This window comes from Devosia sp. (genome assembly GCF_035944845.1).
Taxonomy (GTDB): Bacteria; Pseudomonadota; Alphaproteobacteria; order Rhizobiales; family Devosiaceae; genus Devosia_A.
The window spans coordinates 1-57,671 of the sequence record NZ_DASZAW010000054.1 but is presented as its reverse complement, the minus strand read 5'-3'; the positions used below and the strand labels follow the sequence as shown (position 1 = coordinate 57,671).

The 57,671-nt window shown below is 63.7% G+C and carries 51 protein-coding genes and 1 pseudogene (1 of these 52 running past the window's edge); 30 read left to right on the top strand and 22 right to left on the bottom strand.

All coding sequences use genetic code 11. The features are described from left to right. From VGV07_RS09340 to VGV07_RS09300, 9 genes are all read right to left on the bottom strand, one after another. A protein-coding gene (locus VGV07_RS09340) for a carbohydrate ABC transporter permease (RefSeq protein WP_326868425.1) crosses the window boundary here: on the bottom strand, positions 1 to 588 show its 5' portion. 369 nt of this gene lie to the left of the window's left edge; only the first 588 of its 957 coding nucleotides appear in the window; the start codon lies at positions 586 to 588; its stop codon lies beyond the left edge, outside the window. After that, on the bottom strand, positions 575 to 1,516 hold the full coding sequence (locus VGV07_RS09335; protein WP_326868424.1) for an ABC transporter permease: 942 nt from the start codon (positions 1,514 to 1,516) through the stop codon (positions 575 to 577). Before VGV07_RS09335 ends, VGV07_RS09340 begins: the two co-directional genes overlap by 14 nt. Before the next feature lie 201 nt (positions 1,517 to 1,717). Then, a complete protein-coding gene (locus tag VGV07_RS09330; RefSeq protein WP_326868423.1) occupies positions 1,718 to 2,743 on the bottom strand; it encodes a LacI family DNA-binding transcriptional regulator in 1,026 nt (341 codons plus the stop codon). Between the two features lie 81 nt (positions 2,744 to 2,824). Next, positions 2,825 to 3,691 (bottom strand): NAD(P)-dependent oxidoreductase, encoded by an 867-nt coding sequence (locus VGV07_RS09325; RefSeq protein ID WP_326868422.1) that lies wholly within the window; start codon positions 3,689 to 3,691, stop codon positions 2,825 to 2,827. Positions 3,692 to 3,926: 235 nt separating this feature from the next. Next, positions 3,927 to 4,997 carry a sn-glycerol-3-phosphate ABC transporter ATP-binding protein UgpC gene (locus VGV07_RS09320; RefSeq protein WP_326868421.1) on the bottom strand — a complete coding sequence of 357 codons (1,071 nt, stop codon included), beginning with the start codon at positions 4,995 to 4,997 and terminating at the stop codon, positions 3,927 to 3,929. Further along, entirely contained in the window at positions 4,997 to 6,505 is a 1,509-nt protein-coding gene (argH, locus tag VGV07_RS09315; protein ID WP_326868420.1) for an argininosuccinate lyase, read from the bottom strand. Before argH ends, VGV07_RS09320 begins: the two co-directional genes overlap by 1 nt. A gap of 2 nt (positions 6,506 to 6,507) precedes the next feature. Next, on the bottom strand, positions 6,508 to 7,359 hold the full coding sequence (locus VGV07_RS09310; RefSeq protein ID WP_414649931.1) for a carbohydrate ABC transporter permease: 852 nt from the start codon (positions 7,357 to 7,359) through the stop codon (positions 6,508 to 6,510). After that, a complete protein-coding gene (locus VGV07_RS09305; protein WP_326868455.1) occupies positions 7,359 to 8,234 on the bottom strand; it encodes a sugar ABC transporter permease in 876 nt (291 codons plus the stop codon). The genes VGV07_RS09310 and VGV07_RS09305 overlap by 1 nt, the downstream gene beginning before the upstream one ends. Before the next feature lie 66 nt (positions 8,235 to 8,300). After that, positions 8,301 to 9,542 (bottom strand): extracellular solute-binding protein, encoded by a 1,242-nt coding sequence (locus tag VGV07_RS09300; RefSeq protein ID WP_326868419.1) that lies wholly within the window; start codon positions 9,540 to 9,542, stop codon positions 8,301 to 8,303. A gap of 189 nt (positions 9,543 to 9,731) precedes the next feature. Here VGV07_RS09300 and VGV07_RS09295 point away from each other — a divergent pair, with 189 nt between their 5' ends. Then, positions 9,732 to 10,961 carry an ROK family transcriptional regulator gene (locus VGV07_RS09295; protein ID WP_326868418.1) on the top strand — a complete coding sequence of 410 codons (1,230 nt, stop codon included), beginning with the start codon at positions 9,732 to 9,734 and terminating at the stop codon, positions 10,959 to 10,961. Between the two features lie 9 nt (positions 10,962 to 10,970). Then, positions 10,971 to 13,373 carry a PIG-L family deacetylase gene (locus tag VGV07_RS09290; RefSeq protein WP_326868417.1) on the top strand — a complete coding sequence of 801 codons (2,403 nt, stop codon included), beginning with the start codon at positions 10,971 to 10,973 and terminating at the stop codon, positions 13,371 to 13,373. On the opposite strand, the gene VGV07_RS09285 is transcribed toward VGV07_RS09290, so the two are convergent. Continuing rightward, positions 13,370 to 14,257: a dihydrodipicolinate synthase family protein gene (locus VGV07_RS09285; protein WP_326868416.1), complete on the bottom strand. Its 888-nt coding sequence runs from the start codon at positions 14,255 to 14,257 to the stop codon at positions 13,370 to 13,372. The genes VGV07_RS09290 and VGV07_RS09285 overlap by 4 nt on opposite strands. Before the next feature lie 116 nt (positions 14,258 to 14,373). Here VGV07_RS09285 and VGV07_RS09280 point away from each other — a divergent pair, with 116 nt between their 5' ends. Further along, on the top strand, positions 14,374 to 15,012 hold the full coding sequence (locus VGV07_RS09280; protein WP_326868415.1) for a GntR family transcriptional regulator: 639 nt from the start codon (positions 14,374 to 14,376) through the stop codon (positions 15,010 to 15,012). Between the two features lie 101 nt (positions 15,013 to 15,113). Here the strand turns inward: VGV07_RS09280 and VGV07_RS09275 are convergent, their stop codons facing one another. Together VGV07_RS09275 and VGV07_RS09270 are read right to left on the bottom strand one after the other, a co-directional pair. Then, the gene (locus tag VGV07_RS09275; protein WP_326868414.1) at positions 15,114 to 15,389 is read right to left on the bottom strand and encodes a hypothetical protein; all 276 of its coding nucleotides are present in this window, start codon (positions 15,387 to 15,389) and stop codon (positions 15,114 to 15,116) included. 288 nt (positions 15,390 to 15,677) lie between these two features. Then, entirely contained in the window at positions 15,678 to 23,696 is an 8,019-nt protein-coding gene (locus tag VGV07_RS09270; protein ID WP_326868413.1) for an autotransporter outer membrane beta-barrel domain-containing protein, read from the bottom strand. Positions 23,697 to 24,206: 510 nt separating this feature from the next. Here VGV07_RS09270 and VGV07_RS09265 point away from each other — a divergent pair. Next, complete coding sequence (locus VGV07_RS09265; RefSeq protein ID WP_326868412.1) at positions 24,207 to 24,650, top strand: invasion associated locus B family protein; 444 nt, start codon at positions 24,207 to 24,209, stop codon at positions 24,648 to 24,650. Positions 24,651 to 24,704: 54 nt separating this feature from the next. Here VGV07_RS09265 and VGV07_RS09260 read toward each other — a convergent pair whose 3' ends face one another. After that, positions 24,705 to 24,866 carry a hypothetical protein gene (locus VGV07_RS09260; RefSeq protein ID WP_326868411.1) on the bottom strand — a complete coding sequence of 54 codons (162 nt, stop codon included), beginning with the start codon at positions 24,864 to 24,866 and terminating at the stop codon, positions 24,705 to 24,707. Here VGV07_RS09260 and VGV07_RS09255 point away from each other — a divergent pair. The 4 genes from VGV07_RS09255 to VGV07_RS09240 all read left to right on the top strand — a co-directional run bounded on the left by VGV07_RS09255 (position 24,861) and on the right by VGV07_RS09240 (position 30,133). Next, on the top strand, positions 24,861 to 25,436 hold the full coding sequence (locus tag VGV07_RS09255) for a hypothetical protein (RefSeq protein WP_326868410.1): 576 nt from the start codon (positions 24,861 to 24,863) through the stop codon (positions 25,434 to 25,436). The two genes, VGV07_RS09260 and VGV07_RS09255, sit on opposite strands and share 6 nt — an antisense overlap. A gap of 111 nt (positions 25,437 to 25,547) precedes the next feature. Beyond that, positions 25,548 to 25,904, top strand: coding sequence for an alpha/beta fold hydrolase (locus VGV07_RS09250; RefSeq protein ID WP_326868409.1), 357 nt, complete (start codon positions 25,548 to 25,550; stop codon positions 25,902 to 25,904). Further along, complete coding sequence (locus tag VGV07_RS09245) at positions 25,834 to 28,227, top strand: PIN domain-containing protein (protein ID WP_326868408.1); 2,394 nt, start codon at positions 25,834 to 25,836, stop codon at positions 28,225 to 28,227. The genes VGV07_RS09250 and VGV07_RS09245 overlap by 71 nt, the downstream gene beginning before the upstream one ends. After that, positions 28,208 to 30,133 carry a hypothetical protein gene (locus tag VGV07_RS09240; RefSeq protein ID WP_326868407.1) on the top strand — a complete coding sequence of 642 codons (1,926 nt, stop codon included), beginning with the start codon at positions 28,208 to 28,210 and terminating at the stop codon, positions 30,131 to 30,133. The genes VGV07_RS09245 and VGV07_RS09240 overlap by 20 nt, the downstream gene beginning before the upstream one ends. Before the next feature lie 7 nt (positions 30,134 to 30,140). On the opposite strand, the gene VGV07_RS09235 is transcribed toward VGV07_RS09240, so the two are convergent. After that, on the bottom strand, positions 30,141 to 31,262 hold the full coding sequence (locus VGV07_RS09235) for an MvaI/BcnI family restriction endonuclease (protein WP_326868406.1): 1,122 nt from the start codon (positions 31,260 to 31,262) through the stop codon (positions 30,141 to 30,143). A 242-nt stretch (positions 31,263 to 31,504) separates the two neighbouring features. Continuing rightward, a complete protein-coding gene (locus VGV07_RS09230; protein WP_326868405.1) occupies positions 31,505 to 31,810 on the bottom strand; it encodes an alkylphosphonate utilization protein in 306 nt (101 codons plus the stop codon). 553 nt (positions 31,811 to 32,363) lie between these two features. On the opposite strand from VGV07_RS09230, the gene VGV07_RS09225 reads away from it, so the two are divergent. From VGV07_RS09225 to VGV07_RS09185, 9 genes are all read left to right on the top strand, one after another. Beyond that, the gene (locus tag VGV07_RS09225; protein WP_326868404.1) at positions 32,364 to 33,191 is read left to right on the top strand and encodes a YoaK family protein; all 828 of its coding nucleotides are present in this window, start codon (positions 32,364 to 32,366) and stop codon (positions 33,189 to 33,191) included. 297 nt (positions 33,192 to 33,488) lie between these two features. Further along, entirely contained in the window at positions 33,489 to 33,803 is a 315-nt protein-coding gene (locus tag VGV07_RS09220) for a helix-turn-helix domain-containing protein (RefSeq protein ID WP_326868403.1), read from the top strand. After that, a complete protein-coding gene (gene hyfB / locus VGV07_RS09215) occupies positions 33,800 to 35,818 on the top strand; it encodes a hydrogenase 4 subunit B (RefSeq protein WP_326868402.1) in 2,019 nt (672 codons plus the stop codon). The genes VGV07_RS09220 and hyfB overlap by 4 nt, the downstream gene beginning before the upstream one ends. Positions 35,819 to 35,847: 29 nt before the next feature. After that, a complete protein-coding gene (locus tag VGV07_RS09210) occupies positions 35,848 to 36,765 on the top strand; it encodes a respiratory chain complex I subunit 1 family protein (RefSeq protein WP_414649933.1) in 918 nt (305 codons plus the stop codon). Continuing rightward, complete coding sequence (locus VGV07_RS09205; RefSeq protein ID WP_326868400.1) at positions 36,765 to 37,427, top strand: hydrogenase-4 component E; 663 nt, start codon at positions 36,765 to 36,767, stop codon at positions 37,425 to 37,427. Before VGV07_RS09210 ends, VGV07_RS09205 begins: the two co-directional genes overlap by 1 nt. A 23-nt stretch (positions 37,428 to 37,450) precedes the next feature. After that, on the top strand, positions 37,451 to 38,875 hold the full coding sequence (locus VGV07_RS09200; RefSeq protein ID WP_326868454.1) for a hydrogenase 4 subunit F: 1,425 nt from the start codon (positions 37,451 to 37,453) through the stop codon (positions 38,873 to 38,875). An 18-nt stretch (positions 38,876 to 38,893) separates the two neighbouring features. Beyond that, entirely contained in the window at positions 38,894 to 40,408 is a 1,515-nt protein-coding gene (locus VGV07_RS09195; protein WP_326868399.1) for an NADH-quinone oxidoreductase subunit C, read from the top strand. A gap of 9 nt (positions 40,409 to 40,417) precedes the next feature. Then, complete coding sequence (locus tag VGV07_RS09190; protein ID WP_326868398.1) at positions 40,418 to 40,951, top strand: NADH-quinone oxidoreductase subunit B family protein; 534 nt, start codon at positions 40,418 to 40,420, stop codon at positions 40,949 to 40,951. Between the two features lie 125 nt (positions 40,952 to 41,076). After that, on the top strand, positions 41,077 to 41,349 hold the full coding sequence (locus VGV07_RS09185) for a helix-turn-helix domain-containing protein (RefSeq protein WP_326868397.1): 273 nt from the start codon (positions 41,077 to 41,079) through the stop codon (positions 41,347 to 41,349). A gap of 299 nt (positions 41,350 to 41,648) precedes the next feature. On the opposite strand, the pseudogene VGV07_RS09180 reads toward VGV07_RS09185, so the two are convergent. From VGV07_RS09180 to VGV07_RS09165, 4 genes and pseudogenes are all read right to left on the bottom strand, one after another. Further along, positions 41,649 to 42,019 (bottom strand): annotated as a pseudogene (locus VGV07_RS09180) (DUF983 domain-containing protein). A 10-nt stretch (positions 42,020 to 42,029) separates the two neighbouring features. Further along, a complete protein-coding gene (locus tag VGV07_RS09175) occupies positions 42,030 to 42,203 on the bottom strand; it encodes a hypothetical protein (RefSeq protein ID WP_326868396.1) in 174 nt (57 codons plus the stop codon). Positions 42,204 to 42,422: 219 nt separating this feature from the next. After that, a complete protein-coding gene (locus VGV07_RS09170) occupies positions 42,423 to 42,842 on the bottom strand; it encodes a hypothetical protein (protein WP_326868395.1) in 420 nt (139 codons plus the stop codon). Then, positions 42,839 to 43,084: a PilZ domain-containing protein gene (locus VGV07_RS09165; protein ID WP_326868394.1), complete on the bottom strand. Its 246-nt coding sequence runs from the start codon at positions 43,082 to 43,084 to the stop codon at positions 42,839 to 42,841. The genes VGV07_RS09170 and VGV07_RS09165 overlap by 4 nt, the downstream gene beginning before the upstream one ends. 123 nt (positions 43,085 to 43,207) lie before the next feature. On the opposite strand from VGV07_RS09165, the gene VGV07_RS09160 reads away from it, so the two are divergent. Next, entirely contained in the window at positions 43,208 to 43,804 is a 597-nt protein-coding gene (locus VGV07_RS09160) for an AAA family ATPase (RefSeq protein WP_326868393.1), read from the top strand. Positions 43,805 to 44,240: 436 nt separating this feature from the next. On the opposite strand, the gene VGV07_RS09155 is transcribed toward VGV07_RS09160, so the two are convergent. Then, positions 44,241 to 44,468 carry a helix-turn-helix transcriptional regulator gene (locus VGV07_RS09155; protein WP_326868391.1) on the bottom strand — a complete coding sequence of 76 codons (228 nt, stop codon included), beginning with the start codon at positions 44,466 to 44,468 and terminating at the stop codon, positions 44,241 to 44,243. Between the two features lie 113 nt (positions 44,469 to 44,581). On the opposite strand from VGV07_RS09155, the gene VGV07_RS09150 reads away from it, so the two are divergent. Continuing rightward, on the top strand, positions 44,582 to 45,499 hold the full coding sequence (locus tag VGV07_RS09150) for a GIY-YIG nuclease family protein (protein ID WP_326868390.1): 918 nt from the start codon (positions 44,582 to 44,584) through the stop codon (positions 45,497 to 45,499). A 31-nt stretch (positions 45,500 to 45,530) separates the two neighbouring features. Here VGV07_RS09150 and VGV07_RS09145 read toward each other — a convergent pair whose 3' ends face one another. Then, a complete protein-coding gene (locus tag VGV07_RS09145; RefSeq protein WP_326868389.1) occupies positions 45,531 to 46,268 on the bottom strand; it encodes an IS110 family transposase in 738 nt (245 codons plus the stop codon). Between the two features lie 313 nt (positions 46,269 to 46,581). Continuing rightward, positions 46,582 to 47,481, bottom strand: coding sequence for a LysR family transcriptional regulator (locus tag VGV07_RS09140; RefSeq protein ID WP_326868388.1), 900 nt, complete (start codon positions 47,479 to 47,481; stop codon positions 46,582 to 46,584). Positions 47,482 to 47,652: 171 nt separating this feature from the next. Here VGV07_RS09140 and VGV07_RS09135 point away from each other — a divergent pair, with 171 nt between their 5' ends. The 11 genes from VGV07_RS09135 to VGV07_RS09085 all read left to right on the top strand — a co-directional run bounded on the left by VGV07_RS09135 (position 47,653) and on the right by VGV07_RS09085 (position 57,469). Next, positions 47,653 to 48,840, top strand: coding sequence for an FAD-binding oxidoreductase (locus VGV07_RS09135; protein WP_326868387.1), 1,188 nt, complete (start codon positions 47,653 to 47,655; stop codon positions 48,838 to 48,840). After that, positions 48,837 to 49,097 (top strand): 2Fe-2S iron-sulfur cluster-binding protein, encoded by a 261-nt coding sequence (locus tag VGV07_RS09130; RefSeq protein WP_326868386.1) that lies wholly within the window; start codon positions 48,837 to 48,839, stop codon positions 49,095 to 49,097. Before VGV07_RS09135 ends, VGV07_RS09130 begins: the two co-directional genes overlap by 4 nt. After that, entirely contained in the window at positions 49,094 to 50,425 is a 1,332-nt protein-coding gene (locus VGV07_RS09125; protein ID WP_326868385.1) for an FAD-dependent oxidoreductase, read from the top strand. Before VGV07_RS09130 ends, VGV07_RS09125 begins: the two co-directional genes overlap by 4 nt. Before the next feature lie 48 nt (positions 50,426 to 50,473). Continuing rightward, positions 50,474 to 51,838: an aldehyde dehydrogenase family protein gene (locus VGV07_RS09120; protein WP_326868384.1), complete on the top strand. Its 1,365-nt coding sequence runs from the start codon at positions 50,474 to 50,476 to the stop codon at positions 51,836 to 51,838. Between the two features lie 10 nt (positions 51,839 to 51,848). Then, positions 51,849 to 52,583 carry a dihydrodipicolinate reductase C-terminal domain-containing protein gene (locus VGV07_RS09115; protein WP_326868383.1) on the top strand — a complete coding sequence of 245 codons (735 nt, stop codon included), beginning with the start codon at positions 51,849 to 51,851 and terminating at the stop codon, positions 52,581 to 52,583. 36 nt (positions 52,584 to 52,619) lie between these two features. After that, positions 52,620 to 53,519: a 4-hydroxy-tetrahydrodipicolinate synthase gene (dapA, locus tag VGV07_RS09110; RefSeq protein ID WP_326868382.1), complete on the top strand. Its 900-nt coding sequence runs from the start codon at positions 52,620 to 52,622 to the stop codon at positions 53,517 to 53,519. A gap of 146 nt (positions 53,520 to 53,665) precedes the next feature. Next, a complete protein-coding gene (locus VGV07_RS09105) occupies positions 53,666 to 54,499 on the top strand; it encodes a transporter substrate-binding domain-containing protein (protein ID WP_326868381.1) in 834 nt (277 codons plus the stop codon). Between the two features lie 54 nt (positions 54,500 to 54,553). Then, entirely contained in the window at positions 54,554 to 55,216 is a 663-nt protein-coding gene (locus tag VGV07_RS09100) for an amino acid ABC transporter permease (protein WP_326868380.1), read from the top strand. A 31-nt stretch (positions 55,217 to 55,247) separates the two neighbouring features. Further along, the gene (locus VGV07_RS09095) at positions 55,248 to 56,051 is read left to right on the top strand and encodes an amino acid ABC transporter ATP-binding protein (protein WP_326868379.1); all 804 of its coding nucleotides are present in this window, start codon (positions 55,248 to 55,250) and stop codon (positions 56,049 to 56,051) included. A gap of 12 nt (positions 56,052 to 56,063) precedes the next feature. Next, positions 56,064 to 57,134 carry a saccharopine dehydrogenase family protein gene (locus tag VGV07_RS09090; protein ID WP_326868378.1) on the top strand — a complete coding sequence of 357 codons (1,071 nt, stop codon included), beginning with the start codon at positions 56,064 to 56,066 and terminating at the stop codon, positions 57,132 to 57,134. Positions 57,135 to 57,265: 131 nt separating this feature from the next. Then, a complete protein-coding gene (locus VGV07_RS09085; RefSeq protein WP_326868377.1) occupies positions 57,266 to 57,469 on the top strand; it encodes a hypothetical protein in 204 nt (67 codons plus the stop codon). Positions 57,470 to 57,671 lie beyond the last annotated feature (202 nt).

Genomic DNA, 57,671 nt, shown 5'->3' with positions numbered 1-57,671 from the left:
GGATTCGATGATCTCGTACGGCACCGTGCGCATGAAATTCTTCATCAGGATGATGAGCCACGGCGTCATCAAGAGCTGCAGGAACACCGCAAGGTAGTTGCCCCTGAGCCCCAGGTCGCGCGCCACCCACAGGAAGGTCGGGGCGAGGCCGGCCGAGAACAGCGTGGTGAAGTAGATGAAGAACGAGATGTGGTTGCGGAACGGAAAGTCCCTGCGGTGCAGCGCGTAGCCGGTCATCGAGATGATGAACAGGCCGATTGCCGTGCCGAACACCGTCATCACGATGGTGACGACATAGGAGCCGATGATCTGCTTGGGCGCCTTGAAGATCCACTCGTAGGCGGCCAGCGAGAAATCCTTGGGCAGGATGCCGAAGCCGGATTTCATGATCGCCTGCTCGCTCGACAGCGAGGCCGACAGCATCATGACGAAGGGCAAGAGGCAGAACAGCGCGAACAGCGTGATCGTGATGTAGGAAATCGAACGGATGACGATGTCGCTGCCGTCGAGCTTGATGGCTCGCGGCTTGGCCGGCCCGAGGCCGACGCCTTCCGTTGCGATGGGGCCGGCCAGGTCAGAAGAGTGCATAGTCTTTATTGATCCTGCGCACGATCCAGTTCGCCGTCATCACGAGGGCGAAACCGAACAGCGACTGATAGAGGCCGACTGCGGTGGAGGTGGTGAAATTGTTCTGGCTCAGCACCATTCGGTAGACCGAGGTCTCGATGATGTCGGTGGTCTGGAACAGCGCCGCATTGTTGCCGACGAGGTTCCAGAACAGCCCGAAATTGCCGTGCATGATGCCGCCCAGCGCGAACAGCACCAGGATGATAAAGGTCGGCTTGAGGCTCGGCAGGGTGACGTAGCGGATGCGCTGCCAGGCCGAAGCGCCGTCGACCGTCGCGGCTTCGTAGAGACTGCGATCGATGCCCATGATCGCGGCGAAGTAGACGATCGAGCCGTAGCCGGTCGACTGCCACAGGTGCACCATGATGATGATCAGCGGCCAGGCGCCGGCGGTCGAGTAGATCTTGATCGGGTCGCCGCCGGTCTGCTTGATCAGCGCGTTGAGCGCGCCGGTGTCGTAGTTCAACAGGTTGAAAGCGATGACGCCGACCAGCACCGACGAGATGAAGAACGGCAGGAACATCGCCGCCTGGCTGAGCTTCTTGAACCAGGCCAGCCGCACCTCGTTGAGCATGATCGCGATGGCGATCTGCAGGATGTTGCCGAGCACGATGAAGGCGAGGTTGTAGAGGATGGTGTTCCGCGTCAGCGTCCAGAGCTGGCCGGATTTGATCAGGAACTCGAAGTTCTTGAAGCCGACGAACGGGCTGCCGAAGATGCCGTCGCGATAGTTGAAATTGGTGAAGGCAATCCACGCGCCGGGTAGCGGCATGTAGTTGAAGACGATGAAGAAAATGATCGCCGGAACGCACATCAGCAGCAGGACCTTGCTGTCCGTCAGCTGCCGCCAAATGGTCTTACGTCCGCGGGACGAATCCGTTCCTGACATCTTCCCCCTCTCTGCCGTCAGCCGCGGCGTCCCTCCAGACGCTGCCACCGGTGAGCCGTGAACCGGCTCCGCCATGGCGTCGCAACCAACCGGGCCCGAGCTTTTTGCTCTTGGTCGGCTCAGTGAAGTCGTGCAGGTCTCCCTCCCGCCGACATAGTGTTAGCCGGGGGATGCGTCACACGCAAGATTTTCAGTAAATATTTAGCTCAAGGCCTGAGAGGCCCGGATTCTGGTGCTGCCGCGCCAGCGAATGGAGGTCGCGAGGGTCACTCGCTTGGGCAATTCGCGCCCGCTCATGCGCTCGAGCAACAGCTCGACGGCGCCCTCGCCGATCTCCTCGGCCGGAAGGTGCACGGTGGTGAGCGGCGGGTTCAGGAACTGCGCCACCGAGATGTCGTTGAAGCTCGCCACCGCGATATCGCCGGGGATGCTGAGGCCCAGCTCGTGGATGGCGCGGTAGGCGCCGACCGCCATGTTGTCATTGGCGGTGATCAGCGCATCGGGCCGATCGGGCTGCGACAGCATCTGGCGGGTCAGCTTGTAACCGCTCTCCTCGGTCTTGCCGTCGGTCAAACAGATGCGCTCGTCGAACACGCCAGCTTCCTTGGCCCATTCGGTATAGGCGCGACAGCGCCGCTCGACCCGGGTCGGTGCGACGCCATCATAGACATCGACCCAGCCGGCAAAGGCGATCCGCCGATAGCCGGCCTCACGCAGCGACTGCAGGAGCTTGCGGGTCGCCAGCATCAGGTCGGCCTCGACCGAATCGATCTCGTCGGTCGGCGGGCTGAAATCGGCGAATACCAGGTTGCGGTTGTGGCGCTTGAGCCAGGCGATCTCGTTGTCGTCGTGCCGGCCGATGGCGATGATGCCGGACGCACCGCGCAGCAGCGAAGCCTCGGGCAGGCTGTCGGTGTGGTAGACCTTGATGGTCTCGATCTTCAGGGCCTGGCAGCGGCTCTCGATCCCCAGCCGCAAGCCGACATAATAGGGATCGACGAACTCCTGGTCGGGGCGCAGGTAGTGCACCAGCGCCACCTTGCCGAGCCCCTGCTGATAGGCGCGGTTGCGGGCGCGCGGTGTTTCATACTTCAACGCCTCGGCGGTTTCGATGATCGCCTGCCGGGTCTTGGGCGTCACCGAAAGCGTCTGGTCGAAGTTGAGCACTCGCGACACCGTCGCGGACGACACGCCCACTGCCTTGGCAATTTCCTTGATCGTGACCATGACGCTCCCCCAGCACCCGGGAGCCCTGCTTAGGCAAGAAGGGTGGACCAATGCAAGCGGCAATGGACTCGGGACGCGCTGTCAGCGCTCCAGCCGGGCGAGGAGGCTCGAGGTGTCCCAGCGGTTGCCGCCCATGGCCTGCACTTCGGCGTAGAACTGGTCGACGAGCGCGGTGAGCGGGAGTTTGGCGCCATTGGCGCGCGCTTCATCGAGCACGATACCGAGGTCCTTGCGCATCCAATCGACGGCAAAGCCGAAATCGAACTTGCCGGCATTCATGGTCTTGTAGCGGTTCTCCATCTGCCAGGACTGCGCGGCGCCCTTACTGATCACGTCGATCACCGCCTCGATATCCATGCCGGACTGCTTGCCGAAATGGATGGCCTCGGCGAGACCTTGCACCACGCCGGCGATGCAGATCTGGTTCATCATCTTGGCGAGCTGGCCGGCCCCGGGGTCACCCAGCAGCCGCGCCGCCTTGGCGAAGCTCATGATCACCGGCTGGGCGATGTCGAAGGTGGCCTGGTCGCCGCCGACCATCACCGTCAGCTGGCCATTCTCGGCGCCGGCCTGGCCGCCCGACACCGGCGCATCGAGGAAGCCGAAGCCGGCGGCGGTGGCGGCGGCATGGAGTTCGCGCGCAATGCCGGCAGAGGCGGTGGTGTGGTCGACGAACACCGCGCCCTGCCGCATGGCCTTGAACGCGCCCTGCTCGCCGAGCGTCACCTGGCGGAGATCGTCGTCATTGCCGACGCAGGCGAAGACGATGTCCTGCCCGTCGGCGGCGGCGACAGGCGTGAGGGCGAAACGCCCGCCATGCTCGGCCACCCATGTTTCTGCCTTGGCCGTGGTGCGGTTGTAGACGGTGACGTCATGCCCCTTGGCCTTGAGATGCCGGGCCATCGGATAGCCCATGACGCCCAACCCCAGGAAAGCTGCCTTGACCATGGTATTCCTCTTTTGTGGGACTCGGTAAGCGGGCGCCGCTGCAGGCCCGGTCGATGCGATCTGGATAGGGCACGGCGCAGATCAGTGCCATAGGCAGGGATCAACAATCACCGCAACCGTCGAGCACCAGATTTCTTCCGGGGCAAACTCCGGCATCGGTGCCGAAGTGCGGCTCACCGGCCGGCGATGTGACGCCAGATGGGCCGCAGCGACGAAGGCGACGCGGCGGTCGGAATCATTGCCGTCCCAGGGCTTGCTCGGTCTGGGCATCGAACAGATACAGGGCGCCGGGCTGGGCCGTCGCCGTCACCGTGCTGCCGACCTTGGGCAGGAGTTTGCCCGGTGCCGTTGCAATCGCCTCGACGCCGGCAATGTCGAGATGGACCAGCGTTTCCGAACCGAGCGGCTCAACTGCCGTCACCATGCCGGTGATCTCAAATCCGGTCCGGGTCGGGGCATCGACCAGAAAGTCATGCGGGCGTATGCCGACGATAACCGCGCCGTCCGGCGTTTTCGTCGCCTCGAGTCCGCTGGCCGTCGCATTGGCGACGCTGAGCTTGCCGCTCTGCACCTTGCCGGCGAGCAGGTTCATCGAGGGGCTGCCGATGAAGCGGGCGGTGAAGATATCCACCGGACTTTCATACAGCTCCGTGGGCGTGCCCACCTGCAGGATGCGGCCCTCTCGCATCACCACGATCTTGTCGGCCATGGTCATGGCCTCGATCTGGTCATGCGTCACATAGACGATGGTGGTTCCAAGGCGCTGGTGCAGGCGCTTGATCTCGATGCGCATCTGCGAGCGCAACTGCGCATCGAGGTTCGATAGCGGCTCGTCGAACAGGAACGCCACCGGATCACGCACCATCGCCCGGCCGATCGCGACACGCTGCCGCTGCCCGCCCGACAACTCCGACGGCCGCCTGTCGAGCAGGTCTTCCAGTCCGAGTATCTTGGCCGTTTCCAGGATGCGCCGGGCTTTTTCCGCTGCGCCGAGCTTGGAGGTATAGAGCCCGAAGCCGATATTCTGGCCCACGCTCACATGCGGATAGATCGCGTAATTCTGGAACACCATGGCGATGTTGCGCTGCTTGGGAGCCTTCTCGTTGACCACCTCGCCGGCAATGCTGAGCGTTCCCGCAGTGATGTCTTCCAGCCCGGCAATCATCCGCAAGGTCGTGGATTTGCCGCAGCCGGACGGGCCGACCAGCACCACGAACTCCCCGTCATTGATCGTCAGGTCGATGCCATGCACGGCACGCGTCTTGTTGTAGGCTTTGACGAGGCCCTGCAGTTCGATCATTGCCATCAGGCCGCTCCCATCAATGCGTCAAACCTCGAATTGCGTTCGGCTCTGGCCTGCGCCTGCCTGGCCGCGCTCGCTCCGGCCATTTCGGCGAACGCTGCCGACCGGGCGCGATAGCTCGCTAGCGCAATCGCCATCGGCTCCGCACCGGGGCCGCCAAATCGGGTCCGCACCGCAATGAAATGCTCGGGCGACACCAGCTGGGCGAATCCGGCTGCATCGATCGCCGACCTGCGCCCGACTGCCGTCTCGAAGGCGGCGACGAATGGTGCATAGCCATCAACCGGCAGGTCGCCGTCGGCGGCGACCACTGCGCGCGCCACGGCGGCTGCGATGTGGTGGCCCTGGCGGAACGACAGGCCCTCCTGGCGCACGAGGCTGTCTGCCAGTTCCGTGATGGTGATGCAGGACCGCCGGATATTGGTGGCGACGCGCACCGGATCGATGCGCACCTGGCCCATCAGCGCCGCCAACAGATCCAGCACGCGATAGGCGCTGTCAAAGGCCTGGTAGCCCATCGCCTGCGTCTCACCCTCGCTGTCGTTCATGTCGGTGAACGGCGTATTGTGCATCACGTCGAGCATCGCCCGGGCGCGACCGAAGGTCTGGCTCGACAGCAGCCGCAAATGCTCGATCGGCACCGGATTGCGCTTCTGCGGCATGATCGACGAGATCTGCACCAGCGCATTGGGGACATAGAGTTGTCCGACCTCGAAACTGCTCCATACCTGGAGGTCCTGGATCGGTCGCCCCAGATGCAGGAACAGCAGTTCGATGGCGCCATAGGTGGCGGTGATGTAATCGACCGCCGCGATGCAGCTATAGGAGTTCTGCAGCGGCGCGGCGAAGCCGAGCAGATGCGCCACCCGCGACCGATCGATCGGAAAACCCGAGGTGGTGATCGCCGCCGCGCCCATCGGCGATTGATCGACGATGCCATAGGCCTCGTGCAGCCGATCGATGTCGCGCCCCAGCACCTCGATCATGGCGCCCAGATAATGGCCGAACGTGCTCGGCTGGGCCGGCTGGCCGTGGGTATAGGCGACAATCAGCGTCGACTTCTCGCGTTCCGCCGTCTCGATGAGCACGTCATAAAGCGTCAGCGCCTTGGCCAGCAGCAGATCGAGCCTTGCCTTGAGGCCCAGCTTGAACAGCGTGTGGTCGATATCGTTGCGCGACCGTGCCGTGTGCAGGCGTCCGGCCAGGTCGGGGCCGAGGCGGGCTTTGAGTTCGCTCTCGATCAGGAAGAAGTAGTCCTCGACCTCGCCGGTATAGACCAGCGCTCCGGGGTCGACCTCCGCGGTGATGGCCTGCAATGCCCGCGCTATGTCCCTGCCCTGGCCTGCATCGAGAATGCCGGTCTCTACCAGCATTATCAGATGTGCCTTGTCGATGGCCTCGAATGCCTCGACATGGTGCGTCCTGGCGCCGTCGAACAGCGGCCGCAGCACGGTTTCCTTGTACACCGGATCGGGAAACACGCTGGCGTCGTACTGGCGCGGATCGGACATGCTCAGCCCTTGAGTCCGGCCAGCATGACGCCGCGGACGATGAAGCGCTGCAACAGCAGAAACACCAGCAGGGTCGGGATCGTGGCCAGGGCCGCCCCGGTCATGATCATCTCCCACTTGGTGTCCTGCGCGTCCGAGAAACTCGAAATGCCGATCGGCAGGGTATAGAGTTCGCGACTGGTGGTGACGATAAGCGGCCAGAAGAACGCCGTCCAGTTGCCGAGGAAAGTGAAGATCGCCAGTGCCGCGACGGCCGGCGTGACCAGCGGCATCGCCACCTTCCACCAGATCTCGAATTCGTTGAGCCCGTCGATACGCGCCGCCTCGAGGAAATCGTCGGGCACGCCGGCGAAGAACTGCCGCATCAGGAACGTCCCGAAGGCCGTCATCAGACCCGGGAACATGATGCCCCAGTAGCTGTCGAGCCACCCGAGCTGGCTCGACATCAGGTACCAGGGGATCACCAGCATTTCGGTCGGGATCATCAGCGTCGAGAGGATCGCGATGAACACCAGCTGGCGACCGCGGAAGCGGAACTTGGCGAGCGTATAGCCGACCAGGCTGTCGAAAAAGCAGTTCGACAGGGTCACGATGGAGGCGATCACCGTCGAGTTGACGAACCACCGCATGAAGTCGCCATTGGCGAGCACCTTCACGTAATTGTCGAAGGTTGGCGCGACAGGGATCAGCCGCAGATCGAAGACCTGCCCCGCGCTCTTGAGCGAGGTCGAGAACATGTAGAGCAGCGGCGTGACCATGATCAGGCCGCCGATCAGCAGCACCGTCCAGGTGATCACCACCCGTGGGCGCAGCTTGGCGAACTTGAGTGGGGGCGTCGTGGTCAGGTCGCTCATCAGCGGCTCCGGAGCAGGTAGAGCTGCAGCAGTGAAATCGCCAGCAGGATGATGAACAGCACCACCGTCTGCGCAGCGGCGTAACCCATGTCGAACGACGAAAACGCCGTCTGATAGATCATCAGCACCAACGGCTTGGTGGAGCCGAGCGGACCACCCGGATCGTTGGTGGTCATGTTGTAGACCTGGTCGAAGATGCGCAGAAAGCCGATCGAGGAGAACACCGTCAGGAAGATCGTCGTCGGCTTCAGCAGCGGCAGGGTGATCTTGCGCAGGATGGCCCACTCGCTCAGCCCGTCGATCCGCGCGGCCTCATAATAGGTCTGCGGGATCGCCCGAAGGCCGGCGATGAAAATGATGATCTGGAACCCCAGGCCGGCCCAGATGGCGGTGACCATGATCGATGGCAGTGCCTGGGCGGGCGAGCGCAGAAACGGCTGGGCCGGAAGGTGCAGGCCCGACAGGATACCGTTGATCACGCCGATCGGGATGGGCTGGTAGAACCAGCGCCAGACCCAGGCCAGCGCCGCCGCCGTGGTGAGGAAAGGTATGAAGTAGAGGGCTCGCAGGAAGCTGTGCCCGAACCGGACGCGATCGAGGAAATAGGCGATGACGAACGACAGCACCAGGCTGATGGGCATGCCGATAATGAGATAGGCGAAGGTGTTGTTGAACGTCTTCCAGAACACCGGGTCGGCAAACAGCCTCTGGTAGTTTTCAAGCCCGACGAAATTGGCGGGGCGCAGCAGGTCCCAGTCGGTGAACGACAGCCAGAAAGCGGAAAACGTCGGATAGAAGCGGATCCAGCAATAAAAGACGATCGGCAGCGCCAGAAAGCTCCACGCCCACAAGACCTTGCGGCCGCCTTGCGTCAGAACAAAGCCGGTGCGGCCCTTGCGGGTCGCACCGGCTGCATCATTGTCCGGGACAGAGGTCACCGATTACATCTTCGCCGCATCGATAATCGCCTGCTCGGCTGCAGCGGCCTGGTCCAGCGACGCCTTGGGGTCCTGGTTTTCCAGCAATACGCGGTTGACCATGTCGATCGCGCCCTGGCGCTGGCCGGCCTCGTCCACGAAAGTGGTCGTGTGGGCATACTCGAGGCCCTTGAGGAACGGCGCATAGATCGGGTCGGCCAGATTGGCGTCGGTCAGGGCGGCGGCGCGGCGCGCCGGAAGTTCGCCCACCACGTCGAGCCAGACTTCCATGGCTTCGGCGGAGGAAATGTAGGCCAGGAACTTTTCGGCGGCAGCCTTCTCTTCGCCCGCAGCGCCCGCGCCGATGCCATTGGCAAAGTAGCTGGCATAATTGGAGCGCACGCCATCGGCATTGGCCGGCAGTTCGACCACACCCCATTCGAAGTCCGTAATGGCCCCGAAGGACCCCAGGCGGAACGTGCCGTCAATGGTCATGGCCGCCAGCCCGGCTTTGAATGCGGCCTGGCCTTCATCCATGAAGCCGACCATCCCGACCTTATGGGTCGTCTGCAAGTCGGTGTAGAACTTCAATGCGGCGAGACCCGCATCACTGTCATAGGCGACGTTGCCTTCGGCGTCATAGGGTTCGCCGCCCATCTGGCGCACCAGCACTTCGCGCCACCACTGATGATCCTGCCCGGCGAAATCGACCGTCAGGCCCTCCGATGTGATGTTGCCGCCGCCATCGGTCTTGGTGGTCTTCTTGGCCGCATCGACCAGTTCATCGAGCGTAGCCGGCGGCGTGACGCCAGCCTCGGCCAGCAGCTTCTTGTTGTAGAAGAGCGCCAGGGAACGCACGGCGGTCGGCAGTCCGTAATAGGCGCCGTCGCGCTTGATGGCCGACACGATCGGGAAGAAATCGCTTTCGATCGCTGCGGTCGGGAACACTGCCGGATCGAGCGGCTGCAGGACGCCGCCCTTCTGGAACTTGTCGAGCCAGCCGTAGAAGAACTGCAGCACATCCGGGCCATTGCCGGCCGCCTGAGCCGCTATCACCTTGGTCTGGTAGTCGGCATAGGGGAAGGTCACCTGCTTGACCGTGATATCGGGATTGGCTGCCTCGAAATTGGCGATGAGCTGGTCCATCGCGGCAACACGGGTCTCGAACACATACTGCCAATATTCGATCTCCACCGCCTGGGCCGAACTCAGCGCCATCAAGCTGATTCCGGCGACCAGGCTAGCGAGCGTAAAGCGTTTCCGCATTTGAACCTCCTTGTGGTCCGCGCCCAGCCTGAACAGATGACCGGCGGACAATAATCCCCTGCGTGAGAGGCCGGGCCGCAGCGGCCCGCCCCAAGGTTCACAGGTCAGCCGACCCCGCCAAACTTGTCAATACAATAATCTACTTGAGTTATTATGAGCTGCAAAATAGCCTCCGCTGAGGAGCGCCAGATGAGCAAGAATCCGAAGAGGCCGGTGTCTGTCGGGCTGCCGATCGGCAGCAATCCCGGCCGCAATCGCAGCCACAACCGGCGCGTCGTGCTCGATATGGTCCGCGCCCATGGACCGCTGGGCCGCACCGAAATCGCTCGCCGCGCACAACTGACCGCACAGGCCGTGACCAATATTGTCGACGAACTGGTTGGCGAACAGATGCTGGTCGAGCTCGGCCGCCTGCGCTCGGGCCGCGGCCAGCCACCACTGCAGTTTGCCATCAATCCCGACGGCCCGATGACGGTTGGAGTGGAGATCGCTACCGACCACATCGTGGCGGTGCTGATCGACCTATCGGGACAGGTTCGAGGCCAGTCGATCCGTCCGATCACCGCCACCGACCCGGCCCATGTCCTGCCCGAGCTCAAGCGGACGGTGCGCAGCATCTGCAGCAGCGTGAAACGGGAGCCGGTTCGGCTTCTCGGGGTCGGTGTCGTCATGCCCGGGCCGTTCGAGGTCGAGGGCATGAGTTCGGTAGGGCCGGCGACACTGCCGGGCTGGACCGGCGTCGATGTCGGCGCGCTGGCCAGCAAGGCCATTGGCGAGGCCGTGGTCATCGAGAACGACGCGACGGCAGCCGCAGTGGGCGAACGCCTCTACGGCGCCGGGCGCGACCATGCCAGTTTCTGCTTTGTGTATTTCGGCGTCGGGCTGGGCCTGGGCCTTATTCATGAAGGTCGCCCGCTGCGCGGCGCCTGTGGCAATGCCGGCGAGATCGGGCATCTGGGCGTGACCCCGCGCAATCGACCGGCGCTTTACGGCGCCGATGGCGCACTCGAGCGCTTCGCCTCGCTTTACGCGCTCAGGGAGCGCCTCAACGCCGCGGGCCTGCATGGTGCAACGATCGAGGATCTGCAGCGCCTGCATGAACAGGGCAATGCCGTACTGGCCGCCTGGATCGCGGAGGCCGCGGACTACCTGGCGCCGACGGTCGCGACGCTCGAGAACCTGCTCGACCCCGAAACCATCATATTTGGCGGAGCGCTGCCCGATTCCATCATCGATGCATTGATTGCGGCGCTGGAACCGCTGCCGGTGTCGGTGGCAACGCGCCGGACCCGCACCTCGCCCCGGGTCATTCGCGGGCAGACCGGACAACTGACGGCCGCGCTGGGCGCTGCCGCGCTGCCGCTGCTGGAAACGATCACGCCGCGCCTGCACCTGGGTTCGCTGGCCGCCGCCGAGTAGGAGCCTGCCATGTTGACTGCCCGCGAGCGTCTCGCCCGCCAGAAATCGCGCCCCCTGCTGGTCGAGCTCTATCGGGCCCTGTCCCGGCTCACCTCGACGCTGACGGTGATGAACACCGGCGCCCACCCCGATGACGAGCATTCGGGCATGCTGGCGGCACTGCGCTTCGGGCTCGGCATGCGGGTGGTCATTGCCTGCTCGACCCGCGGCGAAGGCGGCCAGAACAGCCTCGGCGCCGAGCGCGGCGGCGCGCTCGGCGTGCTGCGCAGTCGCGAGATGGAAGAGGCGGCCCGCACTCTCGACGCCGACGTCGCCTGGCTGGGTTTCGGCCCGGACGACAGCGTTCACGACTTTGGCTTCTCCAAGAACGGGGCCGATACCCTGGCGCGCTGGGGCCGAGACAGGACCATCGCGCGGCTGGCCGCCGCCTATCGGCAATACCGGCCCGATATTGTGATCCCGACCTTTCTCGATGTGCCCGGCCAGCATGGCCACCACCGTGCCATGACCGAAGCGGCGGAAGCCGCGCTGGCGCTGGCGGCCGACGCCACGTTCAGTACGCCCGGCCTGCTGCCCTGGTCTGTCGCCAAGTACTACCTGCCCGCCTGGTCGGGTGGCGGCGACACCTATGACGATGAAGTGCCGCCTCCCGATGCCACCGTCGAGGTGCGGGCACCCGGGCGGGACACCGTGACGGGTGCGAGTTTTTCCGCCATCGGCGAATGGTCGCGTGCCTATCACGCGACGCAGGGCATGGGCCGCTGGACCATGGACCCAACCACGCGATGGCCGTTGCACCTGCGCCATGGTCCGGCCGGGTCGGAAACCGATATCCGCGCCAACCTGCCGGCAACGCTGGCCGATCTGGCGCGACTGATGCCCGAGCGTGCGGCCGTTGCATTGCACGCTGCCCAGGACCAGATCGCCAGCGCCATGCGGGCCTTTCCGGATCGCCCTCTGATCAGCACCGCTCTTGTTGCGGCCGCCCGGGCCATCGAGACGGCACGGACGTCGGCAGGCGATGAACCATTGCGTACACATGGCCACCGGCTGGAACGCAAGCTGCTCGAAATCGACGCCGCGTTGCTCCTGGCAGAGGGCATCAACCCGATCGCCTGGGCCGAGCCGCATCGCCTGCATGCAGGTGACAGCGCCGTGCTGCGCGTCCAGCTCGAGGGCGACACGATACCCGTGACAGCCACAGCGACAGCGGGTGACGGCATCGGCATCGGAGCGCCCGACAAGCACGGCGCCTCGCTGACGTTTGCGTTGGCGACCACACCGACAGCTCCGCTGTCCGACCAGTTCCTGCCTGGCTTTGCCAGCCTGGGCGGCAATGGTCAGGTGCGCATCGCCATCGCGGCGACGATCGAGGGCCGCGCCGCGACGACCATGCTCGACCTGGAAGAGCCCCTGACCATCGCACCAAGCCACACCTGCCTGTTGCAGCCATCTACCGTGATAGTGAACCGCGCTTCCCCCGTGGCGGGCGCGATCGAAATCAAGCTTGCCGGTATCGCGTCAGCGACATCGCTGGCGTTGCAGAGCCCGACCGGTTGGCGAGTGGATCGTACGAGCAGCGGTTTTGCCGTCACGCCCCCGGCCGATCTGCAGCCCGGGCGATACCACCTTCCCGTGCTCGTCGACGGTCACCCTGCCTTTTCCGACCAGGCGATCGCCTATCCCCATATCGGCCGCACCCATTTCGTCTCGCCGCTGGCGCTGAACGTGCTTGCCCTCGATCTGGAACTGCCCGCCAACACCAGTATCGGCTATGTCGGAGGCGGCAGCGACCGCGTAGGCTACTGGCTCAAAGCGATCGGGCTCGACGTTACCGAGCTTGATGATGCTGCCTTGGCCGGAGACCTGTCGCGCTTCACCTCCATCGTCATCGGCACCTTCGCCTTCGGCCAGCGCCCTGCTTTGCGCCAGCACCTGAAAAAGCTCCACGCCTGGGTGGCGTCTGGCGGCCACCTGCTCACGCTCTATCATCGGCCCTCGGACGGTTGGGACCCCCAGGCCACGCCACCGAGGCCAGTCAGGATCGGCTCGCCATCGCTGCGCTGGCGCGTGACCGACCCGGCGGCGGAAGTGAGCACTCTGCTCGCCAATTCGCCCCTTCTGTTACAGCCCAACATCATCGGCGCAGACGATTGGAGCGGTTGGGACAAGGAGCGAGGCCTCTATTTCGCCGCCGAATGGGACCCGGCCTACCAGGCGCTCCTCGCCATGAACGACGTCGGCGAAGCCCCGCTGCACGGGGCGCTGATCTCGGCAGAAATCGGGGCTGGGCGACATACTCACACCAGTCTCGTCCTGCATCACCAACTCGATAAACTGGTTCCCGGCGCCTTCCGCCTCATGGCCAACCTGGTACAGCCGGCCTCAAATGCGAGCCGGGAAGAGACCTAGGCCCCCTTCAACCCCGCAATCGTCTTCCTGATCACCGCCTCGACCCGCGCCCGCTCCTCGCCTTCCAGCGGCAGGCGCGGCGGGCGGATGTGCTCGGGCGCGCCGTAGACAAGGTGCTCGGCGAGCTTGATGTACTGCACCAGCTTCACGTCGGTATCGAGGTGGAAGGCCGGGGTCATCAGGCGGTAGAGCGGCAGCGCCGCCTCGAAGTCGCCGGCCTTGGCCGTGTTGAACAGCCGCACGCATTCGTCCGGCCAGGCATTGGTCATGCCCGATACCCAGCCGACAACGCCCAGCGCCAGGCTTTCGAGGATCAGGTCGTCGACGCCGCAGAAGATGTCGAAGCGATCGCCGAAGGCGTTGTAGAGGTCGGTGACGCGGCGGATATCGCCGGTCTCCTCCTTCACCGCGACGATCTCCGGCACCCCGGCCAGGCCTTCGAGCGTCGGCACGTCGACATCGACCTTATAGGCGATCGGGTTGTTGTAGATCATGATCGGCAGCCCGCCGGTCGCCACGGCCTTGTACCAGGCGATGGTCTCGCGCCGGTCGGTGCGGTAGGCGAGGCTGGGAAACACCATCAGCCCTTCGGCGCCGAGCTTGCGATAGTTCTTGGCCGCGGCAATGGCGTCGTCGGTGGAAAGCTCGGCCAGCCCCGAAAGCAGCGGCACCCGCCCGGCCACTGCCTCCTTCGCCGCCGGCACCACCTGGTCTTTTTCGGCCTGGGTCAGCGCGGCGTTCTCGCCCAGCATCGGCAGCACGATGACGCCGCTGACGCCGCCTTTCACCAGCCGCTCGATGCTCGCCTGCATCGCCTTGAGGTCAAGCGCGCCGCTCGCCGTCATCTTGGTGGTGGCCGCAGGAAATACGCCGCTCCAGGTCATCTCTCGCCTCGGGTTTCAATCTCCGTGTCGAATGTATACATTCCGCATTTCGGCGTTGCAAGGCGTGGCAGGCCCCTATAACAGCGAGTTGCGCCCACCGAGTGCGGAGACGGGACATGCCCATGGGTCTGCTCGACAAGACGACCATCAGCATCCAGGTGGCACAGGAGTTGCGGCGGCGCATCCTGACTGGCCACTACCCGCAAGGGATCAAGCTGCAGCAGGAGCAGATTGCCGCCGAGCTCGGGGTCAGCCGCAGCCCGGTGCGTGAGGCGCTCGGCCAGCTGGAGGCCGAAGGGCTGGTGGTGCTGACGCCGCAGAAGGGCGCCCAGGTCTCGCCGATCTCACGCGACGAGATCGCCGAACTGTTCGAGCTGCGTCTTTTGGTGGAGCCGCATCTCATCGCCCTCGCCATTCCCGAAATGACCGAAGCCGACCTCAACAAGGCCACATCGATCATTTCGGAGATGGCCGATATCAGCCTCGACGGCTGGGGCGACGCCAACTGGCGGCTGCACGAGGTGCTCTACGCCCCGGCCGGACGGCCGGGCATGCTGAAGCTGTTGCGCCGCACCCACGAGACCATCGGCCGCTATATCCGCATGCAGGTGATGGCCACCAACGGCCGCGCCGACGCCCATCGCGAGCACAAGCTGATCCTCGATGCCTGCCGGAAGCGGGATGTGGACAAGGCCGTGGGGCTGTTGCGGGAGCACATCGAGAGCGCGGGACGGCTGCTGCATCCGGCAGGCTAGAGCGCACCATCTGCTCCCCTCCCCCCGCGATGCATCCGGCCCGACACAGCGTCGCCCTCGCGCCCGAAGCTCCATTGCGGGACGAAGACAACCACCCCCCGTCAGAGCGGCGGCCGCCAGGTGATGTGAAAGCCCTGCTGCGACAGCTCTTCCAGCGCAGCGCTGGACACGGTGACGCCGGGATCGATGTTGGGGCGAATGGTTGCGAGGTAGCGCCAGCGATCGGCGCCCGGATGGGCCGGCAGCCGGCCGACCGAGCCGAACGGCATCAGCAGGAACGGGCTCGGCTGCTGCGCCGAAGCGCTCGAAGTGAACACATCCAGTCGCGACACCGCGCGGCGACGCCCCGGCTCTTCGGAGAGGCGCGCGCGGCTCACGCCGTTCCACCCGGTACGGCCACGACGACTACGGCGCCGATGATCACGGCCCAGGTAACGGCAGAACATCCGGCCGCGGTCAGCCAGCCTTTGGCGCGATTTGTCATGCCTGGCAGGCGCCGCGATTCCGGTGAAGCGATGCTTGCCGAAATCGGTGCAATTGCACCTTCCACAGCGATGGGCCCCGTATTCCACCGTTCTATGCACACGACGATCACAGGTCACGCCACCCTCGGGATCAGCCAGGGCTTCGGCAAGGCCCTGTATCGCCTGGACGTACGCCTGCAGCTAGCAAGCGCCGCCCGCCGGCCCGCCGATCGGGATGGCGAGGCCGCCCTTGATCTCGTGCTCCATGGTCGTCGCACCGTAGACGCCGGAATAGTTCACGGTCATCCGCATGCCTGAGGTCGGGCAGGTCATCATCATGCCGACATCGAGCTTGGCGCGCAGTTCGTCGAACGGCTCGATGATCTCGATTGGCGGCAGCCCCTCAGGCGCTGCTTCGAACTGCGTCTCGGCGACCCACTGGTTCTGCATCGGCGACCACTGCAAGCCGCCGCGGATGAAACCGGTGACCACGAAGCCGTTGTCGAGTTCGCTGGTGAGCCGCAGTTCGGCCCCCGGCGTCAGCGTGACGAAGGCCTGGGTCATCTCGGGATAGGTAAGATTGGCGAGGCCCACGCCGGTCTCGGTGCGCTCGGGCGTATGCAGCAGGTGGCCATCGATATCGAGCATGCCGATCGCCTGGGCCCCGCTGGTGGTCTCCGGCGTGGCGTAGCTGAGGCGCAGGCGCGGGTTGAACGCGTAGATCTGCGCATCCGACACCGCATAGCCGTCGATGCCCTCGAACGCGATGGTTTTGTCCGAGAAGGCCGGCAGCTCGCCAACCTCGGCGACGCCGGTGGCGATACCATCGAAGCTCGAATAGGTCTGCTCGAAGCCATCGACCTGGACATGGCGGGAAGTCTCGACACTGCCGAGCGAGCCGGCGGCGACGAGGCCGACGCCGAACCCGCCATTGCGGTATTCGGCCGAGACGCTCGCCTGGTAGATCTGCCCTTCCAGGCGCGACAATGCCAGCCCGTTCCGCTCCTGGGCCGAGGTGACGTGATCGAGGCCGACGCCGAAGCCGACATTGAAGTTGTCGTTGACGGCAATATCGCCACCGGCGGTCAGCGATGCCCACTGATCCTCGGAGGTCGGACTGTCGTTGACGACGCCACGATTGTACTGACCCCCGGATGCTGTCCCCCACAGGCACACCAGTTTGTCGGCGTCGCGGGTGGAAAAACTGTCCTCGCAGCCAGAGATGGTGCGATCGAGGAATTCGGTGGCGCGACGATCGGCCAGCTCGAAGATATGGGCGGCCTGGTGCGGTGTCAGCGTGGTGACCGCGTCGCCGAGCGCTTCGGCATCGGGCTGCAGGCGAAGCAGGTTGATCAGGTAGTTGAACGGATCGTCGATGCCGATCGCCTGTTCGATATTGTCGAGCCCCTCGCCCATCCGCCAGACGTTCGGATCGGTGGTGCCGGAGGCCGGATCCTGCAGCAGATCGAGGATGGGCGGCTTTTCGGCCAAGAGCACCAGGTCGGCGCCCTGCACTTCGGCGCTGAAGATGAAGCCGACGGCCGGCGGCGTCAGGGTCGGGGTGAAGCCGTTGTCGGTCATGCCGCCATCGGCATGGGCGATAACATAGCCGGCATTGGAGAAGGCCTTGTTGATCGACAGCAGCAGCAGCGGCCCCTCGCCGGCGAAGGCGGCGGCGCCGGTCATATCCATCAGGTCGGTGACCAGCGCCGGGGTGTTCTGCGCGTTGAGGTCGATATCGATGTAATAGGCGCCGGTGGCCGTCTGGTCGAAATCGCCGGTGACATCGGTTTCGTTGACCCGGGCGCGATCGCCGGGCGACAGCAGGCCCTGGTTGCTGAACAGGTTGCCGGCGCCGAGGATGATGCTGGCATCGGTGATGAACAGGCCGCCACTCTGGTTGGTGAGGCTGTTGTTGCCGCCGCCGAGATCGACATTGCCGATGATGTTGCTGGTGCGGGTGCCGCCGACGAGGTGGTTGTCATTGGCGCCGGCAGGCAGGCGCGCCAGGTTGGTGACCGCATCATTGCCGTCGCCACCGAGGATCGCCATGCCGTTGAGCAGTGGCAGGCCGGAGCCCAGGAGGCTGCTCTGGGCATAGAGCGTGCCGTTGCTGGTCAGCGCGTTGTTGAGGCCATCGGCGATCTCTACAGCCGCGCCCGAACCGTGCGCGGCCCAGATCAGCCCGACACCATTGCCGGTGGGCGCTGCTTGATCGACGCTGAGGATGACGTTGCCGTCCGTGCCACCGGCGCCCGCGGCGCTCTGGCCGAAGATACCGACGCTGCTGGCGCCGGCGACGACGACGTTACCGGTCTGGGTGACGGTGACCGTCGAAGCGTTGCCGAGCCCGCCGACGCTGCCGGCAAACGGTCCGTCGCCGGCGGCGAGCAGCGTTGTGCCGAACATGCCGTTGCCGACGATACCGCCGCCGCCGCCGATCGACTGCGCCACGATACCGTGCGCGCCGAACCCGGCGGTGCGGACATCGCCATTGGAATTGACGATCACGGCGGCGCCGCTGCCGCCACCACCACCACCCGCGGCAATGGTGATGGGGGTCAGCGAGAAGCCGTCCTGGCCGAGCACCGTGCCGCCGCTATAGACGCCGGTGAGGCCGCCGCCGCCACCGATCGACTGCGCAACGATGCCGAAGGCGCCGGCGCCGGTGGTGGTGACGCCGGTGGCCGTGGCGGTGAGCGCACCGCCCTCGCCGCCCACGCCGCCGATACCGCTGCCGATGGTGATGGTGGTGCCCCCGGCGATGGTGACGCCGTCAACGAACACGACGTTGGCGATACCGCCGCCGCCGCCGATCGACTGCGCCACGAGGCCGTGGCTCAGCGCGCCGTTGGTGGTGAGTTGCGCCTCGGCCGTCACGGTGGACGCCGGGCCGCCATTGCCGAAGAAGGTGCCGTCGCTGAGCTGGCTGCCGCCGAGCACGATGTCGAGTGCCTCGGCGCTATTGGTCACCGTGCCGACCGTGACGTTGCCGACACCGCCGCCACCGCCGATGGATTGGGCGACGATGCCGATGGCGTTGTGGTTGGTGGTGGTGACGGTGCCCTCGGCGGTCATGTCGAAGCCGCCGCCGCTGCCGGTGCGGTTGAACCCGACGCCCGCCGAGTAACCGCCGACGCGGATGAGGAAGCTGTCCTGGGGAGGCAGCGCCGGATTGAGGACCAGCGCATCGGCGACGAAGCCATTGACGCCGCCGCCGCCGCCGATCGACTGCGAGATCAGGCCGATCGAGCCCAGGCCGTTCTGGATGGTGGCGAGCGTATTGTAGTTGGTCTGCTGCAGCAGGGCATCGCCGTTGAGCGAGCCGTTGCCGCCGTTGATGATTTCGACATCGCTGCCCGAGAACAGCAGCTCGTCGAGGATCACCGTCGCTGCCACGCCGCCGCCGCCGGCGATCGACTGAGCCACCATGCCGAAGGACAGTTCGCCCTCGGTGATGTTGGTTTCGCCATTGATGGTGACGGTGACCTTGCCCTTGCTGCCATCGATGGGAATGAGCGAAATGAGGTCGCAGGTATCGGGCGGCTCCGGGCAGCCGGCGCCGAGGCCGACCTTGATGCCGCTGGAGCCGTCGCCACCATCGCCGATGCCGAGCGAGAAGCCGCCCCAGCCGCCACCGCCGCCGATCGACTGCGCCAGGACGCCGGACGAGTTGGCCATGGCGGTATGGATGGAGCCGGTGCTGGTAACGGTGACGTCGCCGCCATTGCCGCCCTTGCTGCCCGAACCGCCGACGACGTTGTCGACCCCGCCGCCGCCCAGCGCGATGGCGCCGGCAAAGCCGCCCGAGCCACCACCACCGCCGACCGATTGCGCGAACACGCCGACCGAGTTCTGGCCGGTGACGTTGATGGTGCCGGTGTTGACGACTGTCACCTGCCCGCCGGCACCGCCTTCGCCACCGCTGCCGCCGACGCTGCCGGTGGCGCCGGTGCCGCCATCGCTCAGCGTGCCGGCGATCGAAAAGCCGCCGGTACCGCCACCGCCGCCGATCGACTGCGCAATGATGCCATGCGAGAAATCGCCGCTGGTTTCGATGACCCCGGCGTTGAGCACGTCGACCTGGCCGCCGGCGCCACCACCGCCGGCATCGCCGCCGACGGAGTTCTTGGCGCCATCGCCGTCGGATTCGAGCGTTGCCGCGATCGAGAAGCCTCCGCTGCCGCCACCGCCGCCGACGCTTTGCGCCAGGATACCGGCGGCATTGTTGCCCTCGGTGGTGATGGTGCCGTAATTGTCGACCTTTACCTGGCCGCCGATCGACGCCACGCCGCCACCGCCGCCGCCGACATCGTTTTCGGCCGAGCCGTCGATCGCGAGGCTCAGCCCACCGGCAAAACCGCCGATGCCCCCACCGCCGCCGATCGACTGGGCCAGGACGCCGACCGAGCCTTCGCCGCGGGTATGAATGTGCGGCACTCCCAGTGCGCCCGAATTGCCGATAATCACTTCGACATAGTTGCCGGCGCCGCCGCCGCTGCCATCGCCACCGACGCTATCGACCTTGCTGTCGGCCTTCATCGAGAAGCCGGCGCCGATCGAGAAGCCGCCGAAGCCGCCGCCGCCGCCCACCGACTGCGCCAGCACGCCATGCGACAGCGCGCCGTGCGTATCGATATCGGCGTTGACCGCAACGCGAACCTCGCCGGCCCCGCCCGCCGCGCCGCCCTTGCCGCCGGTCGAGTCCGCCGAGCCATCGCCTTCGACCGAAACCCCCGCGGCCACCGAGAACCCACCGGCGCCGCCGCCACCGCCCACGGACTGGGCGAAGATGCCGATCGACTTGTCGGCGCGCGTGGTGATGGCGCCGTTCGAGGTGACGGTGACGTTGCCGCCGGTGCCGCCGAGGCTGCCCTTGCCGCCGGTCGAGTTGGCAGCGGCATCGCCCTTGAGCGAGAACACCGCCGTGCCGGAGAAACCTGCCGTGCCGCCACCGCCACCGATCGACTGGGCGAGGATGCCGTGCGAGTTGAGCCCCTTACCTTCGGCGCCGCCAGTGTCGATTACTGCATTGCTGACGACGACGACTTCGCCGGCGTTCTTGGCCGTGCCGCCGGTGCCGCCGACCGAATTGCCATAGGCATCGCTCTCGAGCGAGAACGCCGCAGCAATGGAGAAGCCGCCGGTACCGCCACCACCCGCGACGCTCTGCGCCAGGATGCCGTGTGACTGCTCGCCCCGCGTGGTGATGCTGCCGTTGATATCGACGACGCTGACTTTGCCGCTGATGCCGCCATCGCCGCCGCTGCCGCCCATGGAGGACGCGGCGGCAATGGTCTTGATGGAGCCCGCAGCGCTGATCGAGAAGCCGCCGGTGCCGCCGCCGCCACCAACCGACTGCGCCAGAATGCCGACCGACTGATTGCCGGTGGTGAGGATGTTACCGGTATGGCGCACCGTTACATCCTGGCCATCGCTGCCGGTGCCGCCAGCACCACCGAATGAAGCTGCCGCGGCAGCGCCGCTGAGCGAGAAGGCGAGCGACCCGGCAAAGCCGCCGGTGCCACCGCCGCCGCCGACGCTTTGCGCAAAGATGCCGTGCGAGAAGGCGCCGGTGGTGCCGATCGTGCCGGTATTGCCGACCTCGACCACGCCGCCGCGCGACCCGTCGCCGCCGGTGCCGCCGAAGCTCATATTGGCGTTGGCGCCCTGCATCGAGAAGGTGGCGCTGGCGGCAAAGCCGGCATTGCCGCCGCCGCCGCCGACCGATTGCGCGACGATGCCGCTCGAGAAGCTGCCGCGCGTCTGAATGCCGAGCGGATCGGCGACATTGCTGGTGACCTTGACGCCCTGGGCGAAATTACCCGTACCGCCATCGCCGCCGAAGCTGAGGCCGACACCGCCGACGATGCCGCCGGCCGCCGCGACGGAGAACCCACCGGTGCCGCCACCGCCGCCGATCGAACTGGCAAGGATACCGTTGGATTGGGTGCAGGCGTCGCAACCGACGCTGATGCGCGCCGCATTGCTGACCTCGACGATGCCGCCCGAGCCGCCGGCGCCGCCCTTGGCGCCGAAGCCGACGGCGAGGCCGACGCCGGTGCCGACGGCAGCCGAGATCGCAAAACCGCCGCGACCGCCACCGCCGCCGATCGATTCAGCGACAATGCCGGAGGAGAACGAGCCATTGGTGATGATCGCCCCGTTGGCGCCGACAAAGACATCACCGCCGGCGCCACCCGAGCCACCCGAGCCGCCGAAGGCCAGCGACACGCTGCCATAAAGCCCACCCGAGGCGGCTATGGCGAAGCCGCCATTACCGCCGCCGCCGCCGACGCTCTGCGCCAGGATGCCGACAGAGCGATCGCCGTTGGTCTCAATGGTCGAGGCGCTGAACGGGCCGCGATTGACGTCGACATTGGCCGCCCGGCCACCCGGACCGCCGGTGCCGCCGAACGCCATGGCGACGAAAGCGCCGACCGCAACGGTGTTGCCGCCATTGCCACCGCCGCCACCGACGCTCTGCGCGAAGATGCCGGCGGCATCGAGGCCACTGGTGGTGATATTGCCGGAGTTGGTAACGCCGACGAACTTGCCTTCGCCGCCCGCCGCGCCCGCGCCGCCGATCGAAACGAGGCCGCCCGAAGCGCCGCCATCACCGCCGCCGCCACCCACCGACTGGGCGAAGATGCCGCGCGAGAACTGGCCGCTCGCCGAGAGCGTGCCGCTATTGGTGACGCGGACCTCGCCGCCGGTGCCGCCGCTGCCGCCTTTGCCACCGATGGAAACGAGCCCGCCGGAGACACCACCGCTGCCGCCGCCGCCGCCGACACTTTGCGCAAAGATGGCATCGGAGCGCTCGCCATTGGTGGTGATGGCCTGCGAGTTGGTGACGCCGACATTGCCACCCGCGCTCGTCGCGCTGCCCGAGCCGCCGACGGAAACCAGCCCACCCGAGTCGCCGCCATCGCCGCCGCCGCCACCGATGCTCTGGGCGTAGATGCCCTTGGCGTTGATGCCCGCGGTATGGATGTTGCCCGCACCGTTGTTGGTGACGGTGACGGTGCCGCCGGCGCCACCGACCGAGCCGCCCGCGCCGAGCGAGATCAAACCGCCGGAGGATCCGGCCGAGCCGCCGCCGCCGCCGATCGACTGCGCCAGGATGCCGTGCGAGCCGTTCTGCTTGGCGTCGATGATGCCCTGGTTGTTGACGATGACGGTGCCGCCCGGCCCGGCGCTTTCGCCGTTGCCGCCGAACGACACGAGGCCGCCGCCGCTACCGCCACCGCCACCGAAGCCGCCGACCGACTGCGCGAGGATGCCCACCGAGTCGATGCCATCGGTGAAGATGTTGCCGAAGTTGTCGACGGTGACATCGCCGCCCGGGGCAGCCCGGCCACCGCCGCCGGATTCGGCCCAGACGCCCCCGGCGCTACCACCGGCGCCGGCATGCCCGCCGGTGCTCTGGGCCACGATGCCGTTGGATTTGGAACCCGACGTGGTGATGGTCGAGTAGGAGGTGACGTGAACGGTGCCGCCGCCGGCGGCGTTGCCGCCATTGCCGGCGATCGAAACACCGCCGGTGAAGTTGCCGCCGATGCCGCCATTGCCACCCACGCTCAGCGCCAGGATGCCATTGGCATTGTTGTCGTTGGTGGTGATGTCGCCCCGGCTGGTGATGGTTACCGGGCCGCCGGTCGCGCCGTCGCCGCCCCGCCCGCCGCTGCCGCCGACGCCGCCGCCATTGCCGCCATTGCCCCCATCGCCGCCAAAGCTGATACCGACCACGCCATGCGCACCATCACCTATCGTGGTGATCGCGTGCGGTCCGACGGTGCCGTTGAAGTCGATCGTCACCGAGGGAGCGCCGCCGCCGTTTGCGGCATTGTCGCCGTCGCAGGCGACGACGATGAAGGTGCAGCCGGCGCTGCCCTGGTCGGTGCCCTGTCCGACCAGCCGGACGCCGGCAATACCGGAGCCGGGGGTGATATTGGCGGTGAGGTTGTTGACGTTGAGGGTGGTGTATGGGTCGGGCGGGTTGTCGAAGCTGACGCCTCCCGCAACGTTGCCGGTACAATCGACAACCCCCGGAGCGCCCGGAACACACGCTGCCTGCGCCTCGGTGGGCAGAGCGACGACGACCATGGCGGAGAGGATCGTAAACGCTGCGATCGACAGGCAGGCCGGCCAGACCCGACGCACGCGCCGTGGGACCAACCGTCGCCGCAGCGACAGCAACAGCGCCACCACCATGGCCAATGGGGGCCAAAGGTTCCGGGTTTTCGTCAACACGTGAGGAACGGATGCTCGGCCCGCTCCAACCCTTCGCGATCGCATGTCGCACCGGCTGTTACAGATTGCTGACCGAATACGAGCAGGGCCGGACGACACACATCCAGTACTTTCTGGTTTTCGACTCGATGCTAGGCCGTTGATTCTGCTATATTCGGATTCGAATGTTTACCACTGTTGCAAACCTGCTTCAGTCAGAAAATACCAAGTGTGTGAAAGCGTACCATGAGTTGCAGAATATATATCTACTCTATGATGGCAACTTCGTCGCACGAAGGCCAGCTTAGCCATGATCGCGACTCAGAGACGACCAACAGTAAGTATCCGCAGCCACGCTGGACCGGCATGATGGGATGCAGTACTACTTTGGCCGCCTCGACAATTCGGGTTACCGCCATGCAACAACGTTCGCAGCCGATAAGATATGCCGCGCTTTCCGGCGCCATTTTGTTGTCCATGCTCAGTGGAACGCCCAGCTTGGCGCAGGAGGCCGCGGCGCCGCAGGCTCCGCCCCCGGCGCCCTGGGGGGCGCGGTGCGCCAGCGAAGCGCGTTCGAGCGCGCTCGACTGCGTGGTCGAACAGCGGGTGATCGTCAGCAATACCGGCCAGCTGCTTGCGGCGGTCTCGGTGCGCATCCCGCCAGGAGAGGCGACCCCGGCGATGATGATCCAGACGCCGTTCGGGCTTTATCTTCCCGCTGGCGTAAAGGTGGCGATCGACGGCACCGGCTTCGGCGATCTGCCACTGCAGACCTGCGACGGCAGCGGCTGCTATGCCGGCCAGGCGGTCTCGCCCGAACTACTGGCCGCGCTGAAGAGCGGCGTCACCCTGTCGATCACCGTGCAGGACGCGGCGCAGCGCGACATCACGGTGCCGGTGTCGCTCAACGGGTTCACGGCGGCGTACGATAAGATCCAGTAGTTCAAGGGCCGGCGCCGGGCGCCGACCCCTTTCAGCTCGTCGGGCAGACCCCGATTACAGCACGTCGGCCGAGACCGAAGCGCGGAACGGCGCGGTCGGGCTCGCCAGTGGACGCAGCGCATCGATCGCGGTGCCCTCATCGCCGAACGGGATCGAGATCCCGAGCTTCACGGTATGGGTGGTGTTGGACTCGTCATCCTGGTCGAAGGCGTGCATGCCTTCATAGGAGGCGACGAGGTTGAGGTAAGCGGCGGCGAATGGAAGCGTGCCTATGATGACTTTTTCAAGGGCCGAATAGGTGAGCGATATCTGACACCCATCAGGCTGCTACAGAACGAACGCGGCAGAGGCGAAGGATTCTCCATCGTTTCGATCCAGTGCGCATTGATTGAGTTTCTTGCGGCCAACGAACGTGGCTTCAGATACGAACATGGCAAGCCAGATGATTACGCCAATTTCCGGTACTCCGGCAGCGGGAAACTTTTCAGGGAATCTATCGTCGGTGTGCCTCCTTTTTCCGGATTGTTCAACGAGGGGCTCGCCGTTGAGTTTTACACGCATGTCAGGTGCTCACTCCTGCATGAAGCGGGCACGACCGGCGGCTGGAAAATCAGGACAAGGCAGCATCAGACCATAGACATGGCGACCAGGACACTCTGCCGTGACGGTCTGCAGATGGTGATCGACACCTACTGTCAGGAATACGCTGCCCGGCTCCAGAAAGATGCCGGGCTCCAACAGGCCTTCATCCGTAAGTTCCAGTGGATGGCAGACGATGCGACGTGACCGGCGGTTACATAGTTATGGAAAAGCTCTTCACAGCAGTCACTTAACGCCTTTTTTCTTTCGGACCACTGCATCGTTTCGCTAGTATCTCCCTTGAGGAGGATGCGGCCCTTGGTCGAAATCAAACGTCCATTGAAGAGGTCATTTGATCATGTGGATACCCACGTGGTGTTCATCCATGGTCTTGAGGGCGACCTCGAAGGTACGTGGACTTCGGGCGAAGGGTCTGATGCTGAATTCTGGCCTTACTGGCTCGAGGAAGAGCTTCCGAACGTTGCTGTCTGGAGCGTTGGTTACCCTGCATCGCGATCCAGATGGCTAGGGGGAATTGCGATGGCACCGGAGGATCGCGCAGAGCACATCCTTCAACGCCTCCTTTCAGAGCCGGAACTCGCAAATGGCACGGTCATTCTCGTCGGTCACAGCATGGGCGGCGTTATCATCAAGGAGATGCTTCGTCTTTCTTGAGGACAAGGGTGACTTTCTCGATAGGTCTGACAATCTGCGGCAGATCTATGCATGGTCACTGTACCGTCTGGGTGAGGTAATCCGTGCCAGGGACGCGCTGGCGCCGTTGCTTGCCAAACGGAATAGCCCGAATGATCACGCCCTGCAGATCAATGTAGCGATCACCTCTGGAGACTGGGGTTCACTGGCGGCCCTGGTCGAGAAGGTATGGAATGACAGGGCGGACCGATCAGCGACGGATCTTCTGCAGGCGGGTCAGATCGGAGCAATCATCGGCTCACCCAGAACGCAGGCACTTGTCCACGAGGCTGTCACGAAGAGCCCATCGGACGCTTCAGTTCTGGTGACCGCCTACCACACCGCAGTTTCGGGTGGATGGGAGGACAATGAAGCCGTCAATAACTGGCTGAGAACGGCGATGGAGGCATCGGACGGACAGGAAGGCGCGCCACTGCAGCGCATGCCCTTCGACGATCTGATGAACATGCGCCCGGAATGGGAGCGCTTTGAAAGCGAAACATGGAATCAGCTTTCGAAGGGCCAGATGCCACTGTTCGTTGCAGCAATGAGGCTGAACCGGACCACAATCAGCATGTTGCTGACACCGGCCCTGGCCAACCTACATGAGAGTGATCCCCGAAAACGCGGCCTGCTGCCGACATTCAGCGGGAGGGCCGCTGCATCCATCGCTCCAGCCCGGGCGCCCGGGGGCATCGTCCCTCAGAGTGCTGCCCGAAGCGCTCCTGATCAGACAACGATAGCCCTTGAAGCATCGTCACTGCTCGTTTTGTCATTTATTGGCCGACTCGGTCTCGTGATTGAGCGGTTCCGGCAGATTGTCATTCCCCACTCCACGCTGCGCTGGCTGATCGGCGAACGTCAGCGAACCGAATTCCATCAGCCATCGCAGGTAAGTAGTGCCCACGAACTGCGGGACCTGCTTTCACAGGACGCTTACTTCATCGTCGATGCCATAGGTCGTCCGGATTCGAATCTTACGGACGACGTTGGAGAAGAGCTGGCGATACTTCTGGAGACCGCGCGCACCCTCGACCAGGAGGCAATCCAGAAGGTTGTTATAAGGCCGGGGCCCGTACATAGACCGGCGTCCCTGATGAAGGAAAATGCCGACCTTTCGGCATTCAGTGACGTGCTATGCGCATGCGGCGATGTAGTCACTGCGCTTCTGGCACAGGGACAACTGACAGACGAAGAGGCCGCAAGGGCAAGAGACTATCTCGATCTTCACGAAGTTCCGTGGGAGCACACGCCTTCAATACGCGCTGGTGCCACGCTACTGCTTGATGATCTGGCGATATCCACACTTCAGCATCTGCGTCTCATAGACAGGCTGGGCGTTGCGGGCTTCCGGATTGGCATCCCCAGAGGTTATGCGGAACGCGTTGACGCACTGATCCGCCATGAAACCTATGCCAATGAAACAATCGAACATATCGAGGCGATAAGGGCGACGCTCGCTGAGGGCATTGCATCGGGAAAGGTCAGGGTAGGCCCGGAAGCCGCTGATGAAGATGAAGAAACGGCACGTGTGGCACAGCACCCGACTGCCGGCGTCTTCGGGCTCGCGCCGCTGGTTGATCTCATCATTGTTGATGATCGTGCCCTGAACCAGTTCGCCAACGTGAATGCGGATGGCCAGGTCATCCCTGTTGGCTGCACGCTTGATCTTCTGGAGATGCTTGAACGTAGTACCGCCATCAGCGCGTCGGAACGCACTGAAGCCGAGACACGACTCCGGCGCGCGGGCTTTCAGATGATGCCGCTTCGCCTGAACGAGCTGGTTCGCCTCGTAAACGCGGCCCCCATCCAGAACGGTGAAATACAGGAAACTGCACACCTCAAGTCGATCCGGGAAAGCATCGAGCGCCTGAGAATGACTGACATGCTGCAGCTTCCGCCTGATCAGCCGTGGTTTGATAGTCTGCTCATGACAGTGCGTGAGAGCGTACGGACCCAATGGAACGACGAGATTGATGATGCAACCGCCCGCGCGCGGTCGGATTGGCTTCTGGGGCTGTTGCACATGCACGGATGGTCGCACAGGTTCGATGCGGCCAATGACCGTGACGCAATCATCAACCGGTATCGGTTGATGTCCTGGCTCATCATTTCTCTACCGCTGATCAACATCGGCGAATCCCTGCGGCGTTATTCGGCATGGATGGAGAGCACGTTGATCGAGCAGATGCGCTCGTTTGATCCCGCATCACTTGATGCCCTTGTTGAACAGGTCAGAAACTACATCGAGGCATTTGCCGAACAGCTTGATCAGAGGAGGGACGATGACAATCGAGGAGCGTAAGGCCATCGTTCGTGAGCTTCTGGGCTACTTCCCGGACACGGTCATTGACCGTCTCACTCTTGATCGCGCATTCCGCAATCGCAATGACCTCCGTACCGTGGCGACCATGAGTTTTGCGGGCGTGGATGTGTCGTTCCCGAGGAACGAGCTCATGCGGGCGGTTGGTCGGGTTTTCCACGAGGGATCTGCGCCGGAGAACGTGACAGATAACACCGGCGGTGTCTGGCAATTGGCGTTCGATGCCGAGGCGGGTGAGCCCGTTATGACGAAAGGCGATCAGCGCGTGCCGTTGGGACGCCTGTGGTACGTGGCAGTAGATGACACGACCCGACGCTCCATGCTTGAGCGAACGTTCAGCGAGAATCGTGCTGAAGGTGCCGATCTGGACCGCTGGCGCACGCTACTAACGGAAGGCCCGATTGATCTCGAGGATATCGAGGCTTTCCATGAAGATGTCGCGCGCACACCAACGCAGGTGGTTCTCGACATACGCACGGGGATGGCAGAAGGAAGTTCGACTCAGGAGTCTCTCACACCGAGAGGACTGCACTACTATGAGCGCCTGATAGGTGCCCATGGAGCCGCGACTACCCTGACATCCTTTTCGGAGGGACCCGCACGGGATCATGTCACTTCATTGCTGACGTGGAATGCGGAAGAGGGACTCCGTCAGGCGCTCCTCTCAGGATCGCAATCCAGCCTGACGCCTGCGCTGCCGGACGACTTTGATCTCAACTTGCTGCAGCGCGTGATTGCCTGGGCGGCTGCGCGTGGGGACCGTATCTCCCAGACGTCAGCGTTTGAGCTTGGCATCAGGTATCTCAGGGATCGGCCCGAGCTGATGCCATCTCTCGTCTCGATCGCTACCCAGATCAGGGATGATGATCCAGCAGATGAGAATGGCCGCCTACTTCTGTTGTCCAATCTATTCATATTCGTGGATGGGTCATTGGCGCACCTTGGATATCTCAGGAGTGTTCCTCCTTACTGGCGTCGCATCGCAGCGATTGCGCAGGCTTCGATGATTGAAAGAGAGTACGTGCGCGGAGGGATTTCGCCTGCCACCTCTACAAGGTGGATGAATGGCGGTCGTGGGACACCGTTCTACCTTCAGAACTCGATTGATGGGCGCCTTGAGCCGCGCTGGTTGCCTGATTTCGCGACACCACATCAGTGGAAACAGGAACTTGCCGGCAGGCTTGTCGCAGCAGCTGCCCTGCACTCTGATGCGATCGACGGAACACCTCTTGCACCTCTCGTCCTCTCAGATGGTGAGGGCAGTCTCCGTGCCGCATTCGAGTTTCCGTTCGCGTATCTGCCGGGGCCCGTTGAGGGTGGCCTTGACCGAATGATTGAAGCACCTCCCGAATTCGAGGCTTTGGTTCGCGAGAGCGTCTCGGTTGACGCGACCAGTCCGGAAGCTTTCAACGCCCTGGTCAACACCTGCCTTGTCTTCCGCACACCACCAGAACTGGCTCAGAAGGCGGCGGAAGCAATCAAGGCCGCGAAGTACCGCATACGGGACAACGCAGGCACTGGCCAGAATTTCGCGATACTGAGCGGACTTGCGATGGTTGCCGCCGTGACACGCAGCCAAGACCTTGCACGCGAAGTTCGAGTGCTCAACCGTGTTGCGCTGAGACGGGTCAACAGCGATCTTGATATCATCCAGTCATTCCGGATCGGCATGATCGCATCGAACGCGTTCGCTGATCTCAATGAGTGGCGCGGATTTGCCGGGGAGTGGGTAACCGAACTTGCGTTCAGCGACATGGATCGAGCGACTGCGTTGCAGTTGCATGGGCTTGTCGAAGTGCTGTGCGATCTGGAGCCAGCTCTGTGGGCAACGCTTTCAAGGGCGGATGCTGCACTTTCATCGTATATCAACTCAGTTCAGCCGGCGTGATTACACGTCAACCTCTGTCATACCAGCGTAAAGCGCCGCAAGACCGCCGGGCTTGATCCGGAACTGGCTGCGTCGCTTCTGCACGGGCTTTGAGCTGGAAGCCTGTTTCAAGCTTCACTGCGGGGTCGTAATGGACGACGCCATCCGCAATCGCGGCGAGTAAACGCAGGAAATCGGTGCCTTCACCCAGACGGACCCGGCCGCCATAGCGGTATTCGCGGGCAGGATCAGTCCTGCATTCAGCCGGCACATACACTGCCTGCGCATGCTTCCGGTTCCAGAGCGTGGCAAGGGTAGTGAAGCTACATTCGGCGGCCACGATGCCGTCATCGCTGACAAGGGCGAGCGACCCGTTGGTCTCAACCAGCTCATGCCTCGCGTGATCATATCCCTGAAGCTTAAGCGTGAGCCCCGTGACGTCAGTGCGAACACCAGCCCGGTAGATGCCGCCGAAATTGATGCGATCCTCGCGGCCCTTACGGTCGGCATATCCAAACCGGCGCAGGAACGCCTCCACACCATCCGTACGATAGAAGCCACCTGTGGGCTCCGGCGTCATCAGCGTCACGGCCTTCGATGCAGATGACTGGGCGAACGAGTCTACCTGGCCGGCCTTCACCTCCCAGCCGTGGAAATCCGGCTCGGCGAACCCATTGCGCGGCACCCCAAGCTCAGCCTCAAGCGTATAGCCGACGCACTGTGACGAGTTGCACGCAACGAAACTGCCATCGGAGGTCAGCGACTTTGATGTGATCCAGTCGAGCTGGTGAATGCGGCCAAGCTCACGGATGAGCCTTTCGCGCGGGGGCAACTCCTTGTTAGAGCCGAGCGGCACCTTGAAGAAAGCACCGGTCTGCTCAAGGTTTTCCAGCGAGTGAAGTTCGCGTTCAAGCTGGCTTCCGGCAGAGCAGGCCCATGCAATGATCTCGCCGAATGGCGTCGTACCGAGGAATAGGACGCGGCCCGCATCGCGTGATGCCATGATCGTGCTGGGTGCATTGCGGGTGCCGAGCAGGAAGCCGGAAAGGCGGATCTCGGGATACTGCGGATAAAGGATGATCTGCTCACTCGGTGCGCGCATTTCTCGATCGTCTTGAATGTGCGCCGGAAAGAGGTTTTCGAACCCCAAAAACCACCATGCCTTTCAGCATGTTAGGAGACGTTATTCGCCCTTTTGAAGCTATGGCGGTGGATGTAGTCACCTGCGAAATCGTCTGGGCCACTCAACCAGCGCTACGCGCCGCTACCGTGGAACGAAAGCTGTTGAAACTAATAGGTGTTTTGTTTTGCGGCGCTGAGCGAAGCTCTCTGACCGCACCTCAGCCAGGCGGGCTATCAGACTGTCCACTCAGGATAAACGCCGTGCCACTCCTAGCGCTTGCGCACGAACTCAGTGCGCAAGACGAGGCCCTTGATCGCGTCGTGCCGGCAGTCGATCTCTTCAGGGTTGTTAGTCAGCCGGATCGACTTGATGACCGTGCCCTGTTTCAGGGTCTGACCCGCACCTTTGACCTTGAGATCCTTGATCAGGACCACCGAATCCCCATCGACCAGCACATTGCCGGAAGCGTCGCGCACTTCGACAGCATCGGCCTGCGTCGTAGCGGCCACTTTGGAAGCCGGGCGCCACTCGCCGGTCACGTCGTCGTAGACGTAGTCGTCATCAGGATTCGTCATGTGCGTCCTATCGCAGGCAAAGGGGTATGTTGCCAACCCCAAGGATGCCGCGATGGTGGTCGCGTAGCCGACAATCTGGCCTGACCGGCAGTGCTTCCTCGGTCCTGTTGCCAGTACGCGCCGGCGATGCTTGGCCGGGTGCTCGTCCTTGGCAGCGAACAGCCGTGACGATCTTAGGCCGCTCCGGTCCAGAGTAGTGAATGCGGTTCTACCTTCACGGGTAGGACACCGTGGGCCCAGCCGTTCTGCCTTGAGGTCACTCGCCTCCGGGTGACACGCCTAGACCGACAGGAGGCGCGGCCGAGTTGGATGGTGCTGTGAACCGCCTCGCCATCGTCGATGCCACCTCAACGCTGGCTCTTGGGTGGAAACTGGGTCCGTCTAGGTCATCGCCGGAATTCGATAACGTGCGCTTACATATTGATCGGGTGCGGCGAATTGCTCGAGCACTACACCCGCTGCATGATCTTTTGCCCTTCCATTTTGGCGGTTTAGGTCGCTATTGTTGTCCTACTTTGATGCCCGCCTTCGCCTTCCCCTCAAGAAGCCACAAATGACAATCGAGCCTCTGGGCCGCCAACGCAGCCGCTTCAGCCTGTTGCGAACCACTGCCGCGCATCGGCGTTCGGGCGTCACCGATTTGATACTTGCGACCGTCCTGGCTTTTGTCGCTGGCGCCATCAACGCGGGCGGCCTCCTAGCCATCGGCCAGTACACGTCGCATGTCTCCGGGATCGTGTCAGCGATAGCGGACAATCTGGTGCTGGGTGTGTTCGGCGCCATGGGAGCAGGAGTCGTTGCACTGTTGGCCTTTGCTGCAGGCGCGGCCTCTTCGGCAATCCTGATCAACTGGGGCAGGAGAAATTTCCGCACCAGGCAATACGCCTATCCGCTTGTCCTTGAGGCTGTCTTGCTGCTGGCTTTTGGGGCGCTGGGATCGGCGAGCAGCGTAGTGCCTCAGTTAATCGGACTGGCGGCACCGTTGCTCTGCTTCATCATGGGGCTGCAGAACGCGACAATCAGCAAATTGTCCGGTTCGAGGATAAGGACGACTCATGTAACCGGCATGGTCACGGACATCGGTATCGAGATCGGCAAAGCACTCTATTGGAACCGCGATCTCAGCGCTCCGGAGTCACTGCGAGTGAAGGCCGACCGCAAGAAGCTAGGAACGCTCGCGCGCATCCTGGGAATGTTCCTGCTGGGTGGGATCATCGGTGCCTTGGGTTTTGCTCATCTTGGGTACGTCTCCACGGTACCGTTCGCCGCTCTCCTCCTGGCGCTGTCGGTGCCGCAGTTCAATGACTCTCGACGTCGGCGAGTGCGAATGGTGGTCGGACAGCGTCTCGTCTCACCCATTGATCGTCCTGTCGACAGCTGAGGACGAGCCGCTCGAACCGACAGCCGAGCAAGCCACCTGGTCCGGGTGGCTGCTTGGTGCAGCCGACGGGCCTGCGGGCGTGTCCCACCTAGTCAGGGCAACGTCGTGTGCGCGTCGCCTGACTGCCCCAGGCCACCCGGGCAAGACGCTCGTTGCAAATACCCGATCTATCGCGTTGATGTATGTCCAGTCGCTCGATAATCTACATGTTCAGAACATCAGTCCTTGGATACCTGACGTCCCATTGCACATTGCAATACCGATTGCTGCCATCTAGCCTAGCATCGAGGTCCGATCGTGATCACAGCCGCGCAGCTGAGGGCCGCGAGAGCCCTGTTGGGGATCGACCAACGCGCCCTTGCCGCGTTGTGCGGACTTTCTGTGCCGACCATCCAGCGCATGGAGGCCAGCGAGGTGATGATACGCGGCAATGTCGACTCGCTCGTGAAATTGATGACCGCGCTCGAGCATGCCGGCATCGAGCTGATCGCGCCAGGCGCGGCGAGCCTGTCAGGTGGCCGCGGGGTACGGCTGAGGGGAGAGACTGTCACCCCCTGGGTCCACAGGCGGCGCGAAGACATGGATCTCCCGAGCGGCAGGTGGCGGGCGTGACGGGCCCCGTTGCGCTGTCGCTCTGGTGCGTCGCCGCCTTGCTGGTGACGTCGGCCGCTGCCATTGCCCTTAGTCGATTCCGAGTGGCGACCGGACTGATCTACAGCACAACTGCAGTCATCTCCGCGATGGCGCTGCTCACTGCCCTCGGGCAACTCCTGGATGCGACCCATGGCGCCCCGATCTTGACACTGCCGCTCGGACTGCCCTGGATCGGCGCCAACTTCCGCCTCGACGCGCTCTCGGCGTTCTTCCTGCTCGTGGTCAACCTGGGCGGTAGTGTGGCGAGCGTCTTCGGCCTCGGCTACGGTGCGCACGAACCTGAGCCAGCGCGGGTGCTGCCGTTCTTTCCTGCCTTTCTTGCCGGCATGAACCTGGTGATCCTCGCCGATGATGCCTTCAGCTTCCTGATCTCCTGGGAGTTCATGTCGCTGAGCTCCTGGGCACTGGTAATGGCCCATCACCGCGAACCGGGAAACGCCCGAGCCGGCTACATCTACCTGGTGATGGCAAGCTTCGGCACCCTGGCGCTTCTGCTTGCGTTCGGCCTGCTGGCGGGTCCGGACGGACAATACGGGTTCGAGGCTATCCGCGCGGCGCAACACGGCCCGTTCGTCGTCACCATGGTGCTCGGGCTCATGTTGCTGGGGGCCGGATCAAAGGCAGGACTGGCTCCACTCCACATCTGGTTGCCGCTTGCCCATCCGGCGGCGCCGAGCCACGTCTCCGCTCTGATGAGCGGAGTGATGACCAAGGTTGCCATCTACGGCTTCATCCGGGTGATCTTCGATCTTGTTGGCGAGCCGGCATGGTGGTCTAGCATCGTCGTGATGTTCATCGGCGGAGCCACGGCGATCCTGGGTATCCTATCGGCGCTGATGGAGAGAGACATCAAGCGTGTCCTCGCCTATTCGACCATCGAGAACATCGGGGTGATCTTCGTGAGCCTCGGGCTGGCGATGGCTTTCGAGGCGAACGGCATGAAGCTCGCGGCGGCGTTGTCGCTCTCGGCGGCGCTATTCCACGTCCTGAACCACTCTCTTTTCAAAAGCCTCCTGTTCTTTGGCGCCGGCGCGGTGCTGACGGCGACGGGCGAGCGCGACATGGAAAAGCTTGGCGGCCTCATTCACCGCATGCCGGTCACCGGCGTCGTCTTCCTTGCCGGGTGCCTGGCAATCTCGGCATTGCCGCCGCTCAATGGCTTCGCTTCGGAATGGTTGATGTTCCAGGCAATTCTCCAGAGTCCGGACCTGCCCCAGTGGGGGCTAAAGCTCATGATGCCGGCAATCGGAGGGATGTTGGCGTTCGCCGCCGCCCTTGCCGCTGCAACTTTCGTCAAGGTCTATGGAACCATGTTCCTCGGCCGCCCGCGCAGCGCGGCAGCGGCGGAAGCGCCCGAGGTCGACCGTTTTTCCCTCGCCGCCATGTTGGCGCTGTCCGGGCTTTGCCTGCTCGCCGGCCTCCTTCCGGGGCTGGTGATCGATGCCCTCGCCCCGGTAACCGAGGCGCTGCTCACCAGTCGCCCGCCGCTGCAGGCGCAAATGCCCTGGCTGTCGCTGGTCCCCATCGCCGAGAGTCGCAGTTCCTACAACGGCATGCTGGTCTTTTCCTTCATCGCCATTTCCGCGGGGCTCGCTGTCTTCGTCATCCACCGCTTCGCCTCGCGCGCGGTCCGCCGTGGTCCGGCCTGGGGCTGCGGCTTCCCCAGTGTGACCGCCGACATGCAGTATTCGGGGAACAGCTTCAGCCAGCCGATACGGCGGGTCTTCGGTTCGCTGGCGTTCCGGGCTCATGAGGAGATCGACATGCCCGCGCCCGGTGACACGCGCCCGGCACGGCTGACGGTCACGATGCGAGACCTGGTCTGGGACTGGGTCTACTCCCCCATCGTCCGGATCGTGAACTATACCGTCACCCGGCTCAACGTCCTGCAGTTCCTGACCATCCGGCGCTATCTCAGTATCGTCTTCGGCGCCCTCGTCACCCTGCTGATGGTGCTCGCGTTTTGGCCCTGATCATCGAAATACTCATTCAGGGACTGCAGATGGCAGTGGTGCTGCTGCTCGCCCCGCTGCTCACCGGCATCGTGCGCAAGGTCAAGGCGCGCCTGCTGCGCCGGCGGGGCGCGTCGGTGTTCCAGCCCTATCGCGACCTCCTCCGACTGCTGCGCAAGGAGGTGGTGCTGGCCGACAACGCCTCGTGGCTCTTCCGCACCACGCCTTACCTGATCTTTGCCGCTACCTGGGTCGCCGCAGCGCTTGTCCCTACCTTCGCCACCGGCCTCTACTTCGCCTGGAGCGCCGACCTGATCGCCATCACCGCGCTGGTCGGCAGCGCTCGCTTCTTCCTGGCGCTCGCCGGCATGGATGTGGGCACCAGCTTCGGCGGCATCGGTTCCAGCCGTGAAGTACTGATCGCCTCGCTGGCTGAGCCCGCAATGCTACTCATCGTTTTCACGCTCGCGCTAGTCGCCGGATCAACGCAACTCTCCACAATCGCCGCGGTGATGGCTTCGCCTGCCGTCGGCCTGCGCGTATCACTCGGCATGGTGCTTGTTGCGCTGATCATGGTGGCCATCGCCGAGAATGCCCGCATCCCGGTCGACAATCCGGCAACCCACCTTGAGCTCACCATGGTGCATGAAGCCATGGTGCTCGAATATTCCGGCCGTCACCTCGCCATGATCGAGTTCGCCGGCGCGCTGAAGCTGCTGCTCTATGTCTCGCTGATCGGCTGTGTCTTCGTGCCCTGGGGGCTGGCGCCGCCTGGGTCCGGAGTGAGCGCCCACCTTCTGGGCTTCGTCAGCTACCTGGGAAAGCTCCTGGTTGGCGGCATTCTTCTGGCCGGGTTTGAGACGGCTATCGCCAAGATGCGCGTGTTCCGCGTTCCGGCGTTCCTGGGGGCAGCCTTGATGCTCGGACTGCTTGGTACGCTGCTGTTGTTCGTCTCGAGGAGTCTGTGATGGGTAATCTGGTCTTCGATACGGCACACCTTCTTGCGGGGGGGCTCGTGCTGGTGAGCTTCATGATGCTCTACCAGGATCGGCTCTACGCGCTGCTCAATCTCTTCGCCTTGCACGCCCTGGTGCTTACGCTTTCGGTGGCCTGGCAGGCATATGTGCAGGATGCGCCCCATCTCTATGTCACCGCGGCAATCGCCCTGATCTTCAAGGCGATCATCATTCCCGTGGCGCTACACCGCATCATCCGTCGCCTCGGCATCCATCGCGAGATCGAGACGGCGGTCGGCGTCGGCCTCACCATGCTTGCGGGCATTGGTCTCGTGGCGCTGTCGATGGCCGTAATGCTGCAGGTCACCTCGGCCGTCGATCCGCTGGCGCGCGAGGACCTGGCCTTCGCGCTGTCGGTGCTGCTGCTCGGTCTGCTGATGATGGTCACGCGGCGCAACGCCGTCAGCCAGGTGGTCGGCTTCATGTCGCTCGAGAACGGGCTGGTGCTGGCGGCGACCGGCGCCAAGGGGATGCCGCTGGTGGTCGAGATCAGCGTCACCTTTTCGATCCTCATCGCCTTCATCGTCATCGGCATATTCCTGTTTCGTATCCGCGAGCGGTTCGACACCGTTGATGTCGAGGCCCTCGACGAATTCCAGGGCGACCGCCGGTGAACCCGTTCCCGTTCGATCCGGTGATGGCGATCCTGATCGTACCGCTGGGCGCAGCGGCGCTTATGGCACTGTTGCCTGGCTACCGGCTGACCGCCCGGCTCAACGTGGCCGCCAGTCTCCTGACCATGTTGGCGGCGCTGTCGCTGTTCGTGACCAAGCGACCGGAGCCGGGGACGTATTTCTTCATCGACGACCTCAACATCGTCTTCATCGTCCTCAACACGTTCGTGGGGTTCACCACCAGCGTGTTCAGCGCCAGCTACATCGCGCACGAACTCGAGACGGGGCGGCTCAACAGCGTCAACATCCGTTTCTATCATGCGATGTACCAGATCATGATGTTCGGCATGAACCTGGCGTTCATTTCCAACAATATCGGCCTGATGTGGGTGGCGGTCGAGCTGGCGACACTGACCACCGTGCTGATGGTCGGTATCTATCGTACCCACGAGGCGCTGGAGGCGGCGTGGAAGTACTTCATCCTCGGCAGCGTCGGCATCGCTTTCGCGCTTTTCGGCACCATCCTCGTCTACATGGTGGCGCAGCCGCTGATCGGGGAAGGCCAGGACGCCATGGTGTGGACCATCCTGCTCGAGCACGCCGCGGATTTCGATCCGGCCCTGCTCAATGTCGCCTTCGTGTTCCTGTTGCTGGGCTACGGCACCAAGGTCGGGCTGGCGCCCCTGCATGCCTGGCTGCCCGACGCGCACGCCGAAGGCCCGACCCCGATTTCGGCAGTGCTTTCGGGGCTGTTGCTCAACGTCGCTCTCTACGCCGTGCTGCGCTTCAAGATCCTGCTCGCGGCCAACCCCGAGGCGATCGCTCCAGGCCCGCTGATGATGACGATGGGCCTGGTATCGCTGATCTTTGCAGCCTTCATGCTGTACCGCCGACGCGACATCAAGCGCCTGTTTGCCTATTCCTCGATCGAACACATGGGCATCATCGTCTTCGCCTTCGGTCTCGGCGGCCCGCTCGCCAATTTCGCCGGGCTTCTGCACATGGTCATGCATAGTCTCACAAAGTCGGCGATCTTTTACGCGGTCGGCCACATTGCCCAGATCAAGGGCACCCAGAAGATTGACGAGATCCGCGGTCTTACCGTCACCCATCCTGGGCTCGGCTGGGCCTTGGTCATCGGCGTCGTCGCCATCATGGGCGTACCCCCGTTTGGCATCTTCATGAGCGAGTTCCTCGTCGTTTCCTCGACGTTCGCGCGTCAGCCGCTGCTAGCCATTCCGCTAGTCTTCGGCCTCCTGGTGGCGTTCGGCGCGCTTTTGCTACGCCTGACCGGCGTGGCATTCGGCGAACCGACAGGAAGTCTCGCGCCCGCCCAGGCGTCCTACGTCCCGATGTTTGCTCATCTCGGGCTGGTGCTGGGCGCCGGTATCTATTTGCCGCCGCCGCTGGTGGCCTGGTTCCAGCACGTTGCACTTCTTCTCGGATAGATGCAGAAGGACCCGACAATGTCAGCATTGGCCGACCTCGTCGCGAAGGGAACACCAGTCCCGCAGCACGGCCCCTGGCCACGATGCTTGGTGGACCGGGACGTCTGGGGGGAGGCTCTCGGAGCCCTCGGTGTGGGGCAACTGACACTGCTCGGCCTATGGGGTGAAACCGCCAGCGTGCACATCGCCATCCTCGACCCTGCATCGAGCACCGTCGGCGTCCTCAGCCTGCCATGCCCAGACGGAGTCTATCCGTCTGTCGGACGCGTCCATCCCCCGGCCATGCGACTCGATCGGGCTATTCATGACCTGTTTGGCCTGGTGCCCGAAGGGCTGCCGGACCCACGCCCCTGGCTCGATCACGGGACTTGGCCCTCCGCTTTTCCCCTCAGTCCCGCTCGAGCGGTGACCGGCGATCCTCAGCCCTACACGTTCCTTCCGGTCGAAGGCGAGAGCCTGCATCAGATTGCGGTGGGGCCGGTGCATGCCGGCATCATCGAGCCGGGGCATTTCCGCTTCACTGCCAACGGCGAAGCGGTGGTGCGGCTCGAGGAGCGTCTAGGCTACACCCACAAGGGTATCGAGTCGCTGATGGCCGGCGCCACGCTCGAGGCGGCGGCAAAGCTGGCTGGCCGCGTTTCCGGAGATAGCACGGTCGCCTATGCCTGGGCGTTCGCAATGGCCGTGGAATCGGCCATGCAACTCGAGGTTCCCTCGCGGGCTATCTGGCTCCGGGCATTGATGGCGGAACTGGAACGACTTGCCAACCACCTCGGCGACATCGGGGCTATCTGCAACGACGCCGCTTTTGCCCTGCTGCATGCCCATTTCGGCGCCCTGCGTGAAAGAACGCTGCGGGCGGCGGACGTTGCCTTCGGTCACCGTTTGATGCGGGACCGCATCGTCCCGGGGGGCGTTGCCACAGAGCTGAATCTCGACGGCATCGCGGCGATTTCGTCGCTCATAGCGGAAGTTCGTGCGCAGTTGCCGCGGCTGGTCGAGACTTACGACAATACCGCCTCGTTGCAGGACCGGACCGTGTCAACCGGTGTGCTCAAGGCCACGTTGGCGGCCCAATACGGCGCCGGCGGGTACGTCGGCCGGGCGTCGGGACGAAGCTTCGACACGCGGCGTACTCTACCCTATGCGCCTTACGACGAACTCACGTTTGAGGTGCCGATGTTGACCGAGGGCGACGTGGACGCACGCGTCTGGATCCGAATACGCGAGGTGGAGCAGAGCTTGTCCCTCGCCGAGCAAATCCTCGCTGCAATGCCGCAGGGGCCGATCGTTGCCGCTCTCAACAGGAGCGCAGGACTGTGCGAAGGTATGGTCCTGGTTGAAGGCTTTCGCGGCGATGTCCTCGTCTGGCTGCGGCTGGGTCCCGACGGCTCGATCGAACGCTGCCATCTGCGCGATCCCAGTTGGTTCCAGTGGCCGTTGCTCGAGGCCATTGTTGAAAACAATATCGTTGCGGATTTCCCCCTCTGCAACAAGTCCTTCAACTGCTCGTACTCCGGGCACGACCTCTGAGGTGATGGCATGCGCAGGCTGCTTCTGGATGGCATATTGCATGCACCGCTAACCGAGCGGCCGCCACTGCCCGACGACGCATTGATCGCTGAGCTGGCTGCGGCGGTCGACCGTGCCGCATATCGGCGGCTGGGGCGCAGCCTCTCGATCAGGACGGTGGACGCCGGATCGTGCAATGGATGCGAACTTGAGCTTAACGCCCTCAGCAACGTCTTCTACGACATCGAGCGCTTCGGCATCCGTTTCGTCGCCTCGCCGCGTCACGCAGACGTGCTCACGGTGACTGGGCCGGTAACGAAGAACATGGCCGAAGCCTTGCAGCGAACCTATGAGGCAATGCCCCATCCCAAGTGGGTCGTCGCCGTTGGCGACTGCGCACGAGACGGCGGGTGCTTTGCTGGCAGCTACGCGGTGCTCGGGGGCGCACACCACGTGGTGCCGGTCGACCTGCACATTCCCGGGTGCCCGCCGTCGCCGACAGCAATACTAAAGGGTTTGCTGGCGCTGATTGAGCGGGTCAACGCAACGGCGTCGGCGGACTGAGTGCCTCGACGGGGTGTCACAACTGCGGCCCGGGCGTATGTTCAGTGCAAGTCCTTCAAGAATGCAGCTTGATACGTCAATTTGCATGGACTACCTGACCTCTGAGGCACGTGCAAAGGACCGCCATGATCACCGCCGCACAATTACGCGCCGCGCGGGCGCTCCTCGGAATCGACCAGAAAACGTTGGCCAGTATGGCAGGGGTGTCTCTTCCGACCATCCAACGGATGGAGACCAGCCAAGGCAATGTCCGCGGTATCGTGGACACTTTGACCAAGGTTATCGAAGCACTCAACGCCGCCGGCATTGAACTCATCGGCGAGAACGCCCGCAGCGACGGCGACGGTCGTGGTGTGCGCTTTCGGCAGGCTCGCGCCACCCAGCAGCGACTGCAGTAAAGCCGTGCGTCGTCTGTTCGTCGGCAACGGCGTGTCGTCGGAAGCTTGCCAAGACTAGCGACCGTCTCCCGGGCCAGCGCCGGAGGCGGTTGAGGCTGACCGGCCGATGCGACATCCTTCATGTATGATCTGATGGGTGCAAAGCCTTGCGCCTTCAGCACGTCGGCGAGTTCCGGGGCCTTGGCATCGGCCTGCGCTTGGCTCGGGATTGCGCCCTGACACTGTCCGTAGTTCCTCGTGTGCTGGCCACTCGCCGGGCGCCGCGTGAGCCTCGCATTGTCAGGCAGCGCAATCACGATCTAAACGGGTCGACCCTCTCCCGCTTGACGGTGGTACTGCAGGGCGACCAGGACACCCTTGAAGGGCCGCAGCAGAGCTAGCGACAGGAGGACAATCGTGGGAATCCAGATGACCAGGTGCATCCAGGGCGCCGGATGAAACAGTGCCTCGACAAGAAAGGCCAGCGCGACCACTATCGGCGCCACGGCAATATTACGAAGAAGGCGGGACCGTCCCCGCTATGCGCAAAGGTAAGGTCGAGGCCACAAGTCCCGCAGTGTGGCGCAACCTCGAGGAACCCCTGAAACAGCGCCCCCTCGCCGCAGCGCGGGCAGCGACACTTAATGCCGGTGGCAAGGGGAGAGCTCAGCTTTTCGCTGTTGGTGGGCATAACGCACTCTTCAAGAGATGAACGAGGCAACAACCGAGGCGACACCGCACGCAAGCGCAAACAGGACCGCCGAGAGCATGCTCACACCCATAAGGTAGTAGATCAAGGCGCCCGATCCGACGGTGAGCACGCCAAGTACCACACTGCGCAGCAGCAAGATGCGGATGGTAGGGTTCTTTGCCAACGGCTTGCTCCAATCGACCCAGCTACTGGCCTTGCGTCCTGCCGCGTTCTCTGGACTTTCCGACCGCTGCAGGTTCGGCGCTCGCCGGCGAATTCCAAGTCACAAGCCAAGGCGGCTAACAGCGACGCAACGCTAGCGCAACACCAAGAAAAGACAATATCGACCGATGGTACGATAGGTACGCCTTCTTGTGGGTGAGGGATACCCCGCCCAATTTCACTAGCGCCGAGCCACCGCGGCCCGCACCGCCGCCAGCATCTTCCTTCGGCTGCTCGGCTTCTTCAGAAAAGTGCCGTGCCCGAGCACACGGTCAGACACAGGCTCGATGATGGGCATGGTCGAGTAGACGACGAACGGAACACCCCGTGCGCGCAGTGTGCCAGCGATGTCGCGGCAACGCCCGTCCTGCACCTCGGCATCGATCACGGCGACATCCGGGCTCTCGCTCCTAAGCCACTCTTCGGTGTCGCTACAACGGCAGAACGCACCGCCTACGGAAAAACCCATGGCCGCAAGCATATCCTCCAGAAAGTCGGCGTAGAAGCGCTCGTTCTGGAGCACCATCACCACCGGTGATCGGCGGTGGTCCCCCCAAGGCTTATAGTGCAAGCCTTTAGCGGCTGACTGGTGCACGTTCATCGACCGATCGCCTCGACTACCGGCTCCATATCGGTAAATGCGACCGCGATCTCCTTGGTCGTCCGGCGAACGACCCAGCACGGCCGATGCGTATCCTCGCTCAAGACGAGGCGGAACGCGGACGGGATGCCAAAAACGGAACGCACGTGCAGCAGCGCGCCGTCGTTGGACATCGTTCTGACGACGCAGGAGACTGTGGAATGTCCCTGGTTGAAAACGATGCGGGCTCGAATGTCGGCCATATCAGCGCTCCGGCGACTGCATGCACTAACCTACAATAATGATTCAGAAAACATCATCAGGAACGTATCCTAACACTACTACTGAGGGTTGATGCAAGGGGGGAACTGGTTGCGACCTTCGCGTTGCGCACCGCACTGCTTCCGGCGGATTTCCGCTGGGAACATTGCGATTTGCGTTCGGTAGGCGGTAACAAGGGCAACGAACACTCAGGCGTGCTGGCAGCACAAGCAGATGCGAATCCTCATAACCGGCAATGGCGGCTCGGAAAAACTTGGTTGGGCGACCAGCTCTCAAGCCGCCTGTCGCTGCCGTTGGTCCGCCTCGACGACGTCTATTGGGCAGGCACGTACGGCGCCGAAGGGCGCCCAAAGGACGAGGTGTTTCGAGACGTTCACGACCGCGCGAGTAAGGATGCCTGGGTGATGGAGGGCGTGTATGGGTGGCTACTTCCGGCCGCTCTGCCCCGCGCCACGGAGTTCGTTTTCATCGATCTGCCCGTTGCCGAGTGCCTTACAAATCTCCGTTCGCGTGGAAATCAGGGCGGGGGAAGCCAAGCATCCTTCCAGACCATGCTCGATTGGGTGTCCGAGTATCCAAACCGGAGCAATTCGAACTCCCGATTGACCCATCAGCGGCTGTGGGACCAGTTCGTAGGCAAGAAGGACCTCCTCACCAGCAGGGAGGAGCTTGACCGCTACGCCGGCTTGTCGAACACCTGAAGGACTTGCTGGGCAGTTAGCAGCAATACTTCGACTTGCGGTCGGCTAATCATCGAATGATGCGGCAGCAAGTGGGCAGGACGCCGGAGAGGCGGCGGCCGGCCCCGCGGAAGTGCGACGGCCAATCAGCGCGAAGTTCCAGTCGACTTCATCGCGAACCTAAGTCAGTGTCCGAGAACGCTATTTTGACAGACACTCGCCATGAAGCGACTGTACATCGAGAACGCCACCCGCGACCTGATTGCGTCCCAGGCTCTGCCCGGATACGCTTGGCAGGCTCGGGGGGCCGGCTGGCTGACGGTAGCTGGTTGATCGACGTCGACGAAGAAGTCGCGCCAGCCATCCAAGCTCAAAGGCTGCCGGGCGAGCGAGACGACGATGTCGTCTCCAGACTGGTTCGCGCTGCCATCGGGGTCAAGCCGAACTGAAATCAACCTCAGCGTTCCGCAGTACGGGGGTCTTCCAGAAGTGCCGCGGCCGTCGTTCCAAGTTCCGATGCCAGCCGCGCCACGATTGCGATCGTCGGATTTCGAACACCGCGCTCAATGCCGGACACGTAGGTGCGATCGACACCGGCGCGATCAGCCAATTCCTCCTGAGACACCCCCACGCGCTGCCGCGCCAGGCGCAGGTTTCTGGCGAGGATGTCCTGGATGCTGTCCATGGCCGGACGAGGCCATGGAGTCGACGATCCTCCCACGGACTATCGTCTACATTCATATTGCGTGAACCGATGTAGGCTATAGTCATCATCCGCTCGTTTCATCGGGGCATCGGGTGGAGAACACAGCAATCAAGGGCCTGCGTCCCTCTGGAGCGAGATCGATCCGGCTCTTCCTCGCCGACGGGACACCCGATGGCGTCATCGTCGCCGAGGTCGGCAACTGGGTGGGTAAGGCCCTAACCGCGCCCAGGACCCGGCTCCTGGATCTGCTCAGACGCCCGGAATGCGCTCAGACCGGGATCTACGTGCTGCTCGGACCAGACCCGGAGCGGGCCGGGGGCACGGTAGGCTACATCGGCGAAGCAGACGATGTGGCAGCCCGGCTCCGGTTCCACATGCGGTCCGGCGACAAGGACTTTTTCGAGCGGGCCGCAGTCATCGTCGCTTCCGACAACAACCTGACAAAGGGACACGTCAAGTACCTGGAAGCGCGGCTCATTCGGGCCACCCTCGACGCCGGCTCGGTGCCGCTCACCAACACGCGGGCGCCGGACTTTCAACGACTGCCCGAGGCAGACCGGGCCGACATGGACTACTTCCTCGATCAGCTTCGAATCGTGTTGCCCATTCTCTCGTTCGACCTGTTCCGTGGGCGGGTCGCGGCGGAAACAACGGCAGTCACGATTGCAGCGGCGGGCGCTAGGTTCGTCTTCTCTCCCGCGGGTGCATCGGCGATGGCGATCGAAGGCGCTGACGGGTTCGTGGTGCTGGCAGGTTCGACGGCTAGAAAGGGTGAGACCGGGACCTTCCCGGCGGGCTATCGCGCGCTGCGGGACGAACTTTTGCGCGATGGCACGTTGATTGACGACGGGGAACAATACCGCTTCGCCCAGGATGTGCCATTCACCAGCCCGAGCGCCGCCGCCGCAATCGTCGCAGGGCGCAGTGCAACGGGTCCGGGCGAATGGAAGGTCGAGGGCACCGGGATGAGCTACCGCGACTGGAAGGCAGTCGAACTCGGCGCAAATTGACCACTTATCTACCGTCTTTGAGTGTCAAGCCTTAGGCGATTGGGGCGAGGCCGCAGATGGCGGCGACGCCTACCTTTGAAAGGCTTCCGATCTCGGGCAGGTAGGCGAGGATGGCGGCTGCGGTGAGTGGGCCAATGCCTTTGAGCGAGCATATGAGGCCGGCCTTGCGGCTGAGTTCGGGGCTGTTGTGGATGAGGTTCGCGATCTCGGCCTGGATGGCTGTGAGTTCGTTCTCGAGCCAGGTGCGATGGCGGCTGAGCGAACTCTTGAGGCGCGGCAGGCTGGCATGCTCGGTCCGGTTAAGCTCCATGCGCAGCATCTGAACGATCTCGTCGCGGCGCTGACGCAGTTGGCGCAGGGCAGCCTGTTCGGGGCTGGGTGGCGTGTAGAGCGGCAGATCGGGCGTGAGGCCGTAGCGGGCGATGAGGCGGGCATCGATCGCATCGGTCTTGGCCGCCTTGCCATTGAAGCGGGCGAACAGGCGGGTGCGACTGCCATGGGCGCGGTGCACGGCAAGCTTCAGCCGGCCGGCCTGATCGAGCACATGGCGTTCATAGCCGCCGGTGGCTTCGCAGACCACCAGCAAGGGTCCCAGCCCGAACTTGTGGTTGATGCGCTGTTCGGCCCCGAGCAGGCGGCGAACCGCGGCGGGTGAGTTCTTGATGCGCTGTTGGCGGTCGGCCGGCAGGGTGTGCACGACCAGCTCGGCCTTGCTCACCTCGAAGGCGACGATGTGGTTGAAGCAGTCCGCTGTCGGGGGCATGATCATGGTGCTGTCCGTTGGTTCCTGGATTACATGCGGCCGTCAAAGGCCTCTCTACCGTTCGGATGGCCGGATACGGGTGCAGCGGGGAGCGAGATAAGTTACGGCCGCTTGAGGCCAATCCCCACAGGCCCGCCCGCTGCCCGGCGCGCGAACCGTAGGGGCTCCGCGCCGGGCCATCCTAGCTTCGCAAAAAGCAAAGCAAGAAAAGCCCCGCGAATATGTAATCCCCCTAGGAGACGGTACCCGTAAGATGCTCCTTGTCGAAGAGGAGCGGTTTCAATGGTGGGCGTGGGTAATTGGGCTGTCGCCCGGATGTCTAGGATCGTTCGAGGGCGGCTCCGATCAGGCTTGCCCTGCATTGGTCCTGCAGGGCCTGGACATAGATGTTGTGGGCCATGAACAGCGCCTGCCCAAAGTAGACCTTGACCGGTGGGAGCACGTCGATCTTCACCTTAACCAGGTTGGCGTCTTCGGGCGTGACGCACCACGTGGGGATGATCGCGAAGCCTAGACCATTCTCCACACACCTCTTGACGCTCGAACTTCCCGAAGCGGAAATCGTGGCTTCGGTCTGGCCGCCCCCTTTTGCGAGGAAATCCATGGCCATGTTGCGTAGCGTCTGACCCGGCTCAAAGGTGACCAGGGGGCGTCCTTTCGACCACGCCGGTATCTCGGCTGCTCGTGGCGGCGGCCCCCAGCTCCCGGGGTAGACGAGACTGAGGTAGTACGTGCCGAGCAGGCTTTGCGGCACAACCGGGTCCCCAAAGAACCGTTCGTTGATGCAGACGTCGAGGCTGCCGTTCTTTACAAGTTCTGCAAGCGAGGTGTCGCGCTCGTAGGCAACGACCTCGACATCCGGGAACTTCTCGTGGAACTGGGCAAGAACCGCCGGAAGCAGGTAGTAGAAGATCGCCTGCGGCAATCCGATGCGCAAGACTGGGCGCTGGCTGGCGACAACCAGGGACAGGCGCTCCAGCATGATTTCCAGTTCCGGGTGCAGCAGGTTGTAGAGCGCCACACCACGGGGCGTAAGTCGGATCTTCTTGGCGCCCTGGTCAGAGTCCACCAGCCTTTCGTGCATCACCTGTTCGAGGCGCCGCACATGATTGGCCGCCGATTGGTAGCTCAGGTTCAGCTCGCGCGCTGCTGCCGAATAGGAACCGTGCCTGGCCACCAGGTAGAAAGTCTGGATCAATGTCAGGTTAACTTCCGGCATGGCGCTCACGGTTTCGTGCGAGCCCGATCATAGTAGTCGACCGCTTGCGGACAAAGGACTGCCTTTCGCTCGGTCTACAAAAATGTTGCGCACCACACCCGGTTCATTTGTATCGACGCTGCACGCGGCCTCGGACCATTGTGATGAAAGGCTCCAACCCGATGTCAGCGAATGCCTCAATCAGCCAGAATCACTTCCCGGATCCATGGCATCATCGCCATCGTCGGTGCCGGCATTGTCGGGATGTCCGCAGCCTATTTCCTGTCGCGGGCCGGCTGGCGCGTCATCGTACTTGACGCCGGCTCCCCGGCGTCCGGCGCCACCGGCGCATCGGACGGAGCGGTCTCGGTGGCCAGCAAGAAACCGGGCCCGCTGATGACCCTGGCGGTGGCCGCCGTGCAGTTCTACGAGCAGTTGATGGAGGCCGGCGTGCTAGTCGATGAATTCGCCTCCCGCTCGACCTTTGTCGTCGCCTCCGATGAGGAAGAATTGGCGGTGCTTGAACGGCACGCTGCCGGGCTGCAGGCGGCCGGCGTTCCGATCAGCTACCTCCGGGGCGGCGCGCTCGCCGAGGCCGTCGGGGTGGCCGCGCCCGCGGCGCTGGCGGCCGTGGAGGTGCGGGGTGAGGGGCACGCCATTGGCTACCGCGTGGTGGAACGGCTGCGCCAGCTGGGGGGCTTTGAAATTCGGCGCGATGTGAGGGTCGTTAGTCTTCGCCATACGGGCGGCCGCGTCGACGGTGTTGTCACCGACCGTGGCATTGTGCCGGTCGACGCCGTGCTGCTCGCCGCGGGCCTCGGTTCGGCCGCGTTCCTCGAAGCACCCGGCCTCATCCGGTCTCGCAAGGGCCAATTGATCGTAACGGACCGCGCGGGCGAGGACATGCCGCGCTTCCCGGGACCGCTGATGTCGTGCCGATATCTCGTAAGCAAAGGCAGCCAGGCGAACGGCAGTCTGGTCGAGGGCCGTTCGCTCGGTTTAGTGATTGATCCGCTTGCCACCGGCCAGTTTCTGATCGGCGGCTCCCGCGAGGATAGCGACGACAAGTACGGCACCGATTCCGACATTGTGGCTTGTCTGCTTGCCGACGCTGTAGCGCTATCGCCAAGCTTGGCGCAGTTGCGGGTCATTCGCGTGTTTGCCGGTCTGCGCGCCGCGACCCCGGACGGGTTTCCTATCGTCGGCCAGCTTGAGGGCGTGGACAATGTCTGGATCGCTACGGGGTTCGAGGGAGACGGCATCTGCCTGGGACCCCTGATGGGCCGAATTTGCCAGCAGTTGATCTGCGGGCAACACCCACAACAGGACATATCAGCGCTCGATGCCAGGCGCTTCAAGCTGATGCTGGCGGCAGCATGAGTAACCTTCTGTATGCATTCCTCTTCGACGGCGTTGCCGTTCCCTTTGAGGCGAACGAGACCATAGCGGCAGCGCTTGATCGCGCCGGCATCGTCACACTGGGGGACGGGCAAGGAGGGTGCGTCGCCCGCTACTTCTGCGGCATTGGCACCTGCCAGGCCTGCGTGGTGTCGATTGATGGTGTGCGCTTGGAGGCGTGCCTTACCCCCGCCCGCGCCGGCCAGCGCATCGGGCCCGTCGGATCGGGGCATCGATGACCCAGAGTCATGCACTCGTTGTCGGTGGCGGACCAGCTGGGGTCGCCGCCGCGTTGGAGATGGCTCGAGCCGGCCTCTCGGTGACCCTGTGCGAACAGGGCCCGCGGCTCGGCGGTGCGATCCATCGCCAGCCCGATGAGCCGGCGCGGCGGGTACCTGTTCCTGCCGTTCAGCGGCGGCGCTGGCGCGCCCTGGCGGATGCCCTGGCGGCAACTCCTGTCGAAGTGCTGTGCCAGCACATGTTCGTGGGTATCGAGGGCGCCGGGTCGGTGCTGCTTGAGGACCGCATCCGCGGCCGCATCATTTGGCGGCATCCCGCAGCGGTGGTGCTGGCAGTCGGAGGTGTCGAGCGGGTGGCTCCGGTCCCGGGGTGGCAACTGCCCGGTGTGGTCACTGCCGGCGGTATGCAGGTGATGATGAAGTCAACCGGCAGGGCGCCGGGAGGCAAGGTTCTGATCGCCGGATCGGGGCCGCTGTTGGTGGCGCTGGCTGCGCAGATGACCGCCCTCGGAAATCCGCCGATCGCGATACTCGAACGCAGCGGTGCCGCCGTGTCACCGCTCGCCGCCGCCCGGCTGTTGGAGGCGCCAGCCTACCTTTCGGAGGCGGCGGGCTACCTCCTGCGTCTGCGGCTGGCCGGAGTGCCATGGCGGCGCGGCGCCGCGGTCAAGTCGATCGAGGCGACGGCCGACGGCCGGCTTGCCGTCACCACTACCGACGCGAAGCGCCATGAACGCCGCCTGGTGGTTGACCGGGTGGCGTTGCACGACGGATTGCGGCCCGGGGGCAATGGCGCCACCACGGTCCCACACGGGCCATTTGTAATTGAGGCAGGCGACTGTCGCGAAGTGCTCGGTGGCGTCGCCGCCATCGCCGACGGGCGCCGCGCCGGCCGGGCCGTGATCGCCCGGATGGGGGGGGCAGTCTCAACGAAGGAAGCACCCGATGCCGAGCTGGCGCGTGAGCGCCGCATGCAGGCTATCCTTGGCCGCTTCTTCGACTACTCGGGCTCCGATCCGGCAGACCTGCCCGACGATACCGTAATCTGCCGCTGCGAAGGCCGTACGCTGGGCCAGTTGCGTGGAATGCTTACCGCCGACGATCCAGTGTCCCTGCGCGAGATCAAACTCAATGGTCGCTTCGGTATGGGGCCGTGCCAGGGGCGGTTCTGCGCCGAGTGGGTGGCTGCGTTCGTGGCTCGGCAACAGTGCATACCGCCGCAACCAATTGCTGAGTTCATTGGCAGTCGCTGGCCGGTCAAGCCGGTGCCCGTGTCGGCGTTCATCGCGGCTGGTGTGTCGCAGTCCGCCTCCAAACCAGAAGAGTGAGTACTCCGCTTGTCCTCCCCCATGCCAAAACTCCTAGTGCCCAACGAGGTGGACCGCATCGACGTCACCTCGCCCTATGATAGCCGCCTTCTGGGCAGTGTTGCCGTGACTTGCGCTGCGGACATCGCCGATGCCGTGCAGAACGCACGGGCGGCCCAGTCGGAGGTTGCCCATTCCACCCCCGCGCAGCGGCGCGGATTGCTGGACGCGCTGGCCTCCGCGGTCGGGGCCGAGGCGGAATCGATGGCGCAACTCATCAGTGCAGAAGTCGGTAAGACGATCGGTGAGGCGCGAAACGAGGTGCGACGGGCGCAGAACACGCTGCGCCTTGCCGGCGACGCTGCCACCTTCTTGGGCGGGGAGGTGCTGCATTGTGGCATCGTGGCGGGTGGCGCCAACCGCCAGGCAGTGGTCACCTACGTGCCGGCCGGCGTCGTCGGAGCCATTACGCCATTCAACTACCCGCTCAACCTTCTCTGCCACAAGCTCGGGCCAGCGATCGCCGCGGGCAATGCGGTGGTCGCCAAGCCATCGCCCAAGGCGCCCTTGACCGCGAACCGGCTCGCCGAGCTGGCGGAGCGCTCAGGCTTTCCGCGGCATCTGTTCCAGGTGGTGCATGGCGGCGCGGCTGAGGCGATGATGCTAGCCCGGGCCCCCATCGACCTGCTGAGCTTCACCGGCGGCCCGGTCGCGGGGCTTGCACTCAAGAATGCCGCAGGGCTGGTGCGTTGCCTGATGGAGTTGGGCGGCAACGACCCGCTCTTCGTGATGCCGGACGCCGATCTCGATGCGGCGGTGAGGACTGCCATCGCCCAGCGATACGAGATAGCCGGACAGAGCTGCGCCGCAGTCAAGAAGCTCTATCTGCATGCTGACATTCACGACTCGGCGCTCGAGCGTCTGGCTGAGTCGGCGAAAGCATTGCGATATGGCGATCCGCTGGACCCGGCGGTTCAGATGGGTCCAGTCATCGACCTCGAGGCGGCCTCGCTGGTGGATATGCGAATTCGTGCTGCCATCGCCGACGGCGCGCGTCTACTTGTCGGGGGTACCCGGCACGCGACGACGCTGGCGCCAACGGTCCTCGCCGATGTGACCCCGACGTCTGACCTTTTCGCCCGCGAGACCTTCGGGCCGGTGATTTCCGTCCGCCGCTTCGAAGATCCGGCGCAGGCGATCGCCGAGGTCAATTCCGGCCCCTATGGCCTGCAGGCGGGGGTGTTCAGCAATGACCACTCGATCATCAAGCAGTTCGCCCGGGACCTTCGGGTGGGCGGGGTGATGATCAACGAAGGGCCGGACTTCCGGGCCGAGCATGTCCCCTTCGGCGGCATCAAGAGCAGCGGGCTCGGGCGTGAAGGTGTTCGCATCGCGCTGCGCGAAATGAGCGAAACCAAGGTCGTAATCGACTAGGGAGGACGTCATGCGGATCGCGGTCTTCGGAGCGTCAGGCAGGGTAGGTACAAGACTGGTTGAGGCGATCCTCGCTGACCCCGGGCTGGAGCTGGCCGCCGCGCATGTTTCACCCGGTTCGGAATGGATTGGCCGGCAGGTGGCGAATACTGTCATCGAGTATCGACCGGCCGAGACGACGATCAATGCGCATTGCGACGCGATCATCGATTTCTCGACCCCTGCTGGAAGCCTCTATCTGCAGCGTGTGGCGGGCCGGAGCCGGGTGCCAATCGTTATCGGGACGACCGGTTTCACCGCAGGGCAACTGGGTGAGATCGATGCGGCGGCCCGGTACCGCCCGATCTTGATGGGCGCCAATTTCGCACTGGGATTCGTCGCTTTCGCGCGCAGCGTGCAAGCGTTTGCGTTGGCACACCCGGGTGCCAACGTCATCATCGAAGAGACCTACCACCAGCGCAAGAAGCGGTTGGCCTCGGCCACCTCAATGCTGCTGGCGAAGAGCATCCATGCGGCGCAGAGTAGCGGCGCGGGGGCGATGCCTCCCGAACCGGATATCCGCATCCACCGGACGGGCGACACCGTCGGCATTAACGAAGTGCGGTTCGACCTCGGCGACTCCGAAATGCGCTTCAACTTTTCGGTGCGAACGATTGGCGCCTACGCCCACGGCGCGGTGGCGGCCGCAGTCAGACTGGTTGAGGGAGGAATTGGCCCGGGACGGCATGATGCCCTTGATGTCTAGGCTTCCGGGCAATGGCTGTTTTCGAAAGGCGACGAGATGAGTGGACTGAACGATGTCTTCACCGGCGTGTTCACCGCGCTGGTAACCCCCTTTGGCCCTGAAGGGATCGACTTCGCCGCGTTCGACCAGTTGGTCGAGGAACAGATCGCGGCCGGGGTCAAGGGCTTGGTGCCGGTGGGCACCACGGGCGAGGCCGCAACGCTGAGTTCGACAGAGGCCAACGCGTTGGTCCAGCGCACCGTGCAAATTGCCAGCGGCCGGGCGTTTGTCCTCGCTGGGGCCGGTTCGAACAGCACCGCACATGCCGTAGAGGCGGTCCGCGCTTGCGAGGCGGCGGGGGCGGATGGCTGTCTTGTGGTCACGCCCTACTACAACAAGCCCAGCCAGGACGGGCTGGAGCGGCACTACGACGCTGTTGCCGCGAGCACCGACTTGCCGATCGTACTGTACAGCGTGCCGGGGCGATGTGGCGTCGAGATCGAGCCCGACACGGCAAAACGCCTGTTCGAACGGCACGACAATATCGTCGGAATCAAGGAAGCGGGTGGGCGCGCCGAGCGCATCAGCGAGTTGCGAGCTGCGTGCGGCCCGAATTTCGTAATCCATTCCGGGGACGACGGCCTGACTCTGCCGTTTCTCGCTTTGGGGGCGATCGGCGTCACGAGCGTGCTGTCCAACTATGCGCCCGCAGAAATGGTGGCACTCGTTGCGGCATGGCATCGCGGCGACACCAGCGCGGCGCTGGCGCTGCACGAGAGGATATTCGCACTTGCCAGGGCAATGTTCATCGAAAGCAATCCGGTGCCGATAAAGCAGGCTCTGGCCCTGCGCCAGCAAATGGCCGGAACCGTACGCGCTCCGCTCGCCCCGCTGAGGCCGGAGAGCCTTTCGGCTCTAATTGCCGCGCTTGAACAGTTCGCCGGCAGGGAAGCGTGATGCGTGCTCTTCCAAGAAACGCCACAAGTGTGGACCGTCCGTTTGCATTGATGAGCTAGGGGCGCGACTGCACTGTCAACGCCGGAAGATCGGTCATGGATGGTCGGTCCACCGAGCTGCCGCTCAGTTTTCGGAGGGAGAACACGATGAGAGCACTTAAGACCATACTCGCCGCCATTTGCATGGTGATTGGCGTGACGGCCGCACCGGCAATTGCCCAGGACAAGAGTACAATCGATCAGATCAAGGAGCGCGGCGTCCTCCGCGTTCCGGCTATCCTCAACGAGGATCCCTACTTCAACAAGGACCCGCGCACCGGCGAGTGGCGTGGTTTCGTCATCGAGATGGCCGGCGACATCGCCGAGACACTCGGCGTCAAACTCGAGGTGGTCGAGAGCACTTGGGCCAACTCGATCCTCGACGTACAATCCGGCAAGGCCGACATCGCACTTGCGCTGACGGCGCTGCCGTCGCGGGCGCTTGCGATCTCGTTCTCGTCCCCGACCTACTACAACAGCTTCGTTATTGTTTCGCCCAAGGCGGAACTTGCCTCCGCCACCTGGGCATCGCTCAACGATCCAGCCGTGACGGTTGCTGTGGACCTCGGATCATCGCAGGACCTGATCACCCAGCAATACCTGCCTAAGGCAAACGTGCTGCGCTTCAAGACCCGTGACGAGGCCATCCTGGCAGTCGCCACTGGCAAGGCCGACGCCATCATCAACACCGTTCTGAACTCGATGGTGATGGTGAAGCGCAATGCGGCGCTCGGCCAAGTCTACGTGCCGGAGCCGGTGCTGTCGTCGCCATCTGTCATCGGCATCAGTTACAACGCCGACGAACAATTCAAGTCCTTCATCTCGGCCTGGGCCGAGTACAATCGGCGCGTCGGCAACAATCAGACCTGGATCGTCAACGGCTTGGCGCCGTTTGAGATCGGCCTCGAAGACCTTCCCGAAGGCTTCGATATCGGCGGCTGATGTACCTGAAGCCGGGGCGGTCATCGCCCCGGCACCTTTCCAGAGGGATGCGCGATGTATAAATGGGATTTCGGCGTAGTCCTGCAGAACTGGGACCTATTCGCCTGGGGACTTTGGCTGACCTTCGCATATACCGCAGGATCGATCCTCATCGGCGTCGTCATTGGCCTCGTCATCTGCTTCGGGCGTTTGTCGCGGTTCCGGGTGGTCGGCACCCTGGCGCGCGCCTACCAGGAAATCTTCCGTTGCACGCCCCTACTGGTGCAGCTGATGTGGTTCTACTACGCGCTGCCACTGTTGATCGGCGTCACCATAGAGAACTACACCGCCGCTCTGCTGACGCTGTCGCTCTATGCCGGCTCGTTCTACTCGGAGATCTTTCGCGGCGGCATCCAGTCGATCGACCGGGGACAGACCGAGGCGGCCAAGGCCATCGCGATGTCGGACCGTCAGGTGATGTGGCGCATCGTAATCCCGCAGGCATTCAAGCGGGTGTTGCCGTCGTTCATCAACCAGTCGGTTATCCAGTTCAAGAACACGTCACTGATCTCGGTGATCTCTGTGGGCGAACTTGCCTACATGGCCGCCGTCGTCAACGGTCAAACCTACCGGCCGCTCGAGGCCTTCACCGTCGTCGCGCTGCTGTATTTCGTCGTGCTCTTCCCGATGACTCAGGCGGCCGACTATGTCGAACACCGGCTGCGGGTGAGTGACTGACGTGTCCAGTGCAGCAATCGCGGAGATATCAATGACAGTGCCAGCTTCAGCCGTTTCGCCATCGGAACGGGTCGCCGAAGCGCCGGAGGTCATTCTGCAGGTCGCCGGCCTCGTCAAGAACTACGGGAAGCTGCAGGTCATCAGAGGCGTCGATCTAGAATTGCTTCGGGGCGAAGTGCTGGCGATCATCGGCCCTTCCGGTTCCGGCAAGTCGACGCTGATCCGGTGCCTCAACCTGCTCGAGGTCCCCAGCAACGGCGTGATCTCCTACAAAGGGCGGCAGGTCGAGAACCGCTTCCAGTCGCGGGGCGGCAGCATCGGCTGCGGCGAACTGCGACGTCATGTCGGGATGGTGTTCCAGCACTTCAATCTGTTTCCTCACAAGACGGTGATGCAGAACGTCTGCGAAGGGCCGATCGCCGTGCTCAAAGAGCCACGCCACGAGGTGGAGGCCCGGGCAACCGAGCTGTTGGGCAAGGTGGGTCTGCTGGACAAGCGCGATGCCTATCCCAACCACCTTTCCGGTGGCCAGAAACAACGCGTGGCGATTGCGCGGGCATTGGCCATGCGACCGGACGTTCTGCTGCTGGACGAGGTGACCAGCGCGCTCGACCCCGAACTCGTGGGTGAGGTGCTGCAGGTTATCCGGCTGCTGGCGCAGGACGGCATGACCATGGCCATCGTGACGCACGAAATGGCCTTCGCAGCGGACGTGGCGGATCGAGTCGCCTTCATCGACGATGGAGTCATCCGCGAAATCGGCACGGCCGAATCCGTCATTCGCAACCCCAGAAGTGAACGGCTGCGAGCGTTCCTGAGCCGCTTCAATTCCTGATTGGAGACCGAAATGCGGATCCTGATAATTGGCGCGGGACGAGCCGGCATGGCCATTGCAGGCCTACTTGCCGGCACGAGTGAATACGCGATTGAAGTTGCCGATGTGACAAGCGAAGCGCAGGAACAGGCAACCAAGCGGGGCTTCCGCAGCCGCTTCCTCGACGGATCGAATCTGATCGAATGTGTGAAGGCGTTGGCCGGATTCGACCTTGTGGTCAATGCGGCACCGGCACGGCTGGCCCGGGTGATCGGGGCCGCGGCGCTGCAGGCTGGCGTTCACTATCTCGATACCGCCGAAGACATCGATCCGATAAAGGCTCTAGTGGCGACGACCAAGACGGACAAGGTCTTTCTGCCAGGCTGCGGCCTGTCCCCAGGGCTGGTCGCCAATATGGCGGTGGAACTGGTTGGTGCGCTGGAGGGTCCCATCGATATGGTGATTCGAGTCGGTGGACTTCCGGTCAACCCCTCAAGCGGGTTCGGCTATGGGCTCTCCTGGGATGTCGACGGATTGATCGCCGAATACACCGGGGCCTGCCAAGGGATCGTTGAAGGCGAGTTAGTGAGCGTGGCCCCTCTCCAGCAGTATGAAAGCTTCGTGCTCAACGGTCGACCGTACGAGGCATTCAGCACCGCCGGAGGACTGGGAGATCTGTGTACGTCGCTCCATCACAAGGTCCGTAACCTCAGCTTCAAGACGATCAGATATCCCGGGCACCTGACGCTGGCCCGCTTTCTTTTTGAGGATCTCGGCCTGAAGCGCCGCCGGGACATGCTGCGCACCGTGCTCAGGTTCGGCGTTCCCGATGTGGTTCAGGACGTTGTCGTCATCTTCATCAGCATCAGGGGGCAGCTCCAAGGGGTGCCGACGGAACGCTCCTACGTCCGCAAGATCTACCACGAACCGATGCGGAGCCAGTTTCCGGTCAATGCCCTAAGTAATACTGCGGCGGCCCACCTGTGCACCATGGTTGACCTCATCGATCAGGGCCACATCCTGCCAAATGGGTTAGTCCGCCACGAAACCGTTCCCTTCAAGTTAGTCGCCGAGAACAGGTTCATGGTCTCGTTGCTGAGCTAGCTGTGTTTCGACGTGGTGTCCGTGGCAGCGCGGTTTCAGTGTAATTGTATCTTTCCACAGCCCTCGCGAGGGTATGGCGTGAGAGAGGGCGACCATGGCAGCATCGGCGTTGCTGTTGGGAGGCTACGACAATGACCGAGAGGGTTACCATCCGGATCAGCGCCGACCTCGCCGAGGCCCTTGACCGCTTCATTGCCGCTGACGTCGCACCATTCCGCTCGAGGCAGGATGCGTTCCGGCACATCGTCGGCATCTGGCTGATCAACGAGGGCTACATGCCCGACTCGAACACCGAGCCGAATGCGCCTGAACGTCAGGACAGCCTTCGGACCTGACCGGCGACAGTTGGTGCATCGTCACCATCTCTTGGCCACGCTGCGCCTCGGACCACTGCCAGATCGCAGTCCGGTGCCGTTCTTCCTGGACTTGTGCAACGGCTCACACCCTTGGTCGATCCCACGAGCATCGGGAGACCAGGAGCATGACGCAGGGCAGCCGGCAGCACTCGATATCCCGCCGTAGCGTCCTCGCCGGTGC

Bases quoted from the DNA above. Each gene is read 5' to 3' on its own strand.
- VGV07_RS09085 (WP_326868377.1), top strand. From the start codon at position 57,266: ATGACCGAGAGGGTTACCATCCGGATCAGCGCCGACCTCGCCGAGGCC.
- VGV07_RS09090 (WP_326868378.1), top strand. From the start codon at position 56,064: ATGCGGATCCTGATAATTGGCGCGGGACGAGCCGGCATGGCCATTGCA.
- VGV07_RS09115 (WP_326868383.1), top strand. From the start codon at position 51,849: ATGCGGATCGCGGTCTTCGGAGCGTCAGGCAGGGTAGGTACAAGACTG.
- VGV07_RS09200 (WP_326868454.1), top strand. From the start codon at position 37,451: ATGGCGATCCTGATCGTACCGCTGGGCGCAGCGGCGCTTATGGCACTG.
- VGV07_RS09230 (WP_326868405.1), bottom strand. From the start codon at position 31,810: ATGACGAATCCTGATGACGACTACGTCTACGACGACGTGACCGGCGAG.
- VGV07_RS09105 (WP_326868381.1), top strand. From the start codon at position 53,666: ATGAGAGCACTTAAGACCATACTCGCCGCCATTTGCATGGTGATTGGC.
- dapA (WP_326868382.1), top strand. From the start codon at position 52,620: ATGAGTGGACTGAACGATGTCTTCACCGGCGTGTTCACCGCGCTGGTA.
- VGV07_RS09165 (WP_326868394.1), bottom strand. From the start codon at position 43,084: ATGGCCGACATTCGAGCCCGCATCGTTTTCAACCAGGGACATTCCACA.
- VGV07_RS09320 (WP_326868421.1), bottom strand. From the start codon at position 4,997: ATGGCAATGATCGAACTGCAGGGCCTCGTCAAAGCCTACAACAAGACG.
- VGV07_RS09190 (WP_326868398.1), top strand. From the start codon at position 40,418: ATGCGCAGGCTGCTTCTGGATGGCATATTGCATGCACCGCTAACCGAG.
- VGV07_RS09205 (WP_326868400.1), top strand. From the start codon at position 36,765: ATGGGTAATCTGGTCTTCGATACGGCACACCTTCTTGCGGGGGGGCTC.
- VGV07_RS09095 (WP_326868379.1), top strand. From the start codon at position 55,248: ATGACAGTGCCAGCTTCAGCCGTTTCGCCATCGGAACGGGTCGCCGAA.
- VGV07_RS09335 (WP_326868424.1), bottom strand. From the start codon at position 1,516: ATGTCAGGAACGGATTCGTCCCGCGGACGTAAGACCATTTGGCGGCAG.
- VGV07_RS09130 (WP_326868386.1), top strand. From the start codon at position 48,837: ATGAGTAACCTTCTGTATGCATTCCTCTTCGACGGCGTTGCCGTTCCC.
- VGV07_RS09125 (WP_326868385.1), top strand. From the start codon at position 49,094: ATGACCCAGAGTCATGCACTCGTTGTCGGTGGCGGACCAGCTGGGGTC.
- VGV07_RS09170 (WP_326868395.1), bottom strand. From the start codon at position 42,842: ATGAACGTGCACCAGTCAGCCGCTAAAGGCTTGCACTATAAGCCTTGG.
- VGV07_RS09210 (WP_414649933.1), top strand. From the start codon at position 35,848: ATGGCAGTGGTGCTGCTGCTCGCCCCGCTGCTCACCGGCATCGTGCGC.
- VGV07_RS09155 (WP_326868391.1), bottom strand. From the start codon at position 44,468: ATGGACAGCATCCAGGACATCCTCGCCAGAAACCTGCGCCTGGCGCGG.
- VGV07_RS09310 (WP_414649931.1), bottom strand. From the start codon at position 7,359: ATGAGCGACCTGACCACGACGCCCCCACTCAAGTTCGCCAAGCTGCGC.
- VGV07_RS09185 (WP_326868397.1), top strand. From the start codon at position 41,077: ATGATCACCGCCGCACAATTACGCGCCGCGCGGGCGCTCCTCGGAATC.
- VGV07_RS09290 (WP_326868417.1), top strand. From the start codon at position 10,971: ATGTTGACTGCCCGCGAGCGTCTCGCCCGCCAGAAATCGCGCCCCCTG.
- VGV07_RS09330 (WP_326868423.1), bottom strand. From the start codon at position 2,743: ATGGTCACGATCAAGGAAATTGCCAAGGCAGTGGGCGTGTCGTCCGCG.
- VGV07_RS09240 (WP_326868407.1), top strand. From the start codon at position 28,208: ATGACAATCGAGGAGCGTAAGGCCATCGTTCGTGAGCTTCTGGGCTAC.
- VGV07_RS09285 (WP_326868416.1), bottom strand. From the start codon at position 14,257: ATGACCTGGAGCGGCGTATTTCCTGCGGCCACCACCAAGATGACGGCG.
- VGV07_RS09295 (WP_326868418.1), top strand. From the start codon at position 9,732: ATGAGCAAGAATCCGAAGAGGCCGGTGTCTGTCGGGCTGCCGATCGGC.
- VGV07_RS09135 (WP_326868387.1), top strand. From the start codon at position 47,653: ATGCCTCAATCAGCCAGAATCACTTCCCGGATCCATGGCATCATCGCC.
- VGV07_RS09260 (WP_326868411.1), bottom strand. From the start codon at position 24,866: ATGCACGCCTTCGACCAGGATGACGAGTCCAACACCACCCATACCGTG.
- VGV07_RS09140 (WP_326868388.1), bottom strand. From the start codon at position 47,481: ATGCCGGAAGTTAACCTGACATTGATCCAGACTTTCTACCTGGTGGCC.
- VGV07_RS09195 (WP_326868399.1), top strand. From the start codon at position 38,894: ATGTCAGCATTGGCCGACCTCGTCGCGAAGGGAACACCAGTCCCGCAG.
- VGV07_RS09325 (WP_326868422.1), bottom strand. From the start codon at position 3,691: ATGGTCAAGGCAGCTTTCCTGGGGTTGGGCGTCATGGGCTATCCGATG.
- VGV07_RS09100 (WP_326868380.1), top strand. From the start codon at position 54,554: ATGTATAAATGGGATTTCGGCGTAGTCCTGCAGAACTGGGACCTATTC.
- VGV07_RS09280 (WP_326868415.1), top strand. From the start codon at position 14,374: ATGCCCATGGGTCTGCTCGACAAGACGACCATCAGCATCCAGGTGGCA.
- VGV07_RS09300 (WP_326868419.1), bottom strand. From the start codon at position 9,542: ATGCGGAAACGCTTTACGCTCGCTAGCCTGGTCGCCGGAATCAGCTTG.
- VGV07_RS09245 (WP_326868408.1), top strand. From the start codon at position 25,834: ATGGCACGGTCATTCTCGTCGGTCACAGCATGGGCGGCGTTATCATCA.
- VGV07_RS09145 (WP_326868389.1), bottom strand. From the start codon at position 46,268: ATGATCATGCCCCCGACAGCGGACTGCTTCAACCACATCGTCGCCTTC.
- argH (WP_326868420.1), bottom strand. From the start codon at position 6,505: ATGTCCGATCCGCGCCAGTACGACGCCAGCGTGTTTCCCGATCCGGTG.
- VGV07_RS09225 (WP_326868404.1), top strand. From the start codon at position 32,364: ATGACAATCGAGCCTCTGGGCCGCCAACGCAGCCGCTTCAGCCTGTTG.